This window comes from [Rhizobium] kunmingense, from assembly GCF_977018605.1.
Genome location: NZ_CDRNXG010000004.1, coordinates 1 through 55,709 on the forward strand (window position 1 = coordinate 1; position 55,709 = coordinate 55,709).

Consider the following 55,709-nt stretch of genomic DNA (forward strand, 5'->3'; position numbering starts at 1 on the left):
ATCGTCACCGTGATCCCGTATTTTCGGCCAGCGTCCCGTGCGGTCTCCAGAATACGCATGTAGCCAAGACGGGCGACTTCATCGAGCAGGAAGAGCGCTCGCCCCTCCATAGCGCCATCTCGATTGTAGATCGCGTTCAGGAACGAGCCGATCACGACGCGCGCCAATCCGCTGTGGGTTTCCAACGTCTTGAGGTCGATGTTGATAAACACGTCCGTCTTGCCCGACGCAATGTCCTCTGTCCGGAATGTCGAACCAGAGACCAGCGCCGCATAGTTCTGGTAGGAAAGCCAGTGTGTTTCCTTGATCGCGTTGGCGTAGACGCCGGAGAATGTTTCCGGCGTCATGTTGACGAAGGCGGCGACGTTCTCCTTCACGAAATCCGATTCCGAATTGTCGTAGATATCCTGCAGGCGCTGTCGCAGTTTCGGCTCGGGCTCGGACAGGTTGCAGCGCACCTGGCGGAGCGTCTGCTGCTCATTCGGCGTATGCCCGGACAGGCAGACATCCGCGATGATCGCCGTCAGGAGCTGCAAGCCTGAGGCACGGAAGAAGTCGTCGCGGACACCGCTGGCGCGACCGCTATCGCTCATGATCCATGATGCGACCGAGGCGATATCTTCCTCTTTCGTGCCGCCATATTGGCCGACCCAGTCAAGGGCGTTGAAGCCTATTGCGGGCTTGCGCGGATCGAGAATTCTGACGCGCCGTCCCGCTTCCTCGCGATGTTTCGACACCATGGGCGCGACCTCGTTTGAGGGATCGAGCACAATGAGCGAACCACCCCATTTCAGAGCAGTCGGGATCGTGACCGAGGTCGTTTTGAACCCCCCCGATCCAGCGAAGACGATACCGTGCGAGGAGCCGAACGATCCGTCGAAACAAAGCAGGGGAGACTTGCCACCTGCACCCCAGGTCTCGGTGGTATCGGCACGGAAAGAGATGCCGGCAACACTGTCACGGTCGACGCGATACCGCTCACCGACGACAATGCCTCCGGTCGACGAGAATAGTCTGCCGGCTTCGGGAAGCGCCATCCAGTCGGCCTCGCCGTGCAGGGCACGCTTGCCGATGATCCGTTTTGGCGCTGCCCGGGCAAAGGCGGCGTTGCCGAGCGTCGCCACGCGCAATGCGAAGCAGCCGGACATCAGCGCAGCGGCCGCGCCGATCATGGTCGATGGATCCAGATAGGACAGCGCGGATTTGTCCGCCGGGACCTGCGAAGAAAGTGTGCTAAGCCGCACGCCCTCCCGCACGCAAGCTGTCAGGATAACTGCGGCGTTTCCAATTGTGGCACCGAGGCCCGCAGCACGAATGCTGGCTGACCCGGCCGTTGCGAACAGGAAAATCAAGCCGAGGGCGGCAGTCGCCACGTATGGCGCCGCGACCCCTGCCCGTCCCAGGGCAAGCCTTGCCGCCTCGGTCTTGCCGAACCCGGCAAGCCATGTCTCTATCCCGGTGAGCGCGAACACTGCCGCACCCATCATGGCCGCAGGAAGAATGACGAGAGCGATCCTATTCGCCTTCATTGCCGAAGGCCTCCGCCCCGATCGCTGTCAATCGTGTTCGCTCATGGTCGTCTGACTTCAGCCGACGCTGCAGATCCATCAGTGCGCCGAGCAGAAGCGTCCGTTTCTCGAAGCGGAGACCGGCTTTGACGATGAGGCCGCCGAGTTCGATCTTGTCGCGCGTGTCCTTCTTCCGGGCGTCGGATGTCGCGTTCCTGCTCATCCGCTCAAGCCTCAACAGTGCCGCCCGAAGTCGCGCCAGACGCGATCGCTTCGGACTGCCCGCTGCCCGTGCTGCTGTCGCCCGCCCCTTTCCTTCCGACTGAACCGGGTTTGCCTCCGCGAAAGCGTTTCGCCAATTCCTCGAGCGCTGCCTGAAGCTCCGTCTCCTCGATTTCGATCTCGCCAAGGCCTGCCCGAAGCGCGATGCGACCGATGCGCTCGGCCTCTCTCGTTTCCGCGTGCTTGAGCTGTTCCTGGAGCTTGGCAATTTCTTCGCGGATCTTGGAGGATGGCTTCTTCATCTCTGGATTGTCCTCTGTTGCTGCATGACGTGGTTCACGCAGCCAGAGTCGTTCAGATCGGCGTGCCGATCTACTAACAGAAATGCGAGTAGGCGTAGCCTACGCTTTTGAGCATCATCCCGTCCGTTCGCAAGGACGGATCCGAAGGGCGCAATTATACGTCGCTGATGCGACGCTCTGCTTTTGAACCCTGGCGGGGCCCACCGCTCCTCACGAACACGTTGAATTTGTTCGATTGAAGGAGCTTTCCTGGTAGTGGCCGTCCCGCATTTCTCTGTCAGCATAGTTGCACGCGGCTCCGGCCGCAGCGCCGTGCTGTCGGCGGCCTACCGGCATTGCGCCAAAATGGACTATGAGCGTGAAGCCCGTACGATCGATTACACCCGCAAGCAGGGTCTGCTTCACGAAGAGTTTGTCATACCGGCCGATGCGCCAGATTGGCTACAATCTTTGATTGCCGATCGGTCCGTCTCTGGTGCGTCGGAAGCATTCTGGAACAAGGTCGAGGAATTCGAGAAGCGATCGGATGCGCAGCTTGCCAAAGATGTCACCATCGCCCTGCCAATAGAGCTTTCAGCCGAGCAGAACATCGAGCTCGTCAGGGATTTTGTGGCGCTGCACATCACGACCGAAGGCATGGTTGCCGACTGGGTCTATCACGATGCCCCGGGCAATCCGCATATCCACCTGATGACGACGTTGCGGCCGCTGACCGAGGACGGGTTCGGTTCGAAGAAGGTGGCGGTCACCGGACCAGATGGCCAACCGCTGCGCAACGACAGCGGCAAGATCGTCTACGAACTCTGGGCAGGTGGCCTCGAAAGCTTCAATGCTTTTCGCGACGGATGGTTCGCCTGCCAGAACCGGCATCTGGCGTTGGCCGGCCTCGACCTCCGGGTCGATGGTCGCTCCTTCGAGAAACAGGGCATCGAGCTTACGCCGACCATCCATCTCGGCGTCGGTACGAAGGCGATCGAGAGGAAGGCGGAGAGTGCCGAGGAGAGGGCAGCGCTTGAGCGGCTGGAACGGCAGGAGGGGCGGCGTGCTGAAAATGCCCGCCGGATCCAGCGCAATCCGGAGATCGTGCTTGATCTGATCACGCGGGAGAAGAGTGTTTTCGATGAGCGCGACGTCGCGAAGATCCTCCATCGCTATATTGACGATGCGGGCCTTTTCCAAAGCTTGATGGCGCGCATCCTGCAGAGCCCGGAGACCCTTCGTCTGGATCGCGAGCGGGTGGATTTTGCGACAGGGACCCGGTCATCGGCAAAGTACACGACGCGCGAGCTGATCAGGCTCGAAGCCGAGATGGCCAATCGCGCGATCTGGCTTTCGCACCGGGCCGCGCACGGAGCTCGCAAGGCGGTGCTCGAGGCGACGTTTGCCCGGCACGATCGTCTGTCCGACGAGCAGAAGTCGGCGATCGAACATGTCGCTGGCGACGCCGGGATCGCCGCTGTCATCGGCCGCGCCGGCGCCGGGAAAACCACGATGATGAAGGCTGCTCGTGAGGTATGGGAGGCCGCTGGCTATCGGGTCGTCGGTGGGGCGCTGGCGGGCAAGGCGGCGGAAGGTCTGGAGAAGGAAGCCGGCATCGTCTCGCGAACGCTTTCGTCCTGGGAGCTGCGTTGGGAGAAGGAGCGGGATCAACTTGATGACAAGACGATCTTCGTCATCGACGAAGCCGGCATGGTGTCGTCTCGCCAGCTTGCCTTGTTCTTCGAAGCGGTGACGAAGGCCGGCGCCAAGCTCGTCCTGATCGGTGATCCCGATCAGCTGCAGCCAATCGAGGCAGGTGCAGCTTTCCGGGCCATCACGGATCGGGTCGGCTATGCGGAGCTTGAGACCATCTACCGCCAGAAAGATCAGTGGATGCGGGATGCTTCACTCGATCTGGCGCGTGGAAACGTCGCGGGCGCGCTGAACGCTTATGAGCAGGCCGGGTTGGTACAAACCAGCTGGACGAGGCAGGACGCAATAGAAGGGCTGATCGAGAGCTGGAACCGGGATTTTGATCCCGACAAGACCACGCTCATCCTCGCACACCGTCGACGTGACGTGCGCGAACTGAATGAGCTGGCGCGTGGCAGGCTCGTCGAGCGCGGCATTGTCGGCGAAGGTTCTGCGTTCAACACCGAGGACGGGCCACGTCGGTTTGCCGCGGGCGACCAGATCGTCTTCCTGGAGAACGAAGGTAGTCTCGGCGTCAAGAATGGCATGCTGGCCAAAGTCGTGGATGCAGCACCCGGTCGCATCGTCGCCGAGATCGGCGTTGGGGAGAGCCGCACGCAGGTCATCATCGAACAGCGGTTCTACGCCAATGTTGATCATGGCTATGCGACGACGATCCACAAATCCCAGGGCGCAACCGTCGACCGTGTCAAAGTCCTAGCCTCCAGCACGCTCGACCGTCACCTGACTTATGTTGCGATGACGCGCCATCGAGAGGCAGCCGAGCTCCACGTCAGCATGGAAGAGTTCACTAACCACCGCGGCGGAATACTCATCGAGCATGGTGTCGCGCCCTACGAACACAAGCCCGGAAACCGTGACAGCTATTTCGTGACGCTCGAAGATAGTGACGGACAGCAACGCACGATCTGGGGTGTCGATCTCAAGCGGGCCATCGAGGTGGCCCGGCCTGAGATCGGCGATCGCATCGGTCTGAAGCACGATGGATCGGAGACAGTCACATTGCCAGATGGCACGATGGCCGAGCGCAACGCCTGGAAAGTCGTTCGCGTCGCGGACCTGGCGATCGAGCGGCTTAAGGAGCGGCTGGCCCGCGATGGATCGAAGGAAACGACCCTCGATTATGAAGGCGCATCGTCCTATCGCGCGGCGCTGCGATTTGCGGAGGCGCGTGGTCTTCATCTGATGAATGTCGCCCGCACGATCTCGAGGGATCGGCTCGCCTGGACCGTACGCCAGAAGCAGCGGCTTATCGATCTTGCGGCAAAGCTCTCAGCCCTCGGCGCAAGGCTCGGCCTGGCCCGTGGCAGCAGCAGTATCTCGATCGCGAACACAGCCAAGGAGGAAAAGCCGATGGTATCAGGCATCACGACCTTCCCCAAAACGATCGACCAGGCGGTCGAAGACAGGATCGCCGCCGACCCTGCCTTGAAGAAGCATTGGGAGGAAGTGTCCATGCGCTTCCACCACGTTTTCGCCAACCCGGAAGCGGCGTTCAAGGCGGTGAATGTCGACGCGATGTTGCACGATCAGGCGGCTGCGGCGAAGACAATTTCCAGGATCACCGCAGAGCCTGAAACCTTCGGCGCTCTCAAGGGCAAAACCGGTCTTCTCGCCAACCGTGCCGACAAACTGGACAGAGATCGAGCGCTGAAGAATGCCCCGCCGCTGGCCGACAGCATCGGCGATTATCTGCGCCAGCGTGGCGAGGCCGAACGCCGTACCCATGCACAGGAACTCGCTGTGCGTAGACAGGTCGCTCTGGAGATTCCTGCCCTTTCTGCCGATGCGAAGGGTGTACTCGAACGGGTACGTGATGCCATCGACAGGAATGATCTGCCAGCAGGTCTGGAATATGCCCTCGCCGACAAAATGGTGAAGGCTGAACTCGAGGGCTTTGCCAAAGCAGTGACGGAACGTTTCGGGGAAAGGTCCCTGCTTCCGCTTGCAGCGAAGGACAACGATGGCGAGGCATTCCAACGCGTTACGGCAGGCATGAATACTGCCCAGAAGAGCGAGGTGCAGCAGGCCTGGAATATGATGCGGACGGTGCAGCAACTGTCGGCCCACGAGCGCAGCGTCACGGCGCTCAAGCAGGCCGAAGCACTGCGTCAGACGAAGTCTCACGGGCTGACCCTCAAATGAAAATGCGCCATCGACATAGAGTGCTACGGCGCATGAAACGCCTCGTCTGGTTCTATCGGATCTCCAGCGTCAGTCTGTTCGCACTTGGCTTCATCGTGCTGCTTGGAGGACAGGGCTTCAGGGTCAATCTCACACCGAGCGAACCGCTGGGTCTCTGGCGGATCGTCAAGCCCGATCGCCCAATTCTGGCCGGCGATCTCGTCTTCATCTGCCCGCCTGACGCCGACGTGATGCGTGAGGCGCGGGCGCGTGGATATCTACGCTTCGGCCTGTGCGCCGGTTGGGTCGCTCCACTGATCAAAGCGGTGGTGGCGACATCCGGACGGGCGATCGAGATAGCTGAAGACGTGCGTGTCGATGGTCGTCCGCTTCCTCACTCCCGTGTTGCGAGGGTGGACGGCGAGGGGCGTGAGATGGTGCGCTATGGCGGGGGCGTCGTTCCGCCCGGCGCGGTTTTCCTTCATTCCGAGTTTCCGGGGTCGTTCGATAGCCGGTACTTCGGCCCTCTGCCAGTGGAGGGAATTCTCGGACTTGCGCGGGAGGTCTGGACCTATGCGCCATGACCGCGTTCGGACGCCTGTCCTCGTCGCACTATCCACGATTGCCGGATGGATAGCTTGGAGCGGTGATGTGCTTCTTTTGCCCGTCGCGGCGGCCTTCCCCATGCTCTGGTCGCTCGCGCGCACGCGACAGCAGGCAACGACCACATCTGCTGTCTATTTCCTCGCCGCATCGCGGGGACTGCCGCAGGGCGTAGCGAACTTCTATTCATCGGATATCTGGCCCGGTCTTCTGCTGTGGTTGGTCGCCTCCTCCGCGTTCGTCACAGTTCATTCCGTATTGTGGACCGACCGCAAGGGATGGCAAAAGCCACTCCGCTATCTGGCTGCTTGCGTCGCAATGGCGATCCCACCCTTCGGCATTCTTGGATGGGCGCATCCGATCACCGCCGCAGGCATTCTGTTTTCGGGCTGGGGATGGTTGGGTCTGGGTGCGATGGCAGCCGGCCTGATCGTCATGACGACGCGATATCGGCCGGCTGCAGCCTTGGCCATGACAGGCCTCTGGCTCTGGTCCGCCGCTGAGTGGACACCGCCGATTCTACCTGCGTCGTGGATAGGTGTCGACCTCGAAATGGGCGCGTCTCTCGGACGCGAAGCCGGCCTCAAGCGGCAACAAGAGCTGATCGACATCGTGCGCCTCCAGTCGCCAGGTACTACGGTCGTGCTGCCGGAAAGCGCGCTCGGTTTCTGGACGCCGATGGTTGGCCACGTCTGGCAGCGATCTCTCACCGGAACGGGCATCACTGTCATCTCGGGTGCGGCCGTTATCGACAGCCAAGGCTACGACAATGTGCTCGTGAGGATATCGGCTGGAGGAAGCGACGTTATCTATCGGGAGCGGATGCCGGTCCCCGGATCGATGTGGCAGCCATGGCGAGCCTGGATCGGTGATCAAGGCGGCGCCCGGGCACATTTCTTTGCCAATCCCGTTGTCGATGTTGGCGACCAGACCGCGGCGCCGCTGATCTGCTACGAGCAGCTCCTCGTCTGGCCGGTCCTGCAATCAGCCTACCACCGACCTGACGTCATCGTCGCAGTCGGAAACGGCTGGTGGACCGCAGGGACATCGATCATCGACATTCAACGGGCAAGCAGTGAGGCCTGGGCCCGCCTGTTCGACCTGCCTCTCGTCATTTCGTTCAACAGTTAAGGATTGAAGCTCGCATGCTGGATGCTGCCTTGATCAGGGAATGTGCCGACCCATCGCTGAAGCCGGCAATCGTCGAACAGTTCGTGCAGGCCGTCGGCTCGGAAGACCCGCTGGCCATAACGGTGAGGTCCGGCGGCCGCCTGATCCTCGTCCCGAAGCCGAAAACACCTGAGGAGGCTGTCGAGATCATTCGCGAGAACATCGGTGGTTCCATCGTGCGGGTGGGCTTGACCCAGATTCCTGCGGGTATCGGTCTGAAGGACGCGTCGGAACTGAAGGTTGATATGGTCGACCCTTGCGCAAATCTGCGGATGGGCACGGCGATGTTTGCGAAGATCCTGCGAATTGTCGCCAAATGGTATGGAAACCCGACAAGCGAAGAGGTCTTTCCGCAACTCTTCGACGATGCCGTCCACGCCTGGCAGACCGGAAAGTTCGAGGGCGAGAGTGTGTTCCAGGCGAAAGATCCCGGTGGCGCGGTCGTGCAACGATCGACGTTGACGGTCGATGATGCTGCCCACGCTGAGGAAGATGAAACCGCTGAGACGCCGGATGAATCTCGGGTCAAGCCCGACAACGCCGGTATCAGGATCGACCTGACAAGGATCGGGGGCCAGAAATAGCGGTCGGCACAATGCGTCCCCGCGGAGTGAGCGTATTTGCGCCGCTCTCAGTTTGCCGGGAGAGAGTAGCGAGTGAGAACCGCCTCATCGCCCTCGATGCTGACCTCGATCACCTCGTTCAGGAGTTCCTCGCCGCCGGCAACCTCCTCGAGGATGAGTGTGAACAGGTCTCGCTGCAGTGCCGGAACGACTTGAGGCACGATGATGATCAAGCCGGCGTGGATTTCCTCGCTACTATAGAGCTTCCTGAAATCACGCGCGTTGTTGGTTACGAAGGTGTAATCCTCTGCCACGATGCGTGGCATCAGGTCCCAGTCTTTCTCTCCACTCAAGCCGAGCCAATTTATGTGAAAGCCATCGTGGCCGTTTTCCTGTGCAACGGCCACGAGTGATGTGTGCAGGCATTCATCGATCAGAAATTTCACGATATCAGCTGCCGGACGATGTGTTGGCGGTCTTCCGCAGCGATAGCCGCTTTGACGATTTCACGGTCGCGCCAAGGTCGGAAAGCTTGCGAGGCCGACCTCGTGCCGGGTGAGCGGCCGTCCAGATCTCCGCGAGTTCGACCATACGTATGGTGAGCGAAGGATATCCCTCGACAATCTCCTCGGTGGTCGCGCCCTGCGCCTTCATGGCGGCAATCGCTCTGACTGGAACGCGCGTTTTGCTGAAGACCGGCTCGCCGCCGATGACACCCTTCACGGATTCGATAACCCGCTCCGCTTCCCGAAGCGCCTCCGCACGCGCAGCAAGCTGCTCGCGCGCACGAGCAACATCGACAATCAGATAATCGTCCGCTCGTATGGTATCGGCATCAGGATTCTGGTCGATCGTGTCGAAGAGCCGCTGACGGCGTTCGGCCGACAAGATCGAGCCGACCCCATACCAGAGTTTGAGGCGCAGCAGGTCATCGTCGGAAAGCGCTCGTCCCTCGTCTTCCGAAAGACGACGTGCGATGATCCGTTTGTCGATAGCATTATGCACCGACTTCACAGCGATTTCGCTGACGGCGGCTGCCTCCGCAGGCGTATAGGCACGCGACATCTGAACCATAATCGTTCTCCTTGTGGAGAATATATAGCGATTTCGATGCGCGTTGTGAAGTGGGACCTCGGTTCTCGGTAGGATCGGAGAGAATTCCAGTCATACTGACCGGTGGAGAGTCTCGCCTACTTAGTCTGACTGGTCTGGCGTGACCAGCTCTAGATGACTGACGCCGAGGGCTTGGGCGATCTCATAGAGTGTGACGATGGAGGGGTTTCGCTTCCCTCTTTCGAGTCCGCTTAGATACTGTTGGCTGAAGCCGGAGCGCGCTTCCACATCCTCCTGTGTCAGGCCTTTTTCCCGACGGAGGCGGGCAAAATTTCGGCCGACCAGCTTGCGCATATCCATGCGCGGAAGATCAACGTTTACATACTTTAAGTTTATCAACTATAGTATGTAATTGAGATTTAAACCGATTTGCCTCAGCGGACACCTCGGTTCGAAGAAGGTTTACATCAGTGGTATATGGACGGTAATTGGACCGATAATGTTAAAAGCAAGTGCAGACGGGCCTGTGTCTGATACCAAACTCATATTGCGCCCACTTATCGGATTGATGAGTGACCAGCCGCCTGAAGAAATAGAACGCCACGTCGTGCGCGAGATCGAGAAACATCGTCGTTTGCGCGATAACGCCGTGATGCTCGAAGCGAAGGTCGATGCCGCAGCTGACCCGGAGACGGCTCGCGAGGCAAGTCAGGCCTATATCACGGCGATGATCGCCGTCCACGCACAGCAGACGGTCGTATCGACGCTTCTTGATATCTTGGGCTACATACCGGACATGCCGAAATCAAAGGGCCACTGACCTAGATCAGACCAAACTCCTTGGCCATAGCTGTTGCCTGCGGTAAGCTCGTCGCTCCCAGCGCCGACTTCGCGTTACGCAGGAAGAACGCGACATTGGCGTATGTGGTGTTCTCGATGATAGCAATGGCCTTCATCGATTTGCCCTCTGCAGACCAGCGTAAGCAGGTCAGTTCGTCGGACTTCATTCGAATGGGAGTGTGATGGGTCGGCTTCGCTCCCAGGCCTTCAAGCCTCGAGTGCAGTTGCGCGACCGCAGAAGCGGCAAGAACCGGGTTCAGCGATTGCCCCAGGGCAAAATCAGCTTCTTCAGAAGCCAGAGTGAGCATTGCCATCCGACCAAAGCCGGTCTTGATCGGAATTGTAACCCCGGAGCGGATCCCGAACTCCCCGGCTTCTCCGTAGAAGTTCCTGCGCTCCTTGCTCATCCTGAGCGATGCTTCATTGGACCAGGCGAATGCCTCAAGCTGATCTCGTGCGCTCCGCACGACGGGATCGATCAGAGCGTAGGATTTCTCGAAGTATCGCTGCTGCCACTCGACGTCATAGTTTGAGATCGCCGTTTGCGTCTCCGCCTGAAGATTGAGATAGGCATAGGCGCCAAATCCCGCTTCACGGCTTAACTTCTCCAGGGTCGCTTTCACCGTGGCTTCGTCATGCGCCAGGGCGACCTGTTCGGTCAAACGCTCAAACCATTGGTTCAATTCATGGCCTCCTTTGAGTGAGGGTATGAACGCAACAAGGTTGCAGTCATAAGTGGCAGTACCCTTTGTCGAGGGCCCGGTCGCTCCGAAACGAAGGCGAAGCACACCCATTGCGCCTGCCTAAAGTTGAGTATTATGGGAAACAATTTACCCACGCAAGATTGTAGTATGTCATCGCTATTCAATTACATAGGGGATGACCGGTTTGCGCCGAACTCTGTTCTATTGCCGATACGAACTGGGGAAAATTATATCCTGATCGACCAGCACGTTGAATTTGTAACCGGGGCGAATCCTGATCGTAGGCTGCACATTCAGGTTCTTCGAGATCGTCTGTTCCGCCACTCTGCCGAACGATTCGGCAAAATTCCGCCGCGCTGCATCTGAAGCCGTATCCTGCGTCGCCAACGTCGAACTCTGCGGCATCGACATATCGATCCCTGTGCCGATAATGGCAACAAGCGCGGCAGAGCCGAAGGTGCGCCAGAGATGGCGATCAACCTTATCCTTGAAGCCGCCATACCCTTCGGAATCCGTGCCGGACATGCCGCCGATCTGAAGTGTCGACCCGTTGGGAAATATTATGTCGGTCCAGACGACCAGCACGCGCTCCTGCCCGAACGACACCTTGGAATCGTAGCGGCCAAACAGCTTCGCTCCTTGCGGGACTAGCAGCCGGTAGCCGGTGGCGCTGTCATAGACATTCTGGCTGACCTGCGCTGAGATCCGCCCTGGAAGGTCTGAGTTCAGGCCGGTGATCATCGTGGCAGGAATCACCGATCCACGCTTCAACTCGTAGGGCGAAAGCTGCGGGACTACCTGTTTCGGCAAATAGCCAAGATCCTTGATGTCCTGGTTGAAAAAATCCTCCTTCGACGTCTGCCCATTTTGATCGACGTTCTGTCCGAGTAAACCGGACTTCATAGCAGCGCTGTAGAGGTCGGATGCACTGGTCGTCGTGGCGTTGAGAGGTTGGCGAGCGTCGGCCCTGCTTTCGGAAGCGCTTTTCTGGACCTCGGAAACGTCTACCTTGAGCGGTGAATCGAGCGCTGTTGCCCGTGCCTGGAGGCTCGCCATTCTCTGACGCTGGGCTTCGCGGAGAATCTGCTCGTCCTGTTCCCGCTTCAGCCGGGCCTTCCACTCGGCTTCCGGCTCGAGTTGCGATCGCCTTTCCGCCCTGGCCTCGTTCTGCCGCTCTACGACGGCCTCTCTTACCGGTTCGCGCTCGACAACCACGGGCGTCGGCTGAAACAGTTCGCGTTGCTCCGGTTCGCCTATGATCCCGTCCGACACCCCTCGCTTCAGCTGATCGCCAAATGTTGTTGCCGGAGACGCGGAGGTGCTGTCGAGCTCATTGCCACGGTTGAATGAGAGACCGCGCCACGACAGGCCGACGATCACGACGCCGAAGAACAAAACGATGATGACGATCGCGACGATGATCGGCAGGCGATTGAGGCGTCGCATACTCTGTTGATCGTCAGCATCACCCGCCGTGCCGAGCTGGAGCGATTGAACCATGGTTTCCCCTCCCCTCAGTTTCGCTGCATGATCGAAAGCGGACTGGTTGGTGTCGCGCCCACTGACGTCGCCGTGTAGGCACGCCCGAGCGCAACGGCCGGCGTGCTGATCCGTGCAAGGACTTGCCCGTCAAAGCTGTCAATCGACCACGCAAGCTCAACCGGCTTCTGATCCTTGCCGACTTTGCCATCGACGATGACCGTGTATCCCCATCCTTTCAGCGCTGCCTCAAAAGCAGCGGCGTATTCCGAAGTGTCCTTGTCTATTTTGAGGATCGTGGTGCCGGCCGGCCCGACCTGTTCCGCAAGGCGGCTTGCCATGTCGCCGGCGATGGCGCTTGCGGTGGCGCCCGTGACGGCTATCGGGGTGGAATTTGTGGTCAGCGTCTCATCTGCTGTCTGGCAGCCGGAAAGGATCGCAGTGATGATGACGGCGGCGATTGTCTTCTTCATTGATCAGCCTCCCCGCCGGATCGTGATTTTCTGTTGGCGCCAGCCGACCCCGGAGACGAGCACGGCTTTGTCGACCGCATAATCGACGATCATCATGTCGTTCTTCATGCGGTAGTTGACGATGCGGTTCTGCCCGCCGCTGACGACGAACAGGACAGGCGCGTCCTGCCCGGAGATTGACCGGGGAAACTGGATGTAGGTTTTGGAGCCGTCGGAGTAGACGCGCTTCGGCCGCCATGAGGCGCTACCGCTGACCGAGTACGAGAAGTTCAGCTTGTCCGGAGCGGTTCCCGGAATGCCTCCGGTCTCAAGCCGGGCATTGATATCGGCCAGTTTGGTCGACACGTCCTCCGGGTATTCGAAGCCGATCCGGGCCATGTACTGACTGGGATGGGATTTGAGCTGGATATGGTAGGTCCGCCGCGAGGTCGTTACGACCATGGACGTAACGAGGCCAGCCTCCGACGGCTTCACGATCAGGTGGATCGCCTGTCCTCCGGTTGCTCCAGACGTCGCCGGCTCTACCTTCCAGCGGACCGTATCACCGACAAGCACATCGCGGACGATTTCGCCGCCCTGCAATTCGATATCGCAAACCTGAAGCGGCGAGCAAATCACCGAAGGCTGGGTCTCGCCGAACAGAAAGTTGACTTTCCCGTCTGGACCGGTCGTGACAAGACCAGGCGTCCCCCGCCACTTGCGCGAGATGTTGGTCCCCTTCACCTCGTTCGACGTCATGCTCTGCGCCATCGCGCTTTCCCCGAGGACAAGCCCGGCCATGCAGCCGACGGCCGCGATCAATCCTGTTTTGTGCATGTGAATACCCCTGCCCTTAAAGCTGTGCGGTCCAGTCGAAGTCCTGGACATAAAGACCGATCGGGTTGAGGCGGATGATCGCCTCATCTTGTGGCGCCGTCAGCGCGACCGTCGCGATGCCGCGGAACCGGCGCGTGCCGGTCTCCTTGCCCTTGCGGTCACGTTCGTATTCGGTCCAGTCGATCTGGTAGGTCTGGTTTGAAAGCGCCACGATGTTGTTGACCTCGATGGCGACGGTCGATGTCTTCGCCTTTTCGAACGGTGAATTCCCGCGAAACCAGGCATTGATTTTCTGGGTCGAAGGATCGGACGTCCTGAGCAGCGCATAGGTCCGGTCGATATATTGCTTCTGTACCACCGCGTCGGGGGTGATCGACTTCAAGCTGGTGATGAAGTTGCCGAGTGTCGCGCGGACGACGCGGGCATCAGCGTACTCGATCTGCTGGGGGAAGCCTGCCGTCACCGAAGTGCCGAGCTTGTCGACCTCGACAATGTACGGCACGAGTTTGACCTGCGTGCTGAGATACATGGCATAGGTAAATCCGATGAGGGCCATTGATAGTCCAAGAATGCCGACGATGCGCCACGCGCGCGCCGCCTGGACATAGGATCCATATCGTTCGGTCCATTCCTGCCGCGCGGCAAGGTAAGGGCTGTCGGGTGGCCGGTTTGCTGCCATCGCTTGTCGCCTTTCTGGTGCTTACTTGTCGTTTCGTTCCGGCGGCGTTTTGGGGACGCCTTGACCCGTGCGGCTCTGGTCGAGCTTGGCGTTGGCAAGCCCCATGATCGATCCGGCATAGGCTCCGGGCGAACCGATCGCCTTTTCCTTGGCTGCCGACCCGGCTGCTTTACCGGCGGACCCGATTCCGGCTCCCATCCCGCGAAGTGCTGCGCCGGCAAATGAAGAGCCTGCTGCGCGTGCTGCCTGAGCCGCTGCGGCGCCGGCTCCGACCGCGCCCGCCGCGAGCGACGCTGCTCCAAGTGTAAATGATGCGGTCTGCCCCCCATGGCGGATGGCTTCCATGCCGCCAGAGACAGACGCTCCTTGAACGACGCCCTGGATAATCGTTGGCACATACATGGAGATGATAAACACGACGACCGATATGCCGGCGATCGCCAAAGTGGTGATGAACTGATCAGACTCAGCTGTCGGTGCCTGCGCCAGGCCGAGAAGGACTTCCGAGCCGATTTTCGCGATCATGACCAGTGCCATGAGCTTCATGCCGACCCCGAAGGCATAGACCAGATAGCGGACGGCAAAATCCTTCGTAAAGGACGAGCCACCCAAGCCGAGCATGATCATGCCCGCGAGCAGCCCCACATACATCTCCACCATGACCGCAACGAAGATCGCGGCAACGAGCGAGAAGCAAATCACGACGACCCCCATCGCCAGAACGGCGGCGATCGCAAGCGCGTTGTCCTCGAACACCCCGAACTTGGCCTGTTCGGACATCTGTGAAGCGACCCGTATACCGGCATCGAACACCTCGGCCGGAGAGGCGGATCCGCCGCCCGCGCCGATCTGATAGAGACTGTTGACGACATCCCTCGCAAGCGTTGGCCCCTGGGTGAGAACGAACGCGAAGAAGCCGATGAACATGATTCGTCGGACGAGTTCGGCGAACCAGCTTTCAAGGGATGCGGCCTGGATGGCAAGCCAGACTGCGGCGATGCCGACCTCGATCCCGGCGAGGATCCAGAACAGCGACCGTGCCGCGTCCATGATGGTGGTCTCCCATCCCTTCGCGGCAGCAGAGACTTGGTTCTCGAGTTCCGTCAGGACCTGTCCTTGCTGTGCGAACGCGGGAGTGGCCAGGACTAGGCAGGCTATGCCTCCGAGTAAGAGAGCCCGCTCAACGTTTTGCTTCACCATCGCGGCCGCATCTCCTGGCCTTTTTCGATCGGGGGAAGCTCCTTGGCTGTGCCGAAGAACTTCTCGCGGATGGCGCGTTGCTCGTCGCTCATCCCTGTTGTTGGGGCATCGGCCCGGACGAAATAGAAAGTGGCACCGGAGGTCGCCGCAGCGACCATGACCAGCACCATGACGATCAGGATCGGCCGGCTCACCAGCGCGGCTCCATCTTCTGGCCGCTCGGAATCGTGGAAACGTCGGCATTGAAGAATTTCTCACGCCGGGCCTGCGCGAGATCCTTGTCCGTCTGCTCGGTCTGGAGCCACGTGCCCATCATCGTCATCTGCTGCGAGACAAGACCACGCAGCTTCTGCATCTGGGAAACCTGCTGGGCGGCGATCTGGTGGCCGACCTGGAGGGCCTTCATCTGCCCGTCGGCCGACTCCGACATGGATCGCAGCGAACTCATCGTGCCCTCCTCCGTGTCAAACTGGTCTGCCGTGAGGCTCGCGGCCTTCAGCGTGCTGCCGATCGTGTCCCTGTTCGTGTCAGACCAGGATTGATAGGTGCTCGAGAACGATTCAGCATTGGGCAGATTGGTCCTCAGATCCGCATAGCTCTTGAACCGCTGCTGAAGGACATCGTCGGCATTGCCCATCGAAAACGAGATGCTCTGCCCTTGCTCAACAATGCTTCGCAGACGGTTGAGATCGCTTTCGACCTGGCCCCAGATATGATCAGGGAGCTGCGCCGTGTTCTGCAGCATGTTCTCGTAGATCTTCAGCTGGTTTTGAACCTGTTCCGCGAGCTGGGTGATCTGCGTCAGCTGGTTATCGACCTGCAGACCTGAGCTTTTGAGGAGGTCGATGAGCTGGGCATTGTTGGCAAGCTGCGTCCATTCGGTGGCAGCGCCCGTTGCAGATCCGGCATGGGCGGAAGAAATCGGCGACAGTGCGATTGCTGCGGCTATCGTTGCGACCAACCAGTTACTGGACATTGAGGTGCGACGTGGCATCGTGAACTCCTCTCGATTGAAGCCAATGGGTAGGCCAATCCTGGCCATGTTCCGCCTTCAGCGCGCGGATCCGCTTCAGGTCTTCTTTTCCGGATGCGCCGACGAAGCTCAGCGCCACCGGCCCGAGTGACATATCGAAGAGCCGCCGTCCGTCTGGCGTGGCGACGTAATATTCGCGCTTGGGGATGGCGCCCGAGACGATCTCGATCTGGCGCTCGTTAAACCCGATCCGCTCGTAGAATTCCCGCGTCCCTGGCTCGCGTGCGGCGCCGTTCGGGAGGCAGATCTTCGTCGGGCAGGATTCTTTCAGCACGTCGATGATGCCAGAGCGCTCGGCGTCTGAGATCGATTGGGTCGCGAGTACCACAGCGCAATTTGCTTTGCGGAGCACCTTCAGCCACTCCCGGATCTTGTCGCGGAACACGGGATGCCCGAGCATCAGCCAGGCTTCGTCGAGGAGGATGAGGCTCGGAGAGCCATCGAGCCGCTTCTCGATCCGGTGAAAGAGGTAGGTGAGAACGGGCACCAGATTGCGCTCGCCCATGTTCATAAGCTGCTCGATCTCGAAGCACTGAAACGCTCGAAGCGTCAGGCCGTCCTCTTCCGCGTCGAGAAGCTGACCCATTGGGCCGTCGACTGTATAGTGATGGAGCGCATCCTTGATTTCGCGCATCTGCACACCGCTGACAAAGTCCGAGAGCGACTTTCCGGGCGCTGTCGCCATCAGCCCGATCTGGCGCGAGATCGCATTACGATGGTCAGGCGTGATTGTGACGCCCTGCAGGGCGACAAGCATTTCGATCCACTCAGTCGCCCAGGCCCGATCGCCATCTGTCGAAAGATCGAATAGCGGGCAGAATGCGAGCGCTCTACCCTCCCCGTTCTGGCCATTGCCGATCTCGTAATGATCGCCGGCGGCGGCAAGCGTCAGCGGGAGGAGTGAGTTGCCTTTGTCGAAGGCGAAGATCTGCGCAAACTCGTACCGACGGAATTGCGCAGCGATCAGCGCGATCAGCGTCGACTTGCCCGAACCGGTCGGTCCGAAAATTAGGGTGTGGCCGACATCATCGACATGCAGGTTCAAGCGAAACGGCGTCGATCCCGACGCAACCTGCATCAACGGCGGCGAGTTCCGGGGATAGAATGGGCACGGCGCCACCGGATTGCCCGACCATACCGAGTTCAGCGGAACGAGGTCCGCCAGATTGCTCGTATTGATCAGTGGCTCACGGATATTGGCGTACCAGTTTCCCGGCAGGCTGCCGAGAAACGCATCCGTCGCGTTCAGGGTCTCGACGCGTGCTCCAAACCCCTCTGCTTGGACCAGCCGACGGATGGCCTCCGCCTTCTCCTGCAGGGCGTCGCGGTCCTCATCGAATAGGACGACGACCGGGGTGTAATAGCCGTAGGCAACAAGTTGGGAGGAGGCCTGGGCGATTGCGTCCTCGGTCTCGGCGACCATCGTCATGGCATCCTGATCGACCGATCGGCTTTGCGTCTGGAAGAGCTGATCGAAAAAGGGGCGGACCTTCTGCTGCCATTTCTTTCGTGTGCGCTCGAGCTTCTGGCGCGCCTCTTCCGCATCGAGGAAAATGAAGCGTGACGACCAGCGATAAGTCAGTGGCATCAGGTCGAGATTGTTGAGGATGCCGGGCCAGCTCTCTGCCGGCAGCCCGTCGATAGCGACGACAGCGAGAAAGCGGTTCTCGACCTTTGGCGTCAGGCCATGCTCCAGCTCCGCCGTCGCCAGCCAGTCGAGATACATGGGGACTTCCGGTAGCCGGACCGGATGGCTTTCACCGGTGATGCAAAACCGAACGAACTGCAGGAGGTCGTCATAGCGCGCAATCCGCTCCCCTCCCCTTTCGCGGACCTCGCGGGTCTGCATGCGGGCGATCGACAGGGTATTGGCCAGGTACTGTTCGATTTCTCGGATCGCGTTGCGGAACACGAACAGGACCGTGTCCGCATAGGATTTCTTACGGCTCTCCTCGTCCGAATAGATGTACTTGCTGAGCGCCGTCTTCTTCGACTCGAGTGGCCGGTGGGTCAGAATGATCGCGTGCTTGCTCTCGAAATGCCCCTGCTCGCGCCCGAAATGGGCCCGGCGCTCCGCATCGATCGCACGGGTGACAGGGTCCGGAAAATAGCACTGGCCCGGCGTGGGATACTCGACCGTCGGCACCCGGATCGCCTCGACCTGAATCATCCAGCCCGTCCCCAGACGCGATAGGATCGCATTGATCTGCCGGGAGAGCTCGTTGCGTTCAAGGTCGGTGGCGCTTTCGGAGTCCGGACCCGCGAAGTACCAGCCGGCCATCAGGCTGCCGTCCTTCAGGAGCAGGACCCCGTTGTCGACCAAGCCGGCATAGGGAACGAGATCAGCGAACGAGGGACCTGTCGCGCGGAAACGTTTGAGGGCAGCCATCATCACACCTCTAGTATCTTCGCCACGGCGCGGCCGTCGGCCGGTAGTGGGGCTTGTATGAAATGTGGCGGGCATAGACCTGCCGCATCAGCGGGTCGGATTTGGCCATCATGCGAAGCAGACCGACGATGACGATCCAGACGGCCACACCGAATAGCGCCGAGTAGACCGTCAGGACGACGAAGATCAGGATCACGGCCGCAAGCCCGGTGATCAGCACAAGCTCGCGGTCGGCGCCCATCAGGAGGTTTGGACGCGACAGCGCGCGATGAATGCGATTGCGGTGGAGGCTCACGATGCCCCCTCCCCCGCTTCATCATCTGAAACAACTTGCGTGACTTGATCCGTTGGCAGGCCGATCGATGCACCGGTGGCGCCAAAGAGGCCGACGATCGTCGTCGCACCCAGCAGAATGCCGGCGACCAGGACGACATACATCAGCCTGCGAGCGAAATCGTTCAGCTCGCCGCCGAAGATCAGCATCCCGCCGGCAATGGCGACGGCCGCGAGGGCGATGTAGCCGGCGACAGGTCCGGTGATGGATTCCTGGATCTGCTCGAGCGGCCCTTCCCATGGAAGACTGCCGCCGGAGCTGGCGAAAGCAGGCGACGCAGCGGCGATAATAGAGAAAGCCATCACAGCAAAGGCCAGGAGTGATCTCTTATGCTGCATCTCGGCTCTCCTCTGCATAGGGTTCCGTCTGGTATTGGCCGCCTGCAAAGCGGGTGACGTGAAGAATTTCGCTGATGCGCCGGCCCTTGGCTGTTCGTTCGATCGAGATGATCAGGTCGACCGCATCTCCGATCACCGCCTGCATCGGCTGGTGACTGGCCTCGGCGGTCAGCTGCTCAAGGCGTTGAAGTGCGGAGCGAGCGCTGTTTGAGTGGATCGTTGCGACGCCTCCGGGGTGTCCGGTGTTCCAGGCCTTGAGCATGGTGAGCGCTGCACCATCGCGGACCTCGCCGACGATGATACGATCAGGACGAAGGCGCATCGTGCTCTTCAGGAGACGCGACATGTCGACGGCATCGCTTGTGTGCAGGCTGACTGCATTGTCCGCGGCGCATTGGATTTCGGCTGTGTCTTCCAGAATGACGAGGCGATCGTCGGGAGAGCTCGATACGATTTCCGCAAGGATTGCGTTTGTGAGGGTCGTCTTACCCGAGCCCGTGCCACCAGCAACGAGGATGTTGAGCTTCGAACCAATTGCGCTTCGAATGATCTCGGCATGCTTTGCGGTCATCACCTTGCTTGACACGTAGTCATCCAGAGGGATGAGGCGCGATGCGCGACGACGGATAGTGAAGGATGGTCCGGAAACTACCGGTGGCAGCAATCCCTCAAAACGGTGGCCGCCGATCGGCAGTTCTCCTGAAACGATCGGCCGATCGTCATCGACTTCCGAGTTCAGAACATGGGCGACGCTTCCAATCACAGTTTCAGCCGCGGAGCGGGTCATCTCTCCAGCTGCGGCCATGCCGTGACCGAGCCGCTCGATGAACAGACGGCCATCCGGATTGAGCATGATCTCGACGACGCTCGGGTCTTCGAGGGCGACGCACAAATGATCTCCTAATGCGTTTTGCAGCTTGCTGACGAGACGTGGGAGTGAGCGGTTTTGGTTGCTGAGCATGATCAGGCCGCTTCCTTGTGATGGAGTGAGAAGCTTGACGAATAGGTGCTGGGGCGAAGGCGATCGAAGCTCACCCAGTCTGCGGGGAGCAGGCCGGCAACGCTCTTCGTTTCACTGATCTGGGCAGGTGAGCCGAGCCGGCTTAGAGGCCAACCGGCCCGACGGAGGATGCGCTCGAGCCTGACATCCGTGGCGGTTACGATTTCCCGATAGCCATTCAGGATGCTCCACTCGATGATGCCGGCGAACATGGCGAGTGTCGCTGAGTGGAGGCCCGCTTGCTCCCGTTCGGCAGCCGCGTTCGTATCTACACAAAATCGGGAGCTCTCGATCATCCGATGGTGACTCGCCAGATGGTCCATCTCCAGGAGTTGAGGAAATACCTTCTCCAGCATCGTGCCGCCGGTTGCCGGCAGGAGCCGCGCGCATCCGATCACAGCATCGGCACGGTCAATGCAAAGGACGTATGTCGGGCTTAGCTTGTCGAAACCGTCGATCTCGAGACCGGAGGTGCAACGGACTGTCCATGCCAGGCGACCGCGGAAAATGCGGGCGCGGAGCCGGTGCATCTCGTTTATGAGGCGGCGCTCAACTTCGCTTTTTGGGTTCTGGATAGCGACGACGCGCATCGAGCAAATCTCCCTTGCGTTGGTGACGCAAGGAGGTTTGCCGGGGCTGAGGAGTTCGATCCACTGCCAAAAGTGTTAGCGAGTGATTCTGCGTACCAGCTCCTTCGACCGCCTTTTTGCAAATGGAACAGTCATGGAAGCACTAACAAAAGTGTTAGTGGCGGCGTGTTCCCAACTCAGCATTGTTCAGCACTAACCTGCCGATTCATAAACAGAATCGGTCGATTTTCTCGCTTCGGACTGCGGCAGGAGAAAGCCGCGTTAACTATTGATTAACTTTAAATATCTTGCAAAACCGAATGGAATCGGTTGACCTATCCACGGCAAATCGCTGTGTTTACGAAAATTACCGTGTGTACGAGAGGACGTCGTGGAGAATCCCGCTCAGCTTCAGAAGGCTATCCATAAACTGATAGCCGCCCATGCGCGAGATCTGTCGGGCGCGCTTCACGAACATCGCGTGAAGTTGTACCCACCTGAGGCTCGAAAGACGCTTCGTTCGTTTTCGTCGACCGAGGCCGCAAAGCTGATTGGCATCAACGACGGCTATCTCCGCCATTTGTCGCTTGAAGGAAAAGGTCCACAGCCTGAAATCGGCAACAACAATCGCCGATCCTATTCAGTCGAGACGATCCAAGCTCTCCGCGAGTACCTCGATGAGAACGGAAAGGGCGATCGCCGGTATTCCCCTCGCCGTAGCGGACGCGAACATCTCCAGGTCATAACTGCCGTTAATTTCAAGGGTGGCTCCGGCAAGACGACGACCGCAGCACATCTCGCTCAATTTCTGGCGCTGAACGGATATCGCGTACTCGCGATTGATCTTGACCCGCAGGCCAGTATGTCCGCGCTCCACGGTTTCCAACCTGAGTTCGACGTCAAGGACAACGAGACACTCTATGGCGCGGTTCGCTACGACAGTGAACGGCGCCCATTGAAGGAGGTCATCAAGAAGACCTACTTCACCAATCTCGATCTTGTCCCGGGAAATCTCGAGCTGATGGAGTTTGAGCACGATACCGCCAAGGTTCTAAGCTCCAACGATCGGAAGAATATTTTCTTCACTCGCATGGACGACGCAATCTCTTCAGTGGCCGATGACTACGACGTCGTTGTCGTGGATTGCCCGCCACAACTGGGCTTTCTGACAATATCGGCTCTTTGTGCCGCGACGGCTGTTCTCGTGACCGTGCACCCGCAGATGTTGGACGTCATGTCGATGTGTCAATTCCTGTTGATGACCTCGGAGCTCCTTAGCGTCGTCGCGGATGCAGGTGGCAGCATGAACTACGACTGGATGCGCTATCTTGTGACCCGCTACGAGCCTGGCGATGGCCCCCAAAACCAGATGGTCTCGTTCATGCGAACGATGTTCGGCGATCACGTTCTCAATCACCCGATGCTCAAGAGCACCGCGATTTCCGACGCTGGTATCACCAAACAGACCCTGTACGAGGTTAGTCGCGATCAGTTTACGAGGGCGACATATGACCGAGCGATGGAATCGCTCGACAACGTGAACAATGAAATCGAGCAGTTGATTCAGACGTCGTGGGGGCGAAAATAATGCCGACCTTGACCAATGTTACCTGCGCATCTGCTGCAAAGTTGCCAGCCGGAAACTTCGCGCTCAATCGCCTGGAAACCATAGGTGTCTTGGCAGTTGACGCTGAGAAGAGAGGGAGAGAAAATGGCTAGGAAACACCTTCTTTCCGATCTTGCGGTGCCCAAGGCACAGCGCACTGGCGAGGGTGAGGCTACGGGTCAGGATCTCCTCGCGCCTCAATATGCTCCACGTGGAGCAATCGGCGCCGTTTCTCGTTCGATTGAGCTTTTGAAGTCTCAGTCGCTTACCGATCTTGATCCGGATCTCATTGACGCTCCGTCTGTAATCGACCGGCTTGACGAAGATGGGGAGCAGTTCGAGGAGTTTGCCCGGAACATTCGGGAGAACGGCCAGCAGGTCCCAATTCTCGTCCGCCCTCACCCGACCAGCGACGGACGCTTTCAAATCGCTTACGGACGTCGGCGACTTCGTGCGGTCAAGGCTGCAGGGCTCAAAGTGAAAGCGGCCGTCAGGACGATGACGGACGATGAGCTTGTTTTGGCTCAAGGCCAAGAGAACAGTGCTCGACAGGACCTATCGTTCATCGAACGTGCGCTTTACGCAGCTGAGCTCGAAGCAAAAGGGTTTCAACGGCCAGTGATCATGGCTGCCCTTGCCGTCGACAAAAGTAACCTGTCTCGCTTGATCCAGGCGGCCACGCAGTTGCCGGCAGATATCATCCGTGGCATTGGCGCTGCCCCGAAAACCGGCCGCGACAGATGGGGCGAACTTGCCACACGGCTGGGTAAGGATGACGCCGCGGACAGAGCTCGAGCGCAGCTGTCCGATGAGGAAGTGAAAGCCCTCCCCTCTGACGAACGCTTCGCGCGGGTCTTTGAGCTTGCCGCGCCCAAAAAGGTCAAGAAAGAGAAATCCGCTGCGACGACTTGGCAGGCTGATGACGGCGTAAAGGCCGCGAGCTTCCGCCAAGACAAGCGCACACTGACATTGATGATCGACAAAAAGGCTGCCCCAGAATTCGGGGACTACCTGATGTCGATGCTCCCTGAAATCTACGCCTCGTTCAAGAAAACGAAGCAGTAGGTCAGACCCAACGAGGAAAGGATCGTTAGAGCAAAGAAAAAGCCCTCCGAAACGGTGTTCCAGAAGGCCTCTCTCAGTTTGGTCGCTTAGAGAATCGCACTTCCCGGAATCACAGTCAAGAGTCAGCGCCACACTGGCGTAGCCTTTTCTTTGCCTTGTGAAAGGTGAGAACATGGAAACGGGATACATAACGACGCCCTTTGGGCGGCGGCCGATGACCCTTGCCTTGGTAAAGAGGCAGGTAGAGACGGAACAGGCCGAGTTGGCGAGGTCAATCGACAAGTGGAGAGTGTTTCGCGACGTCGGTGACGCCCGCTCGCGCCTTGGCCTTCAGGACCGTGCGCTTGCGGTATTGAACGCCCTCCTTTCCTTCCATCCGGGAGCCGAGCTTTGCCACGATAAGAATCTTGTCGTGTTTCCGTCGAATGCCCAGTTGTCTGCCCGTTCCAACGGCATCGCGGGAACGACGCTTCGTAAGTGTTTGGGAGCGCTCGTAGACGCCGGGATCATCATCAGAAAGGATAGCCCAAACGGCAAACGTTACGCCCGCAAGGGAAACGAAGGCAGTATTGAGGACGCTTACGGTTTCAGTCTGGCGCCTCTGATCGCGCGAGCGAGCGAGTTCGCATCCCTCGCTCAGGAAGTTGCCGCAGAGCAGCGCCGTTTCCGCATCACGAAGGACCGTCTCACAATCGTTCGCCGAGACGTTCGCAAGCTCATCACTGTAGGGATGGAAGAAAATCTCCCTGGTGATTGGGCGGCCGCAGAGGCCTGTTTTGTCGAGATCATTGGACGCTTCGTTCGTCGCCCGACGCTGAAGGATTTGACTGCAAGTCTCGACGAAATGGCTCTGTTACATGAAGAAGTCTCCAGGATGCTGGAAACGCAGGAAGAAACCAAAAAATGCGATGGCAATGACATCGCATTTGGATGCCACAAACAGAATTCAAATACCGAATCCTTCAATGAACTTGAACCTCGCTTGGACAAGAAGCGGGGCGAAAAGTCAGAGCCAGCCAACCGGCCGAAACGGAAAGTCGAACCGGAGGTGTTCCCGTTATCGCTGGTGCTACGCGCCTGCCCTGAAATTTCCAGCTTTGGGCCTGGCGGGTCCATTGGAAGTTGGCGGGAACTGATGTCGGCGGCGGTTACGGTTAAATCCATGCTTGGTGTCAGTCCGTCCGCTTACGAAGAATGCTGTGAAGTGATGGGGCAAGCCGGCGCCGCGATAGCGATAGGCTGCATCTACGAGCGGGCTGGCCATATCAATTCGGCCGGGGGCTATCTGCGGGATCTGACCGCGAAGGCGCGGCGCGGGGAGTTTTCGCTTGGGCCGATGCTGTTTGCTCAGTTGAGGGCAAACTCCGCTCATGGGAAGGCCATGGCGTGAAAAGTGGGGTTCGAATTATATAAGTAACGGAAATCATTCGATAATATTGAAAGTTTCCGGCTGGCAACTTTGATGGAGCGTTACGGGCATTTTGCCAACCTAGACAGTCGCATGTGAGAGGAAGGCGACGGTGCACATGACGTAGGGCTTGTTGAATTGCCCTGGAACCGCGAGTACCGGAGGATTTTCTAGCGCAATCGACCATAGCTCGTTGAAGAAATGAAATGTTCCCAATATCTTGCGGCAACGCTGCGGTCAGGTCAGGGGTGAGGGATGGGCGCTGTAACATCATCGACGGTTGAGGTTGACGACGACGTTACCGGGCAATTGTGGAATGTGAACGACACCAAGTCGCTTGCGCAACTGATAGCGGTGATCGCACTCGGTCAAGCACAGCACGCGGTTCGAATAATCGAGGAGCTTGAGCCTCTCGCCCCTGCCCTGACAGCTGCGGAGCTTTTTCGAGGAGCCCGGGGGCAAATGTTTATCAGAGGGACGACCGAGGCACAGAAAGATACATCGCGCTACCATCGAGATGGCTTTCTATTTGAGTGCATCTCATGGGTTGTCGCGCGCCAGTCGAGCTCACCGCGCACTTTCATGAAAGATCCGCATATCGCAGCGACGACGCAGGGTTTGGATGGTCTGGCGATTGAGATGGACTCCGAGAAGGACGAAATGATCGGGGCAACCATATTCGAGGACAAATGCACGGATAACCCGAGGAAGAAGTTCCATAACGAGGTGATGGTGACATTCGGGGAGCATCATACGAGCAAGCGGGTCCGGGACTTGGTAGCCAATGCGGTTTCTCTTATAAGAGAGAGTGGGCTGAACGGTTCAGAGGCGACGAAGGCGGCAGCAAGGGTGCTTGACCGGTCGTTTCGAACCTATAGGGCATCGCTCACGGTAGGTTCGGACATCTCGACCCCACAGCGGCGGAAGAAGCTTTTTAAAGGGTACACCGATCTCGAAGACATCAAGAAAGAGCAACGTATTGGAGCAACCTTGATCGTGGAAGAACTCCGCGAATGGTTTCAGAGCTTGGCCGATGAGGTCATCGTCGCCCTCAATGAATACGAGGATGCCGATGTTTGATGTGCGGACCGCGGAACTGCTTCGGTCAGCCCCTAGCCTTCCGGAGCTCGAGGCCGATAAACTCCCGGAGATGCTAACTAGGCACTATGCGGAACTAGTATCGACTAGGCTCCGGGGCGGAGACGACGAGCCAGCCGTCGAAGGAAACTGGACGCTCGGCCGGATAGCGGATGCGTACGAGATAGTTGCTTCAATCGAAAGCGATGTTGATCTGAGGCGTGCCGCAGCGTTCGTTGCCGGGACAGCTCAGCAAATCCTCGCGCGGCGAGCATCGCCGGCAGAGGAGATCGAGCGGCAAATCCCCCTTAGCCGAGATGGGCTCGACCCTACCGTTGCTGCTGCTGTTCTTTTCCTGGGGGCCGAACAATACGCGGACGCATTTGAGGCGGGTAGTTCCATTCCCCGCGCGCGGGGTCCTTACGAGAACAGAATACTCGCAGACCATCTACGCGATCTAGCACAAGGAAGGCTGGTAGCGATTCTAGCGCGAGCCGAGCGCTGGCGCCGCGATGAACCAATTCTAGGCACCATCCAGACGCGTGCGTTTCGCTACCTCCTATCGGCTTTGATCGAGGGTGTGGAACGGTTGGCTGCAAACATGATGTCCGTCGATGTCCCGGCGGCAACACCTTCTCGTTTTGATTCCGCCAGACACGCGTTTGCGACTGTCATCAAGCTTGCGTCGCACACTGACGATAGTAGCGCCGAGATGCTTGGAGGGCCTCTGCAAACAAATTATGCAGGGCCAGCGCATCTGGCTTCGCTGCTCCTTTCGGCGTCTGAAGGAATCGAAGAGGCAGCGCTTTCCAGGCTGCCGCCCCCAGATGGAGCGAAAGCCGAGTTTTGGGGAGATTGGTTACGGTTCCGTGCGGAAGAAGCACCATACCTGTGGCGAAATCACAGAGAGGCTATAGGTAAAGGGTTTCATCAGACTGGCAATTCTGCGGTCTTGGTGTTGCCGACTGGCGCTGGAAAGACGACAGTAAGCGTTCTTAAAATTGCGGCATGCCTCTCAAGCGGCAAAAAAGTGGTGTTTCTTGCGCCAACGCATGCGCTCGTGGAGCAGCTTACCGAAGATCTGCAGAAGCTTTTCCCGAAAGACAGGTTCGGGTTGGAAGTTTCGAGCGACTTCGATTCGCTGCTGCTCGAAGAGGCGCAGTTGCAGGACATCGAGGTCATGACACCCGAGCGATGCCTTGCGATGTTGTCCTATTCCCCCGCCTCGTTCCAGAAGGTCGGGTTGCTGGTTTTTGATGAGTGTCACCTACTGAGTCCGGAGTCGGGCAAGATCGGCCGAGCACTCGATGGAATGCTGTGCCTTCTGGCGTTCCACGCGGCTGCACCTAAGGCGGACATACTCTTTCTCTCTGCGATGCTCGAGAACGGCCCGCAGTTCGCAGAATGGATTGAGGATCTGACCGAACGGACTTGCGTCCCCGTCGATCTTCTCTGGAAGCCGAGCCGGCAGGCGCGTGGCGTCATCGCTTTTGAGAAGAATGAAATCGACCAGGCCACCCAACGTGCGGAGGGCAAGCAAGCTGAGCTGGATGACAAGAAAGGCAAGGTTTCGGCCACGCTTCGTGCAGCCTCGAAACGCGAGTTGGTGGCCCAGCCTTATGTGGTTTGGGGTCTCCAACATAACTGGCACAAGTCAACAAAGTCGCATGCTTTCACCACCATTTCGGACGGTGCCTTCCAACTGGCCGGTGGGTTTGAAGATGGTAGAATTTGGGCGACCCCAAACGCGAATGAGGTTGCCGCCTCGATCGCGATAAAGGCATACGGCACTGGCCTCAAGACGATTATCTTCGTGAATACCAAGGCTGATGCTGTCGGAACTGCTGGGAGCGTCGCTGAACGGCTAGGCGAAACCGTAGTCCTGAACGAAACCGAAAGATCACTTTGGGACGCTCTTGTGCTGGAGCTCGGGGACGCTAAACATGCGATCTTCCCAAACGGAAACTTCGGAGCGGTTCCTCATAATTCAGCAATGCTTCGCATCGAGCGCAGTCTTTCCGAGAGGCTCTTCCGGCGCCCTGACGGCGCGCATGTGATCGTCGCGACTCCAACTCTTGCCCAAGGTCTGAATCTACCTGCTCATCTCGCAATTTTGGCCGGAGACAAACGGTCTGGTAAAAAGAAGGGTTCAAGAGAGCTGCTTGAAGCCCACGAGCTGTTAAATGCCGCCGCGCGAGCCGGTAGGGCAGGGCATTTGGCGAATGGTGTAGTCATCCTAATCCCTGAGCCTGTTATAAAATTCAAACCCGGAGCAGCATTGAACGCCAAGCTCAAGGAGAAGTTAAAGTCGGTTCTCCCGGAAGATGATCGTTGTGTCACAATCACCGACCCGCTGGAAGTTGTGCTCGACAGAGTGATGGCCGGGTCCCTCGATGACCGCCAGGTAAGCTACACCATTAACCGGCTTGTTTCGCTCAACATCACGGATACAGGCACGGGATCAGCACACAGTCTAATGTCCCGATCTTTTGGTGCGTTCCTCGCCCGGAAGCGTGACGAACAGAAGGATTACGCCACGAAGGTGGAGCAGCTCTGGACCGTTGTGAAAGAAGCGGTTGACGCTGATCCCGAAGCTGTTGTGATCCTACTTGCAACACAAAGTGGGCTTCCGGTTGACCTGTTGGAAACATTGCGGGCGCGGATCGCAAAGTCCATAGGGGAGTTGCCGACCACCGTCAGGGCATGGGTAGAGTGGGCATTTCTGTGGTTAAAGAGCGATGCTCGTGCGCGGGAGTATTTGCTGCGGGACGTCGAACGTGCCGCTCTGGCAGCAGCTGGCAAGGCGTCAGACCACCCGATTGATACAAGTGTTCTGGACCGCCTTTGCTCGGGAACTCTAGCTTGGATCGAGGGTAAGCCTCTCAACATAATTGAACTTGCCTTAGGCGGGGACCCGAATGGGGAGCAGAAGAACGCGCGAATTTGTATGCGGGCGAGGGAACTGACTTCTTCGTTCATCCCACGAGGCCTCTCGTTTGCGCTCGGCGTCGTTGGTAGGATGGCTGAGGAGATGGGTGCCCCCGACTCCCAGGCAACGCTAGAGGTCGAACTTCTGCAAAGTCTTTCTGGCACCATTCGTCGAGGATTTGACACCGTCGAGAAGCTACAGTTTGCGAACGCACATCGGGAGATATTAGGACGAGTCCAGCTTCACCAATTCTATGATGAGACCTACTCGTTCCCTGAGATTGACTTAGATGATGAGCTCTGACTGCCCTGTCTGAAGTGCTTACAACATGCGGGCGGCGCGCCCTGTTCGTCGGCTCGCACTGTTGTAATAGCTGGATGCCTGCTGAACCGAGCGGTGACGCGATTGCTCCATGGCCTCGGGAAGAGGAATGCCGCGGTTGGCGGCCTCGGTCAGATATCCCGACCTTAGGCCGTGCGCCGAAAACTCGCCACTGTCCAACCCCGCCATCTCCACCCGCTGCTTGATGATCGCATTGATCGACTGCGGATCGAGCGCCCGTTTTGACACCGTTCCCCAGCGCCCGATCCCCCGAAACACGCTTCCCTTGTCGATCTTCGCCGCCGAGAGCCAGGCATTCAGCGCTTCGATCGGTCGACCGGTGAGATAAACGACATCGTCTTTTTCACCACTCGTTGTTTTCGTCCGGCCGAGGTGGATGGCGAGCGAGGGGAGGGAGGGCCGTCAGCCACCTCGATCGGCGCCTCCTCGGTCAATTGCTCCACGCGCAACCCGGCGATTTCGCTGCGCCGGCGGCCGCCGGAGGCGAAAGCCACCATTAAGATCGCCCGATCCCGGACGTCGCGCAGGCTGTCGGTCGAACACGTCGCCAGCAGTTTGGCCAGGACGTCGCCAGTAACAGCCTTGGCGCTTTTGCGGTTTCGCTTCCTAGGTGCGGCCGAGCCGAATGGCGGATTTGAGGGGAGGGGAGGCAAAATTTCCATCGAGGCCGCGCCATTTGGTCAGCGTCGACCAGTTCGCTAGCCGCCGGCGAACCGTCGCCGGCGCATGCGGACCGCTCGATTTCAGGAAGCCTTGGGTACGCAGATTGTCGGCGACGTCGGCCGGCATGCCGTGATCGGGATCTGTCGCGCGCTTCTGTGGATCCCACAGGTGCTGGGCGACGAATTTCAGCAGCAGCGCCTCTGGCGCCGGCCAGGGCAGCGAGTGTTTCGTCGCGGCCAGCGCCCAGGCCTCGAGATAGCCGAGATCAGACGTGATCGCCAGCAGCGTGTTGGTGCCCATGCCTTCGTTGACGAGATGGCGCAGCGTTTCGACATCGCTGTCGGTGAGCAGCTCAGCCAGTTCGTCCCGACGGTCGATCGGCAGAACGGACGCGATCGTGTCGAGCTCGACGGCGCGATGTTCGACGCTGCTTAGGCTGGCGGACTTCCGCGGCGCCGCCATCAGTCGATCTCGACATGCGGCCGCCAGCGGCGGATGATTTCGACAATCTCCGGCTTGTAGGCATCCGGATAAGAGAGCGTGTCCTTGCGAGCGATATAGGTGAAGACGGTGATCATGTCCTCGCAGATTTCGGGATCGAGATCGGCAAGGTCGGTGAGGTCGAAACCGCCATGCACATCAGCATTCCACCATGCGAGCAGGAAATTGGCGACGCGGCGGCTCTGGCCGGTATCGCGGTGCGCGACGTTGAGCAGCGTTTCGAGCGCGAAGCGGACGCGATCTTCCATGGAAAAAGGCCTTTGCGGAGCGTGGAATGGCCCAGATTCGGTGGATTCGCGGGCGCTGTCAATCTACCATCGATAAACGTTGGTTATCGATGGTAGACAATCCAGCCGGCAGTTATACTGTGGCTTTTACTTCCCGATTTCAATTGAAGCGCTAAGCTGAAAACCCGACGCTCAATTTTGACCTTACCGCTTCACTGTGAGCAGGGGAGGGGGGTCAAAGCCCACTTGCCTTGGTGAGATTGACACGGAACCGATCTCGCCGGCGCTGATATTTTCGAGTCATCTCGGCAGAAGCGTGACCGAGTTGCTTCTGCACGTAGCGTTCGTCGACCTCGGCGGAAGAGGCCAAGCCGGCACGCAGCGAGTGGCCGGAGAATTTTTCCGCGCGCTCGGTCTCGGTGAGGTCAGGGCGCACGCCGGCAGCCAATGCCGCCTTCTTGACCAAGCGCGCGACCTCTTGGTCGAGCAGTCGATCAGGGCCGACATCCTTGCCCTGACCGGTGACTCGCCGGAAGAGGGGACCGTGCGCGATCCGTGCGAGGTTCAGCCAGGTCTGCAGCGCAACGACAGGGCAGGTGGCGTCCGAGGATCCACGGCCGACTTCGACTTCGCGCCAACCGCGTTTGCCCCGGACCGTGACGACCATGCCCTTGTCTAGGATCTCGACCCAGCCGCGGCTGTCCTTCGTCTGGTCACGACCGACGTCGAGCCCGACGATTTCGGAGCGCCGCAGCCCGCCGGCAAAGCCGATCAGTAGCATCGCTCGGTCGCGCAGGCCCCGCAGCGTGCCGCGGGGCAGCGTTTCGAGCATGGCGATCAGGTGTTCGGGAAGTACCGCTTCCTTCTGGCGAGGAGGGGCGGCATGGGTGTTGCGGATGCCCGCAAGTACCGTGGCGATATGGCGGTCCTTGCGGTCGAGCGGCGTACCGCGCTGGGCATAGTTCCAGGTTATGGCAGATAGCCGTCGCTCGATCGTCGTGACCGAATTCGGCTTGCGGCCGGCGATCGCCGCCCCGGAAGCGCAGGCAGTAATATAGAGGCCGACGGTGTGCGGGTTAGGCGGCAGGATCTCCAGCCCTTGCCGGCGGCACCATCCGGAAAAATGCTTCCAGTCGGAGGCATAGGCTTTGCGGGTGTTGGCGGAGCTGGCGGCCTCCACATAACCGCGCGCCTGATCGGCCAGCCGCTCCAGATGAGCAGGCAGCGCGAGGGACGTTTCCGGAAGAGCGGAGGGGGTTGCTGCATTGCGCGCGGAAATGTCGGCCGACACCTGAGGCGCCGAAAGACCGGCGTCGGGTGCCACGCTGCCAGACGGAGTAGCGCTCTCGGGAGGGTGAATTTCGCTGTTTTGCTCGATGATTTGGCTCATTTCCCTATAATAACAGAAACGAACGATAATGGAAGTTTATCGCTCATTATTCATCGCCCACGGGTCGTGCGGTTTATACCGTTATCGCTAGCTTAAACCGCGCATCTGATTTATGCTCCGTCGTATGGATTCGCTTCTGCCTGCCAAAGACCCAGCTCAAATCTGGTCGCCCGGCCTGCCAGGCTGGGCGCGGCCTCGAACTCACGACATCAGCGAATCCGACGCCGCCTTCGCTGCCGGTACCGCGTTGAAATCGCTCGACGATCTGATCCGCGCTGATGCGCCGTGGCTCGGCTGCTGGCGCGATCGCCTTGCCCTAAAATCCGCCGCCGTCGCTGCCCGGATACTTGGTCGCAGCGAGGAAGAAACAGCAATCCGTGACGCGGTTTTGCTGACGGCACCCGGTGACGATTCCGGCCCGGCCGGAAAGCTGTTTCTGGCCACACGAATGCTGGTGCGCCGAACCGGGACAATCTCCACGGCCTTCATTAGGGAACTCGCGGAACCGCTGGGGATGACGTGGGACGACAGCCTTGCCTCGGTCGCGAACATGATCGATTCTGCAAATCAGTCCGGGCGAGCAGCACCCTTCGCGGTGGCGGACCTGATAACGGCGATCTCTGCCGTTCGCCCGGACGCCGAGGTGCTGGCACTCGGTCTGGCCGACGTCGTCGTGGCGCAAAAGCTGAACTGGCCGAAACCGGTGCCCCTACTGTTGCCCGAGCGCTTTGGCCCAGCCTTCCGCACCATCGGTGGCCGCGGTCGCGTGCGGCCCGGGGAACCGGCTTATCCGAAAGCGATCTGCCTGGCCCTGGTCAACGGCATCGAAGCCGCGCTGCGATCTGGTGGTGAAATTGACCGTCGCGCCGCGCGGCTGATGGAAGTAGCGCCAAAAGTACGGACCAAGGGTGCCGAGCCGGTGATCCGTCGATTGCTCACCGAAGACGCGATGTCTGCGTCGGCGCCAGGAAGCGATTTATCGCGGTGGGCCGCCAACCGGTTGTTCGAGCGTCTCGAAAGTTTCGAGGCGGTGCGTGAGCTTTCCGGCCGCTCGTCCTTTCGAATATTCGGGTTGTGACGATGGCGAGAGCGAGCGCGACCACAACCAGTCGGCGACAGGCCAATGAGCGACAGCAAGAAGTCCTTTACGATCGCGAGCTCGAAGACCTACCTGCAGAGCTGCGCTGGCGGGAATGGATGCTCCGGGTTGAGGCGGTGATCTTTGCCTCAGCCGAACCGACGAGCCGTGAGACGCTGGCACGGGTGGTTGGAAAAGACTGCAGCATTGACCTGCTGATCGACGATCTTGTCGAGGAATTACGAGACCGACCCTACGAACTGGTGTCGGTCGCCGGCGGCTGGCAGCATCGGACACGCTCGCGGTTCGCCGAGACGATCCGCGCGTCTTGTGCGCCGACGAGGGGAGGGGCGGCAGCCCTTTCCGAGTTCGAGGCGACGGTGCTGATGGCGGTGGGATATTTCCAGCCGATCACCCGCGGCGAACTGTCCAAGATTTTTGGCCGGGAAGTCAGCCGGGACGTCATCGGTAATTTGCGGAGTGCGAGGTTCATCGGCTCCGGGCCACGCAGCCCGACGCCCGGCGCGCCATACACATATGTGACGACGTCGCACTTTCTTATCGCCTTCGGGATGGACACGCTACGCGACCTGCCGAACATCGAGGCGCTCGAGGATGCTGGCCTGCTGAGCAGAGATAGGATGTTCGATGGCGACATCCCGATCGCTTCGGACGAACAGGATGAACAAGCCACCTTCAACGACGACAGCAGGGATTACCCGGGTTCGGAACGCTGATCATTCTACTCGCACTGCGCCGACTAGTGAAATGGGACGTAGCGGAAAATCTGGATCGACGGGTCTTGACCCTGCAGTGGCTACAGGCCGTAGCACTGTTTTCGTCATACGAATCAGGGCCCAGGCTAAATGATCCAGGCAATATTCCACCGGCTGGGGCCGCTCGTCTTGTTTGTGCTGCTTGTCGCTGGAGTTACGGGCTGTACCACCATGAGCCTTGACGATCTCGGCGATCCGTCGCCCAAAATCCCGGTCAAACTGGTCGCAGAGATGGCGAAGAAAGGGATGACGCCGGAGAGCCCAGTGCTGTTACGAATCTTCAAGCAAGAAAGCGAGCTCGAGATTTGGAAGCAGGATCGGACCGGTCGCTACGCCCTTTTGAAGGTGTATCCGATGTGCCGATGGTCAGGAAAACTCGGCCCGAAAACCAGGACCGGTGATCGGCAGGCGCCCGAAGGATTTTATCATGTCTCCACAGGCATGCTGAATCCCAAGTCGCAATTTTATCTGTCGTTCAATCTTGGTTATCCAAACCGCCTCGAGGCGGCACTGAATTACACGGGCGAAGCGTTGATGGTCCACGGCGCTTGTTCTTCGTCGGGATGCTACGCCATGACCGACCAAGGTGTCGGCGAAATCTACGCCCTCGTGCACAGCGCACTTGCCGGTGGCCAGGACAAGTTTCAGGTGCAGGCATATCCTTTTCGCATGACCTTGGAGAACATGGCGGCCAATCGCAGCGATCCGAACTTCGCGTTTTGGAAAAACCTGAAGGAAGGTTACGACGCCTTCGAATTTTCCAAGCGGCAGCCAAAGGTCGCGGCGTGCAATCGCCGATATGTTTTCAACGCCGATTTCGACAGGGACCCCACCAACCCTCTTGCTGCCTGTCCTCTTAAACAGGCTGTGGATCCAACTCTTTCCGCCAAAGTTCAACAAGAGGATCAGAAACTGACCGCGCTGCTGGAGAAGGACGCTCCCGCAACGGTGACTGCCTATACCGACGGTGGTATGCATTCCAGCTTCCGCGAGCTGCTCAAGCAAAACGGCGCAGACAAGCTTGCTCAGAAAATTTCTACCATCAAGTACCCGATCAGCCGTCCAGACGCGGCGCTGGCGGATCCTTACAAGGGCGAGCCTTGGAAACCGGCGCCCAACCGTTCGGAAATCGGCGGAGCGGATTGATGGGTCGCGAATGAGACAGATGGCAGCTTCATGGTTGCCTTCTGCCGAAGGTTGCCGCTATCGATCCGCTTCGAGCGGATCGATAGCGACACCGAGACGTTGGCGTTGAACTGGGTAGGGATACCCGCGCGGACAGCCCGGGGCAGGATCGAGTTCTGGCCCCTTACGGCAAGTCCGCCCTTGGTTCCCCGTTTTTGCGCAGGGAGACCCTGTGAAATGGCCTGCTCAAACCAGCACGGTTGCCGGTAGCGCTGGCCTTCAACCGTCACAAGTCGTCGTGGCAGCGAAGTTGGAGAGCCACCACTATGCCGCACATTCCGCGTGAGAGGGTCCTGGACTCGAGTTTTGCTCTGATGAGCGATCCCTATCGATACATTTCGGGCCGATGTCGGCACCACGGTTCGGACCTGTTTGAAACCAGATTGCTGCTGCAGAAAACCATCTGCATGAGCGGTCCCGAAGCGGCCGCCCTCTTTTACGACGGGCGGCACTTCGTACGCCAAGGTGCCATGCCAAAGGCGATCCAGAAAACGTTGCTTGGCGTTGGCGGGGTGCAAGGCCTCGACGAGGAACGACACCACCACCGCAAGCGGATGTTCATGTCACTGATGACCCCCGAGCGTCTCGAAAAACTCGTGCATCTGACCGAGGAAGAATGGAAGGCTCAGCTGCCCAGATGGAGGACCAAGGGAAGGATCGTGCTTTATCCTGAGCTGCAGGCGCTTCTGATGCGCTCCGTCTGCACCTGGGCAGGTGTCCCACTTGCCGATTCCGACCTCGACTCCAGAACGCAGCAGGTCGCGGCGCTGTTTGATCACGCGGGATCGGTGGGGATCAGGCATCTCGTGTCAAGATACGCTCGGAAACGAGCTGACGCTTGGCTGACGAAGATGATCGAGGATATTCGCACAGGCCTGATCCGACCGCCTGAGCAGTCAGCCGCCCATATCATCGCCTGGTACCAAGACTTGAATGGCGAACTGCTCGAACCGGATATCGCTGCCGTGGAGCTGATGAATGTTGTCAGGCCGACAGTGGCAGTCTCGGTCTATATCGTTTTTGTTGCGCATGCATTGGATTCGCATCCCGATGTGCGAAAAAAACTTCAGGTGGAAAATGGAGGATATCAGGACCTCTTTGTCCAGGAAGTTCGCCGTCATTACCCCTTCTTCCCAGCCGTCGCCGCGCGGACGCGTCAATCGTTCGAACGGAACGGGTATTTGTTTGCCGAGGGGTGCCGGGTTCTGCTTGATCTTTACGGCACCAATCACGACCGGCGAACGTGGGATCGTCCGGAACAGTTCGAACCGGAGCGCTTTCGCCAATGGGACGCCAGCCGCTTCAATTTCGTCCCACAGGGTGGTGGGGATCACCATGCCGGCCATCGTTGCCCCGGCGAGTGGATAGCCATCGAGCTTATGAAGCTCGCAACAGAATTCTTGACACGACGGATGAGCTACGATGTGCCGGATCAGAATCTGGAGATCAATTGGTCGCGCCTGCCGGCGCTCCCCAAAGACCGGTTTGTAATCAGCAATATCAGAGAGACCTGAAGTCCAATTCGCCTGAGCACCAGGAAGTGGGCTCAACGAGGGCGCAGTTGACGTCCCGCGTGTAGACACTGCCTTTTCATGTCCTGTGCGCTTGGCGTACTTCCCTTGCCCCGGTGATATTGACCATGTCCTCGATCGGGACGGGGAGTTTTTCAAGGCTGAGTGGAAACGCTTCAAACCACCAACAGGCTTTCAGTTAAGCTTCGACAAAATTGCGATTGACCCTGTAGCTGCTATAGGGTGTAGGCCTGCGCTCATACCCAAGTCGGACGCAAGAGGAGGCCCATCCCAGAGATGCGCTGCGGTCCCATCTCGCTACGTGCAGTTTGCCGTGCAGTTTTTGTTCGGCGCAGGTGGAGAAGTGGGAGCAAGGGCGGCGACGGCGAGGTCGACATGGGCGCGCGGTGTGGGCGCCTCGCTCTCGAAATCAGTTATCGACAAGGCCCAGCCAACAAGAGGAGATCATATTGCCGACTAAATCCGTTAGACATCGAGCCCTCGTGGTTACAGTCACTTTCGTCATCGCGCTTCTGTTCGACATTACGACAAAGTGGCTAATCGTGAATGTCGTTATGGTGCCGCCGCAAACGATCGAGCTTGTGAGCTTCTTCAACCTGGCACTGGGTTTCAACACCGGCGTCAGTTTTGGAATGTTCAGTGATATCTTCTTCGAGCGTCCGTTGTTGCTGGCCACCATAAAGACGGTCATAACCATCGCGCTGATCGTCTGGGCAATACGAGCGGATCGGACGTTGGAAACAACTGCGCTCGGCTTGATTGCCGGCGGGGCGGCCGGGAACATAGTTGATCGCGTACAGCATGGCGCCGTCACTGACTTTCTCGATTTTCACATCGGGACTTGGCATTGGCCCGCTTTCAATATGGCAGATGTCGCGATCACCATGGGGGCAGCGCTGCTCATCGCAGGGTCGATCTATTCTCCAGCCGGCACGCAAACCCGGGCCGTCCGGTAACGAGACGCGCTGATTGAAGACAGTTTCGGTATTGAGCCGGACGCGACGCTGGATTAGTGCACGGCTTTCCAAACCTGTGCAGAATTATTGGGGAAACTTGAATGAGCGAGAAACACAGCGAGGACGAAATACGGCTCGACGCGAGAAATGCCTCCGAGCGAACGACACTGATCTGGGTCCTTGCCATCAATCTTTTGCAGGTGATCGTCGCCGGCGTCGTTGGCTTCTTCGCTGACTCAACCGGTCTTCTAGGAACAGCCCTGGATAATATGGGCGACGCTGGCGTTTATGCCATCAGCCTTTACGCCGTCGGTCGGACGGTTGTGGCGAAGGCGCGTGTTGCACGCGTGTCCGGGATCCTGCTGATCGCCCTAGGTCTGGCGCTTTTCGTCGAGGTAGGGCGTCGGTTTTTCGTGGGCGCCGAGCCGATTGGCTTGGCCATGATTATCACCGCCTTCATCAATGCCGCGCTCAATGTCATTTGCCTGAGGCTTCTTCGATCGCATCGCGATCAGGGCGTTCACCTGAAAGCATCGTGGATTTTTACCACGAACGACATGATCGCCAATGCCGGCATTGTCGTTTCGGGCGCAGCGGTTATGTTTTTCGCTTCCCCTTATCCGGATCTGATAATCGGAGTGTTAGTTGCCGGTATAGTCCTGAGGGGTGGCTGGGAAATCCTGGAAGAGGCGAAGGACGCATCGTAGCGGCCCTGCAATGGAGGAAATGGGTCGAGGCAGTTCACGAGGTCGGTTGGCAATTCGCCTGCCGCTACAGACTGACTGAAACGAAGGCCTCAAGTCGTCGAAACGCTTTTTGCCTGCGCCGGCCCATTCACTTTTCCGATCGCCGCTTCACCTTGAAGCGGCTTTCGAATGGTGCTGCCGCCTAATGCTTGGGCGAAAGAGACTCGATGATGCGGCAGTCGGCGACCGTTCCACAACTACACTGGTCGATAATATTGTCGAGTTCCGCTTTCAGCGCCTGCAGATCACGGATCTTGCGTTCGACCTCGGCGCGATGCTCGTTGGCAATTTCGTCAACCGCCTTGCATGACTGGTCACGGTCGTCACTCAGCCTTAGAAGACCGCGCACCTGATCGAGTGAAAAACCAAGATCGCGCGCGCGGCGGATGAAGCTCAGACGGTTCAGATGCGCATGATCATAGGCGCGGTAGTTCCCCTCGGTGCGGCCCGGCTCGGGCAGCAAACCGTTCTTTTCATAGAAGCGGATCGTTTCAACCTTTGTGCCGGTTTTCTTGGCAAGATACCCGATTGTCAGAATGTTTGGCGACATGGCTTGACCCTGTAGTTGCTACAGGCCCCATGTAAGGCGCGAATTCGTAATTGTCGAGGTGATGTCATGGCTGCTTCCAGCGCGTTGAAGTTGAAGATCGAGGGCATGGATTGCGCTGCCTGCGCAATGAAGATCGAAAACGCGATGAAGCGCTTGCCAGGCGTCAGCGACATCAATGTCAATTACAGTCAGGAAAGCATGGTCATCATGCTGGACAAGGACAGGACCTCGCCGCAGACTGTCGAGGACAAAATCAAGGCGCTCGGCTTCACCCCCGTTTCAGCGGGCGGTGACAATCAAGCTGAGGCCAGGCAGCTCCCGGACTACCACGACCAGGCATGGTGGAAGGGCAAGAAGGGGCGTCTCGTCATTTTCACTGGTGCGATGTTTGTGAGTGCCTGGGTCCTCGCGCACATGTCTCCCGACTGGGGGCAGATCGCTTACTCCATAGCGGCGCTGATCGCCATCGTTCCATTCGCAAGACGTGCCTTCGTCGGCGCTGTCTCGGGAACGCCGTTTAGCATCGAAATGTTGATGACGGTTGCCGCGCTTGGCGCGTTGCTGATTGGGGCCGCCGAGGAGTCGGCGGTCGTTATTCTGCTTTTTGCCGTTGGCGAGCTTCTCGAAACCATCGCGGCCGGCCGCGCGCGGGCTGGCATCAAGGCATTGATCGATCTTGTCCCAAGGACCGCCTTTCGCGAGCGCGATGGCGTGGTCGAGAAGGTTGCGGTAGAGGAACTGGCGATCGACGACATAGTCGTCGTGCGGCCAGGCGACCGTGTTCCCTCCGATGGCAAAGTCACTCAGGGCTATTCCGAGCTCAACGAGGCTCCGGTGACAGGGGAGTCTGTTCCGGTCGCCAAGAACGTCGGCGACAAGGTCTATGCCGGCAGCATCAACACCAATGGCGAGCTTCGCGTGGCGATCAGTCATGTCGCCGCCGACAATACGATTTCGCGCATCATTCACATGGTCGAGGAAGCGCAGTCGTCGAAGGCGCCGATGGCACGGCTAATCGATCGCTTCAGCGCCTGGTACACGCCGGCGGCTATGGTCGTGGCGGCGCTTGTCATCGTCGTGCCGCCGATCTTCTTCGGCGGCGAGTGGGCGACGTGGATCTACCGTGGCCTCTCCACGCTCCTGATCGCGTGCCCCTGTGCATTGGTCATCTCCACGCCGGCGGCCATAGCCTCCGGACTTGCGGCCGGCGCTCGCAAGGGCCTGCTGATCAAGGGCGGCGCGGCACTAGAGACGCTCGGAAAGGTCAAGACCGTCGCCTTCGACAAGACAGGAACGCTGACCCGCGGCCGACCGCAGGTGACGGATGTGTTGGCAATTGTCGGGACAGAGTCCGATGTGCTGGCCCGCGCGGCCGCCGTCGAACGCAACAGCAGCCATCCGCTTGGCGTTGCGATCGGTGAAGAGGCGGCCGCAAAAGGCTTATCTGTGCCGGCGAGTTTCGGCGGTGCCAAGGCGACGCCTGGAAAGGCGGTTACTGCGCGGCTGAAGAACGGTTTCGTCTCCGTCGGATCTCCTCGATTTGCCGCCGAGCAGGCCGTCATCGATGACGAACTTGCACGGCGGATTACGTACCTTGAAGAAGAAGGAAAGACGGTCGTCGTTCTGATGATGAATGGCCAGATTGAGGGCCTGATCGCGCTCCGGGATGAGCCGCGTGACGACGCCGCAACTGCCATCCGGTATCTTAAGGATATCGGCGTCAGAACGGTTATGCTGACCGGCGACAATCAGCGCACGGCGACAGCGATCGGATCGGCGCTCGGACTGGACGTGAAGGCGGAGCTACTTCCGGACGCCAAGCTTGCCGAGATCTCGCGCCTCAAGACGCAAGCGCCCATCGCCATGATCGGCGACGGTATCAATGACGCTCCGGCGCTCGCCACCGCTTCAGTCGGGGTGGCCATGGGCGGAGGCACCGATGTCGCGCTGGAAACCGCCGACGCTGCGCTGCTTCGCGACAAGGTTATGGGCGTGGCGGATCTCATTGCCCTCTCAAAGGCGACGCTTGGCAACATCTGGCAAAATATCGGGCTCGCTCTTGGCCTCAAGGCCGTCTTCCTCATGACGACCTTGTTTGGTGTCACGACTTTGTGGATGGCTATCCTTGCCGATACCGGGGCGACGGTTCTCGTAACCGCAAACGCGTTGCGGCTTCTGCGACACGGTCGCCGTGACACCAAGTAAAATGGGTTTCAAGTCGGTGCTTGATGCGGTTGATATTCCAACTTCGCACGCGCTGTGACGACGATGGTCGACGCGGAGGTCTGCTTCGGCCGGCAATCGCAATTGCAGATTTCCGGTCAGGCCGGACGCGCAAGCGGCGCGGCCGGCCTCATTGCATCGGCGGGTCTCAGTTTGGAACTGTATATCCGAGCTCCACGACGGTCTCCTGCAGGATATCCGCGCCGATGATCTCCGGGTCGATCCTAACAGTCACCTTGCCGGTATCGAGCGAGGCATTGGCTTCCTGCACGCCAGGCAGCGCGCGCAAGCCCTTTTCAACCTTCGCCGCGCAGTTCTCGCAGTCCATGCCGACTACGGTCATTTCGACGGTTTCCATCTCAATCCTTTCTTCTGCTGGGAACAGCACCGGGGAAGCATGGACCCTGTGGTAGCTACAGGGTCAAGCCTTGGATGTGCGGGATCTGCTGGCACCTAAGGACGGAACTCAAGGTCATTCTACACTCGCCAGCAAGGCCCCAGCGGGCCGCCGATCGTATGCATGGACACCAGCCACGCATCAACGAGAGCGTCGCATAATCCTGCAGGATGTGAAACAACCGACGCTCGACAGTAGTATAACGCGGAACTTCGTTCAAAATTACATCGTCAAGCCAACCATGGAGCGTCGATCGTGCTGGACCCCCAGGCTGATATAATCCGGAACCTTGCTGTTGCGGCGATCTTTGATGTCGAGGCGGACACTGAGCGCCGCATCACGTTTCTCGCAGACTATCTGCGAGCGACCGGAATGCGCTCTTATGTCCTCGGAATCAGTGGCGGGGTCGACTCGCTGACCGCCGCGATGCTTGCCCAAGCTTCGATACGGCGGCTGCGCGAGCATGGCCACGAGGTGCAATTTCTCGCCGTGCGGCTTCCCTATGGCGTGCAGGCCGATGAGGCCGACGCCCAAAAGGCACTCGAAGTCATCCGTCCCGACCGCACCGTGAAGATCGATATAAAACCCGCCGCAGACGCCATGCTGGCCGAGCTCCGCCGCGATGCGGGCGACCTCTTCGAGCCCGCGCGGGTGGATTTTCATCTCGGCAACATCAAGGCGCGCCAGCGTATGATCGCCCAGTATGCTCTGGCCGGAGCCGTCCGCGGCCTGGTGATCGGAACCGATCACGCTGCCGAGGCCCTGATGGGGTTCTTCACCAAGTTCGGAGACGGCGCGGCCGACATCCTGCCGCTTTCAGGTCTCACCAAACGGCGCGTGCGAGCGATCGCCAGCCATCTCGGAGCGCCGCAGGAACTCATCGACAAGACACCTACGGCCGACCTGGAAAGCGAAGCCCCACTCCGACCGGATGAAGACGTGTACGGCGTTACCTACGAGGACATCGACGACTTCCTGGAAGGCAAGACGGTCACTGAGCCGGTGCGCCAGCGAATCCTTGCTACACACGCGGCTACCGCCCACAAACGCGCCCTGCCGGTTGCGCCGGAATAGCGGCGGGGCCGATGGGTGATCCCGTGCGGCGGCCATGACGACACTCGGTGCGTACGATCGGCATGGCCGCCACTGGGTCGACGGTGCAGACTCTATTCCGCTGCCTCGAGCTTTCTCTCGTTTTCAGGGACGGCATGATCCGATTCGGATGCCGCTGGCAGTCGCCACCCCTTGACCAGCCCGTAGACCGCCGGAATGACGATCAGCGTCAGCAGCGTCGATGATACCATGCCGCCGATCATCGGCACGGCGATGCGTTGCATGATCTCCGAACCCGTGCCGGTCCCCCACAAGATCGGAACGAGGCCTGCCATGATGGCGACGACGGTCATCATCTTTGGCCGGACGCGCTCGACCGCACCGACCATGATCGCCCGATTGAGATCCAGCTTCGAGAAGGAACGCCCTTCCCGTTCGCAGGCTTCGCGTTGCTCCTTAAGGGCGTGATCGAGATAGATCAGCATGATCACCCCGGTCTCGGCTGCGACGCCCGCAAGCGCGATGAAGCCGAAGGCGACAGCGACCGAGGCATTGAAGCCCATCCACCATTTCAGCCAGATGCCGCCGACCAGTGCGAACGGAGGCCGAGCCCGAAATCGGCTCAGCGCTTGCCACCTATCTGGTCGATGAGGGCATCAAGATCGTCGACGGCTTTAAGGTCACATGGGGTGACCACCCCCGAAGCCGAGCGAGTCCGCCGCCATCCAGACCGCCATCGCGATCATCATCAGGTTCTCGGTCAGCGAGATGAAGCCGAGCGGAACATTGCTAGAACCGCCGACACATGCGCATTTAAGCTCGCGCCTGTCGACGTAGACCGCCTTGATCACCGAAACCGCTCCGATGATGCCGATGAAAAGCGCGACCGGAACGGAGATCCAGTTCAGCGCGCCCGCCACCATCAGAACGCCCGCGAGCCCTTCCGCGTATGGATAGACGTAGCCGTACGGCACCCAGCGCTTCGCCAGCAGATCGTAGTTCAGGAACATGGTGGCGAACGTCTCGACGTTCTGGAGCTTGAGCAGCGCCAGCACGACCATCGAGAAGGCAACGAACCATTCCGCGGCCTTCAGCGTGAAGGGACTGCCGCTCACGGCGTAGCTCGCGGCCATCGCCGTGAGCGCGGTCATCGCGAACAGGACAATAACCGGACGGTACGTCGTCGCCTTCGGATCGACCACCTTCTTTCCCAGGAACCTGCGCAGATCGTCGTGTCCGCCGATGCGCCGGCTGTCGATGAATACCTGCGGCGTGGTCGCGACGTCGTGCTCCTTCTTGAATGCGTCCGTCTCCTCGCGCGTCGTCAGGTGGTGGTCTTCGACCTCGTAATCTTCGTGTTCGAGCAGATACTTCGCCTTGAGCCCGTAGGGGCAGGTGTGGCCCGGCATCACCATGCGATAGATGACGGCCTTCTTCGGGTTCTGGACCTTGTCCAACATTTCACGTCTCCTTCGTATTGTGAAACCGTTGGCAAGACCATACGTTCCGTACCATGGTACGGAGTCAACAGCCCATGGACATGACCATCGGAAAACTTGCAGACGCCGGAAGCGTCGGCGTCGAGACGATACGGTTCTATCAGCGGCGAGGCCTGCTCGCGACGCCGAAGAAGCACGTCGGGGTCCGGCACTACGGCGAGGACGACCTGCGCCGTCTCAGGTTCATTCGTCAGGCCCAGACCGCGGGCTTCACGCTCGAGGAGATCAAGGAGCTTCTGCATCTTGACGCCGGCGACGACCGGGAGACGGCGCGGAAGCTCGCGAAGGCGCGGCTCGACGCCCTAGACGCCCGCATCGTCGAGCTGGATCAGGCGAGGACCGCGCTCAGGCGGCTTGTGGGCGAATGCGCTTCGGGGAAGACCGGACCGTGCCCGATCCTGTCGTCCTTCGGCATATGACAGGACGCCGCTATCTCGGCCTGACAGCGAGGTAGACGTAAGGCGCGCCGCCGTCCTTCGGCACGGCCATCACGTCGTAGGACGCGCGGGGATCCACGCCCATCCCGAGCGATCCCTTCGGCATCCCTGCGACGGCTAGACCTGCGAGCGAAGGCTTCTCCTGCAGCAGCTTGAGCGCGGCCTCAAGAGGCACGTGTCCTTCGAGATAGTAGCCGTCGACCGTCGCCGTATGGCAGCCCTGCATGGACGCGGGAACCCTCAGCCTCGCCTTCACCGCGTCCATGTCGGTCTCGTTCCTGACGTCGACCGAAAAACCCGCGTCACCGAAGGCCGACGCCCAGGCCTCGCAGCAGCCGCAGTACGGGTCCTTGTGGACGATCAGCTTCGGCATGCTCGCCGCCGCCGCACCTGGGAGAAGCGCCGCCGACGCTGCCATGCAGATGAATTGCCTACGTTTCATGATCTCTTTCCTCTCTGCCTCCGCAATATGAGCCGCTGGCTCGAAGCGGAAACCCTGTCGCAAGGCCGCGCAGTGTGTTATGCTCCGATCATGGTACCGGGAGGTGCCCATGTGCCGCATCTGTATTCAAGTCGCCGCACTCGCCATAGTCGTCTCGGGCGCGCAGGCCTAGGAACGTCAACCCTTCCATATTGCCAGATTTCCCGACAGCCGGACAATTGGTCTTGCGATAACTTCGTCGACGACGCCGACCGATACGCAGTACGATTTCGAAGTCGGCATCGGCCTCACAGAGACGTCTCCAGGCGGGGACCTACTCTTCGTCGATCACGGAATGCATGCCGTCCGTGTCAGATGCGAAGCGCCCGCGGCCGTGAAGGTCGGTGGTTCGGTTCACCTCGTGCCTTCGTCCAACTCGTCGGACGACTGGATGCTGGACCTCTGGAAGGCACTATGTCTGCAGCCGACGTCCTGAGGCCGGCGGCCGCGTCCCGCGATCGGCAGGCGCGGCCGCCATCGCGTCACTTCACCTGGGTGACGGTCAGCTTGCCGTTGACGCGCTCGGCGACGAACTGAACCTTCGCGCCTTCCTTGAGCTTCGCCAGCGTCGCCTCGTCCTTGACTTCAAAGACCATTGTCATCGCCGGCATCTCGAGCGTCTTCAGCTCCTCATGGATCAGCGTGACCTTCTTGGCCTTGGCGTCGACCTTCTTGACGGTGCCATTGGTGAACTCCTGGGCGAACGCCCCGGCTGCCGAGGAGAGGGCGATCGCCGCAGCGAGGCCCAGCTTGGTGAGGTTCTTCATTGTCGAATTCCTTTCAATTGCTCGTTGCTGGTTATTTGGCGACGGCGACGTCGCCGTGCATTCCGGCGTCGTAGTGGCCGGGTACGAGGCAGGCGATCTTGAACACGCCGTCGTTGGTGAACCGCCAGACGATCTCGCCCGACTTGCCGGGCTTCAGGCGGATCGCGTTCGGGTCGTCATGTTCCATGTCCGGGAACTTCTCCATGACGGCCTTATGCTCCATGACCTTGTCTTCCTGGTCGAGAACGAACTCGTGGTCGAGCTCGCCTTCGTTCTTGATCGTGAAGCGTACTGTCTGGCCCTTGCGGACTTTGAAGTTGTTCGGCGTGAAGACCATCTTGCCGTCCGGGGTCTCCTTCATGGTGACGCGGATGGTCTGGGTGACCTTGGACTTGTCGCCCGGCTCGCCGACGGCCATGGCCTCGCCGTGGCCACCTGCGTGGTTGCCGGAAGCGAGAGCAGGCGTCGCCAGAGCGGTGGCCAGCAGGAGGCCGATAAGTGCATTCTTCATGTTGGTGTCCTTTGGTTTGTTCGGGGAACGTGTGATCAGCCGTGGTTCGAATGCTTCGACGGCGGCTGCGTCTTCGCGTCTTTCGCCTTGGTCGCGTCGGGCAGGCTTCCCGTCCACTCCCAGGCCTGCGTGCCGGGCGGGTTCTCGTACCAGCCCGGATCGGTGTAATCGCCCGCCGAGATGCCCTCGCGGACCTTCACCACGGAGAACATGCCGCCCATCTCGATGGGGCCATGGGGGCCCCAGCCGGTCATCATGGGAACGGTGTTTTCCGGGATTTCCATCGACATCTCGCCCATGTCGGCCATGCCGGCCGTGCCCATCGGCATGTATTCCGGGCGGAACTGTCGAATCTTCTTCGCGACTTCCTTCTTGTCGACCCCGATGAAGGTCGGGATCTCGTGGCCCATCGCGTTCATGGTGTGATGCGACTTGTGGCAGTGGATAGCCCAGTCGCCGAGATACTTAGCGTCGAACTCGTAGGCGCGCATGGCCCCGACCGGGATGTCGATCGACACCTCGGGCCAGCGGGCCTCCGGCCGCACCCAGCCGCCGTCGGTGCAGGTCACCTCGAAGTCGTAGCCGTGCATGTGGATTGGATGGTTCGTCATCGTCAGGTTGCCGACGCGCACCCGCACCCTGTCGTTCTTCGACACGACCAGCGGATCGATGCCGGGAAAGACGCGGCTGTTCCAGGTCCAGAGGTTGAAGTCGGTCATCTCCATGACCCGCGGCACGTACGAACCTGGATCGATGTCGTAGGCGCTCAGGAGGAAGACGAAGTCGCGGTCTACGGGCATGAACGTCGGGTCCTTGGGATGGACCACGAAGAAGCCCATCATGCCCATCGCCATCTGCACCATCTCGTCGGAATGCGGGTGGTACATGAAGGTCCCGGACTTCACGAGGTCGAACTCGTAGACGAAGGTCTTGCCGACAGGGATGTGCGGCTGCGACAGGCCGCCGACGCCGTCCATGCCCGACGGCAGGATCATGCCGTGCCAGTGGACGGTCGTGTGCTCCGGCAGCTTGTTGGTCACGAAGATACGAACGCGGTCGCCTTCCACGGCCTCGATCGTCGGACCTGGCGACTGCCCGTTGTAGCCCCACAGGTATGCGGTCATCCCTTCGGCCATCTCCCGTTCGACGGGTTCGGCGACGAGGTGGAATTCCTTGACCCCGTTGTTCATCCGGAACGGCAGGGTCCAGCCGTTGAGGGTGACGACCGGATTGTAGTCCGGGCCGACGGAGGGCTTCACCGGCGTCTGGGTCGCCGCCGAATCCATGAGGGCGGCTTCCGGCAGCCCCATGTTCGTCGTCTGGCCCCAGGCCTGGGAGGAGACGAGGGCGGCGGACGCGGCGCCCGCGCCGAGCAATTGTCTTCTGCTGAACATTCTCGTTTCCTTTCTCAGTGGCCGCCAGCCGCGGCGGGCTCGGCGGACGCGACCTCGGTCTCGGCCGCGGCCGATCCGGTGCTGCCGCCGTAGATCACGGGCGCGAGGTTCGCCTCGGCGAGCCAGAAGTCGCGCTTCGCATTGACGGCGAGGATGGTGGAGGTGATCTTGTCGCGCGTGTCGGAGATCAGTTCGAACGTGCTGGTGATCATGCCGTTGTAGTTGAGCATCGACTGCTGCTCGATCGCGCTGCGCAGCGGCAGCACGTTGTTGCGGTAGTGGCGGGCGATGTCGTAGTTCGACCTGTAGGCCACGTACGCCGACCTGGCTTCGGAACGCACGTTGACCGCGAGCTGCGCGAGTTGGTTGGCCGACCGCATGTAGGCGAGTTCGCCCTTGCGCAGCCGCGCCTGGCCGGAATCGAAGATCGGGATCGTGAACTCGAGCGCTCCGGTCCTCGATATGTCGGAAACGATCCTGCCGTCCTCCCGCTCGCGTTCCTTCTCCCAGGTGCCGACAAGTTCGATGTCCGTCACGATGCGCGTCGCGTTCGTGAGCTCGTAGGACTTCGCCGCCGCCTGCAGCTCGAGACGCGAGACCTGCAGGTCCATACGCTTGTGAATGGCCTCCGCCTCGATGTCGTCGCGTTTGATCAGCGCCTTCGGCAGGTTGGGAAGCCGGTTCGGAATCTGGAAGTCGACGTCCGTTCCCGACAGCCCCATGAGGCGTACGAGCTCTTCTTTGGCGAGCTTCGCAGCCAGCCGGGCCTTGGCCGTGTCGCCCGTCAGTTCCGCATAGAAGACGTGCTCGCGGGCCTGTTCGCCCTTCGGCATCGATCCGGCCTCGCCGATCTTCTTCGCAAGTTCGGAGGAGGCGTCGGCCGCGATCTTCGCCTGGTTCAGATAGGCGACGTTCTCCCACGCCGCGACGGCGTTGATCCAGGCTCGCCGCGTGTCGGCGGCCAGCGAGATCGTGGCGATCGCCGCCCTGAGCTGGGCCTGCCGGAAGCGGTTGTCGGCGAGCTTGATGTTCCGGTCGTAGGTGGCAAGCGCGAGGATGTTCGCCGCGATCGCTCCTTCCAGAACCCTGTAGGCTTCGAGGCCGGGCGTGCCCAGGCCGCTGACGCCGACGGAGAATGTCGGAAAGACGGAGAGCTGGGTCTGCCACGCGTCCGCGGCGCTGTCGCCGAGATCGGCATACGAAGCCTGCAGCCCCTTGTTGTTCAGGAGCGCGACCTGCACGGCCGTCTCGACGTCGATGGTCTTCCTGGCCATCAGCGCCTTCACCCGGTCTCGGGTGACTTGGGCCTGCTTCTGGTTCTGGATCCAGACCGTCTGCTTGCCCGTGGCTTCGCCGCTCTTCAACGATGCGTTCAGGAAACCCGCCTCGGTGTCGGAATAGTCGGTGGTGACGCAGCCCGCCGCGGCGAGAGGAAGGACGAGGGCGCTGACGAGCTTGATATGACGTACCGTCATGGCCTCACCCCTTCTTCTTCGGAGCCTGCGCGTCGTTGAGACTGCGCCATGGCTTGGGATCGACGGGCATGCGCTGGGTATAGCCGCCGACGGGGCTCTGGTACCGGACCGGCCGGACGTCGGCCACGGTGTCGGGATTGCCGGTCGAAGCTACGACTTCGGGTAGGGTGGAGGCGCATCCGCTTGCAGCAAGCGGCATGGCGACCACCAGGAACATGAGTTTCATGGTGTGATTCCGAGAACAAGATCGCGTTCGTGCCGCCGCGCGAGAACACGCGGACGCACAGCAAGACCCGCAGTGCGGGTGCTAGTTCTCAGATGTTAGGTGGACGATGGAGGCTCGGCGCCTGGCCGAAGACGCTGGTGTCGTCAACGAGCTCGTGGATGGAGACGACACGCGGATGCGACAGGGAGGAACCCGAGCACGTGATCGCCGCTACGCCGCAGTAGTCCTTGCAGCAGGAGTTCTTGTTCTTCTCCGGACCGCCGTGGTCGTGCTGGTCGCCGTGATGGTCAGCCTGCGCCATGGCGTGGTGGTCGGCTTCCTGCGCCACAGCATGGTCGGCCGAATGATGGGACGAATGATCGTCTTCGACCTGTGAGACCTGCGGGGGGACGCTGGGATGCATCGCGGCGTTGACGGCAGAAAAGCTGTAGCCGGCCAGCGATAGGATCATCACCAGCCTGAACAGCATCGCCAACGCTTTAGATGTGATTCGATACATCCCGCTCATGTCCCCAGGATCGCCAGAGCCCTCGGGCTTGTCAATCAAGGCAGTATTCAATCATCGATTCGCGTTATTTGTGTGGCAGGGCCAACACGCCGCAATGTTTCGCAGGCTGCCAAAGCGGTCGCGCTGTCACTTGGCAGGCACGTCGCCGAAGCGGCCGAAGTCGAACGATTCCGCCGCCGCCACGACCGGCCTGGAGTCCGTCTGCGCGGGATAGCCGGTCGTGTAGCTCGCGCTGAAGGAGATCTTCGCGACGGAGTTGGTCTCGGAAGGCGCGGCGAGCGCCGCTGCGAGTTCCTTGCGCGGCAGCGCGATCGATGCGGCCGAAGCCTGCATGCTCTCCGCAGGCCTGGAGGCCGACGCCGTGATCACCTTCTCAGCCTGTGCGGGGCGGGAGGCGAATACCGGAACCGGGATCGCGTAGCCCGAAAGATCCGCGAAGCCGCTCGGCTCCTCGACCTTGCCCGCGGCGGCCGTCGTCACGGCGGTGAAGGCCTCGGGCTCCGTCGGCGTCGTGGGACGCAGCGCGGTCAGGAGCGCGCTCGTGTCTGGACGCCTGGCCGGGATCGGGGCGTCGAACTTCGCCGGCGGTTCCGCGGAAACCACGGCGACGGACTGTTCCGCCTTGGCGGGCTGCGGCGTGCGCTTGTCGGCTGCCGCCACGGTGGTCTCGGCGACGTTGTCCTCCTCCTCGCCGTCGCTGCCGCCGAACAGGGCCTCCAGGAAGCTCTTGCGCTTGCCCCCGCCGAAGCTCGCGATCTCGGCGGTCGAGCCGGCGCCCTTGCGCTTGTATTCCGCGACCGCGGTCTCGTAGCCCGGAAGCGGCTTGCCGTCGCTCGGGATGTGCAGGGTCTTCCCGTGCGGGAAAAGCTGGACGAGCTCCTGACGGCTCATCCGCGGCCACGCACGCACGCCGCCCACGTCCACGTGGACGAAGGGAGAGCCGGAGGCTGGGTAGTAGCCGACGCCGCCGCCCTGTTCCTGCATGGCGAGCGCTCGAAGCGTCGCGAGCTTCACGCCGGGAATGAAGAAGTCCATCGCCTTGCCCCGCGTGTGCTGGCTTTCCTTCGCCACCCCGGACGAACGGGTGCGAAGCATGGCGTTCGACTGCGGAGAGCGGTAGCCGGAGACTACGTTGATGTAGTCGGTCGCGCCGCTGCGCCTGTAGACGTCCCAGACGACGTCGAACAGACGGGGGTCCATCTTCGTGCTCTTGTTCGCGCGCCAGTCGCGCAGGAACTGGTTGAGCTGGTTGAGGCCCGCCTGGTCGAAGACGCCGTTGCGCTTGTAGGTGATGACGGCGCGTTCGCCCGTATGGCCGAAGTAGAGCTTCAGCGTGCGGTCCTCGGCGGAGGCGCCCGCCGCCGAACCGACGAGGGCGAGAAGACATCCGACCAGAAGGCCGGCAGCTGAACGCGAATCCCTGCGCGGGACCATCCGTGACGCCTCGCGTCCCAGTTCCTTCGTAAGATTAGACTTCAAGAGCTGGTCCCTGTCTCCGCCGCCGCCGCAGCTTGATCCGATTCCAATGCGGCGCGAGGATGTCATAAATGTCACAGTTGTCGATTATTATTTCTCATATTCAAGAAATGGTTGATTTAGGAGCGGGCGTTGAAAATCGAGCACTTGCCGGCAGGAGGAATATTTCGCGTCGGCCACTGGAAGCGGAATCAGCGTTCGCCTGCGCCTTCAACCGTGGAACTTTCTCTCGAGCGGGATGTTTTCGCAGCAACCTCGGGAGTTCCGGATGATCCTCAAGCTTGGCCTCAGATCGGTCCTGTGCGCCGTCGCCGTTGCGATGGTGATGCTGAACCTGTTCGCCATGGCCCCGGCGCTCGCTTCCTCGCCATCGTGCCAGCCCGTGCACGCCGAGAACGCTGCCGACCACCGTCACGACGCCGCGACCCCCTGCTGCGACAGCATGCACTGCTGCCCGATGTTGCCGAACCTCCCTTCGCCCGGCCTGCCGCTGGCCGCCGGCCACCGGCATCATCCATATCTCAAGGTCGAAGAGCCTCTGCTGCTGGCGACCGCGATTGATCCGCCTCCAAGAACTTCCGCCTCGTGACCCTTGACCAAAATCTCACGAAACAGGAGTTCAAGATGAACACCGTGATCAAGACCGCCTTCGCCTCTTCGTTCCTCGCCGCAGCCGTCCTGGCCGCCCCGGTCTCCGCCTCAGCACAGTCCGCGTCGTCGATGGCCTATCCGGACAAGTGCAAGTCCGAGATGTCGTCTGGCGGCGACATGTCCATGCAGGGCCACGAGATGTCGGGAATGGCCGAGTTCCAGAAGGAATCCATGGACGGCATGAAGACCATGAACATGAACATGATGCAGGGCATGATGAAGAAGGACCCGGACGTGTCCTTCGCCTGCGGAATGATCGCACATCACATGGGCGCGATCAGCATGGCCCAGGTCGAGCTGAAGTACGGCAAGAACGCCGTAACCAAGGCGAAGGCCCAGAAGATCATCGACGACCAGACCAGGGAGATCAAGGAACTGACCGCCTGGGTCGAGAAGGAGGCGAAGTGATGCATCACATGTCGTCGCAGATGAAGGAGTGCATCGACAACTGCCTCGCGTGCTATAGCGAGTGCCTGTCGATGGCGACGGGACACTGCCTGGAGATGGGCGGCAAGCACACTGAGCCGACCCACTTCAAGCTGATGATGGCCTGCGCCGAGATGTGCCGGACGTCGGCCCATTTCATGCTGATCGGCACCGAGCACCACAGGCACACGTGCAGGGAATGCGCCGAGATTTGCCGTCAGTGCGCCGACGACTGCGAGCGCATCGGCGACATGCAGGCTTGCGTCGACGCCTGCCGGAAGTGCGCCGATAGCTGCGAGCAGATGGCGGCCTGACGAGCTGCCGGGAGGGTGTTGCCTCATCCTCCCGGCATCGTTCCAAGCCTCGTCGCCACCGTTGCGGAAGGGCGAGTACGGAGGGCGCTGTCGCGACCGGATGGCGCACGGCGCTCCGGCGTCTTCACAACGGCCTGCGTGTCGTGCAAGAATGAACCCATGAAGCCGCTGATGGTCATCCAACGCATTCTCTGCGCGTTCGCCATGCTTGCCGTCCTGATGGGGCCGGCGAGCGTAAGCGCGGCCGCGGCCGCCATGGCTTCATCGGGCCAGATGGCGGGCATGGCGATGGAGATGGCGGACCAGGCCCCGGACGAAGAAGCGATGGCGGACATGCCCTGCTGTCCGGAAGAGAAGAAGCCTGCTGTTCCCGACTGCATGAAGTCCTGCCCGCTTGCGCTGGTATGCTCCACGGTGATCGTAGGCAACCTGTCCGCTACTGCGAGCCTGCCCGTCGACCTTCCGCTTCCCATGTCGTTTCCGCGCCTTGCGGGAGCAGAATTCGCTTCGGCCCTGGTCGAACCGCCTCCAAGACCTCCGCGCGCCTGAATCACGCTCTTTCGCCGCGTCTGGCCGTCCCGCTTGCGGGAACGATCCGGCGTGTCCGTATCCTGCGCGCATCCGCGCATCCTGAGATGTGAAATCATGAAGAACAGAAACGTACCCGTGCGGGCGGCCGCCGCCGCGCTCGCATTCCTTGCCGTATCCGCGGGCGCCGCCCTTGCAGCCGCCGACGACTACGAATTCCAGCCCGTCGCTTCAGAGGTGAAGCACGGTCCGCAGGCCGAAGTGGCCGTCAGGCTGGTCGACAAGCGATCCGGAAAACCCGTGCCCGGCGCGGTCATCTTCACCACACGGATGGACATGGCGCCCGACGGCATGGAGATGATGACGACCTCGGTCGAGAACCTCCCGGCCACCCAGCCGGGCGTCTACCGCTTCCGCACCAACCTGTCGATGGCCGGCGGCTGGCGCTTCAAGGTAGCCGCAAAGGTGCAGGGCGAACCCGAAACAGTGCAGGGCGAAGTCGTTCTGAAGGCCCTCCCGTGAAGACCGCCGCATTGCTCCTGTCCGCATGCTCCCTCGCCGTCGGTGGCGGGGGAGGATACCTGCTCGGCGCCGGCCGGGTCGCCGTCCCCGACGTCGCCGCCCTTCGGCTTCTGACGGCGGAGGCGCCGGCCGTCGCAAAAGAGGCCAGGTCTTCCGGGACCGGTCCCGTCGTCTATTATCGGCATCCCGATGGCGACCCCGCCTGGTCCGCGGGGCCTGCGAAGACGCCGGACGGAAGGGACTTCCTTCCGGTACGGGCCAGCGAGGACGTCGACTTCGCCGACAAGCCCCAAGGCGAGCAGTCGGGCGAAACGGCGGAAGGCGAGCAGCCGGATGCGAACTTCGCCGAAACCGGATCGGGAGGCGCTCCCGCGTCTGGGCGGAAGATCCTGTACTACCGCAACCCCATGGGACTTCCCGACACCTCGAAGGTGCCGAAGAAGGATTCGATGGGAATGGACTACGTCCCGGTCTACGAGGGCGAGGCCGAAGGCGGGTCCACCGTCCGGGTTCCGCTCGGAAAGCTGCAGCGGACCGGCGTCAGGACTGCGGAAGTCACAATGGAGAGTCTGGCGACCACCCTGCGCGTTCCCGGCGTCGTCATGCTCGACGACCGACGGATCCACACCGTGAGCATGCGCTCCGACTCCTTCGTCGAGGACGTCGCCCCGGTTACCGCGGGCAGCCGCGTGAAGGCCGGCGAAACCCTCTTCAGGTTCTACTCGAAGGACGTCGCGACGGCCGCTTCCGAGTACGCCAACGTCGTGTCCGGAGGCGGAGACACCGCCGGGAGCGCCCTGAGGCTTCGCAACCTCGGAATGTCCGACCGCATGGTCGAGGCCATCCGCAGGGACCGGAAGGTTCCGTCCAGCATCTCGTTCGACGCCCCCGTGGACGGGATCGTCGTCGAGCGTTCGACCACGCCGGGCAGCATGGCCGAGCCCGGCGACGTCCTGTTCAGGATCGCCGACATCCGCGAAGTCTGGATGGTGGCCGACGTTCCGGAAAGCCAGCTCGCCGCCGTCGCGGTCGGAGCCGAGGCGACGGTGGCGGTGGGCGCCCGGCCCGGCGCGACGGTCCGCGGCGTGGTCGAGCTGGTGGAGCCCGAGATCCGCGAGCAGACGAGGACCGCCAGAGTGCGGATCCGGCTGCCCAATCCGGACGGCAGGCTTCTTCCCAACATGTTCGGCACCGTCGAGATAGCGACCGGCCGGCCGGATCCGGTCGTCTCCGTGCCGAACGACGCGATCGTCGACACGGGAAGCAGGCGGGTCGTCTTCATCGACAAGGGCGAGGGGCGGTTCGAACCGCGCGACGTCGAGGTGGGCGTTCGTGCGGCCCAAAGGACGGAGGTGACTTCCGGACTGGCGGCAGGAGAACGCGTGGTCGTCGCCGCCAACTTCCTCCTCGACGCCGAAAGCAATCTGAACTCAGCGCTGAACGCGCTTGCCGCGGGAGACGCCCGGCCATGATCTCACACCTGATCTCCTGGTCGGCGCGCAACCTGCTGCTCGTCTTCGTCGGCGCGTTCCTCGCGGCGGCCGGCGGCGTCCACGCGCTGCGGACGCTCCCCCTCGACGCCATCCCCGACCTCTCCGACGTGCAGGTCATCGTGTATACCGACTATCCCGGTCAGGCGCCCCAGGTCGTCGAGGACCAGGTCACCTATCCGCTGACGAGCTCGATGCTGACGGTCCCG

At 60.4% G+C, this 55,709-nt stretch carries 58 protein-coding genes and 2 pseudogenes (1 of these 60 running past the window's edge); 26 read left to right on the forward strand and 34 right to left on the reverse strand.

Features of this window, described 5'->3' with window-relative positions:
* The 3 genes from traG to traC form a co-directional block, all read right to left on the reverse strand.
* A partial coding sequence (gene traG / locus AC0JZ4_RS26050; protein ID WP_471889427.1) for a Ti-type conjugative transfer system protein TraG occupies positions 1–1,529 on the reverse strand: 1,529 nt, incomplete at its 3' end.
* Positions 1,516–1,731: a type IV conjugative transfer system coupling protein TraD gene (traD, locus tag AC0JZ4_RS26055; RefSeq protein ID WP_471889428.1), complete on the reverse strand. Its 216-nt coding sequence runs from the start codon at positions 1,729–1,731 to the stop codon at positions 1,516–1,518. The genes traD and traG, both read right to left, overlap by 14 nt.
* A 4-nt stretch (positions 1,732–1,735) precedes the next feature.
* Complete coding sequence (gene traC / locus AC0JZ4_RS26060; RefSeq protein ID WP_037094161.1) at positions 1,736–2,032, reverse strand: conjugal transfer protein TraC; 297 nt, start codon at positions 2,030–2,032, stop codon at positions 1,736–1,738.
* 255 nt (positions 2,033–2,287) lie between these two features.
* On the opposite strand from traC, the gene traA reads away from it, so the two are divergent.
* The 4 genes from traA to AC0JZ4_RS26080 are packed head-to-tail and all read left to right on the forward strand — an operon-like array spanning position 2,288 to position 8,205.
* Positions 2,288–5,869, forward strand: coding sequence for a Ti-type conjugative transfer relaxase TraA (gene traA / locus AC0JZ4_RS26065; protein WP_471889429.1), 3,582 nt, complete (start codon positions 2,288–2,290; stop codon positions 5,867–5,869).
* A 32-nt stretch (positions 5,870–5,901) separates the two neighbouring features.
* Positions 5,902–6,432, forward strand: coding sequence for a conjugative transfer signal peptidase TraF (traF, locus tag AC0JZ4_RS26070; RefSeq protein WP_471889430.1), 531 nt, complete (start codon positions 5,902–5,904; stop codon positions 6,430–6,432).
* Positions 6,422–7,582, forward strand: a complete 1,161-nt coding sequence (locus tag AC0JZ4_RS26075) for a conjugal transfer protein TraB (RefSeq protein ID WP_471889431.1) — start codon at positions 6,422–6,424, stop codon at positions 7,580–7,582. Before traF ends, AC0JZ4_RS26075 begins: the two co-directional genes overlap by 11 nt.
* A gap of 14 nt (positions 7,583–7,596) precedes the next feature.
* Positions 7,597–8,205, forward strand: a complete 609-nt coding sequence (locus AC0JZ4_RS26080) for a TraH family protein (RefSeq protein ID WP_471889432.1) — start codon at positions 7,597–7,599, stop codon at positions 8,203–8,205.
* Between the two features lie 47 nt (positions 8,206–8,252).
* Here AC0JZ4_RS26080 and AC0JZ4_RS26085 read toward each other — a convergent pair whose 3' ends face one another.
* The 3 genes from AC0JZ4_RS26085 to AC0JZ4_RS26095 form a co-directional block, all read right to left on the reverse strand.
* Positions 8,253–8,630, reverse strand: coding sequence for a DUF5615 family PIN-like protein (locus AC0JZ4_RS26085; RefSeq protein WP_471889433.1), 378 nt, complete (start codon positions 8,628–8,630; stop codon positions 8,253–8,255).
* 4 nt (positions 8,631–8,634) lie between these two features.
* A complete protein-coding gene (locus AC0JZ4_RS26090; RefSeq protein ID WP_471889434.1) occupies positions 8,635–9,258 on the reverse strand; it encodes a DUF433 domain-containing protein in 624 nt (207 codons plus the stop codon).
* Positions 9,259–9,378: 120 nt separating this feature from the next.
* On the reverse strand, positions 9,379–9,597 hold the full coding sequence (locus AC0JZ4_RS26095) for a helix-turn-helix domain-containing protein (RefSeq protein ID WP_471889435.1): 219 nt from the start codon (positions 9,595–9,597) through the stop codon (positions 9,379–9,381).
* A gap of 139 nt (positions 9,598–9,736) precedes the next feature.
* Here AC0JZ4_RS26095 and AC0JZ4_RS26100 point away from each other — a divergent pair, with 139 nt between their 5' ends.
* Positions 9,737–10,057 carry a transcriptional repressor TraM gene (locus AC0JZ4_RS26100; protein WP_471889436.1) on the forward strand — a complete coding sequence of 107 codons (321 nt, stop codon included), beginning with the start codon at positions 9,737–9,739 and terminating at the stop codon, positions 10,055–10,057.
* A 1-nt stretch (position 10,058) separates the two neighbouring features.
* On the opposite strand, the gene AC0JZ4_RS26105 is transcribed toward AC0JZ4_RS26100, so the two are convergent.
* The 13 genes from AC0JZ4_RS26105 to traI form a co-directional block, all read right to left on the reverse strand.
* Positions 10,059–10,760 (reverse strand): autoinducer binding domain-containing protein, encoded by a 702-nt coding sequence (locus tag AC0JZ4_RS26105; RefSeq protein WP_234797289.1) that lies wholly within the window; start codon positions 10,758–10,760, stop codon positions 10,059–10,061.
* 222 nt (positions 10,761–10,982) lie between these two features.
* Positions 10,983–12,281, reverse strand: coding sequence for an IncP-type conjugal transfer protein TrbI (gene trbI, locus AC0JZ4_RS26110; protein WP_471889437.1), 1,299 nt, complete (start codon positions 12,279–12,281; stop codon positions 10,983–10,985).
* 14 nt (positions 12,282–12,295) lie between these two features.
* The gene (gene trbH, locus AC0JZ4_RS26115; RefSeq protein ID WP_471889438.1) at positions 12,296–12,733 is read right to left on the reverse strand and encodes a conjugal transfer protein TrbH; all 438 of its coding nucleotides are present in this window, start codon (positions 12,731–12,733) and stop codon (positions 12,296–12,298) included.
* Positions 12,734–12,736: 3 nt separating this feature from the next.
* Positions 12,737–13,549 (reverse strand): P-type conjugative transfer protein TrbG, encoded by an 813-nt coding sequence (gene trbG / locus AC0JZ4_RS26120; RefSeq protein WP_471889439.1) that lies wholly within the window; start codon positions 13,547–13,549, stop codon positions 12,737–12,739.
* Between the two features lie 16 nt (positions 13,550–13,565).
* A complete protein-coding gene (locus tag AC0JZ4_RS26125) occupies positions 13,566–14,228 on the reverse strand; it encodes a conjugal transfer protein TrbF (RefSeq protein ID WP_471889440.1) in 663 nt (220 codons plus the stop codon).
* Between the two features lie 21 nt (positions 14,229–14,249).
* Complete coding sequence (gene trbL / locus AC0JZ4_RS26130; RefSeq protein WP_471889441.1) at positions 14,250–15,428, reverse strand: P-type conjugative transfer protein TrbL; 1,179 nt, start codon at positions 15,426–15,428, stop codon at positions 14,250–14,252.
* Positions 15,422–15,622, reverse strand: a complete 201-nt coding sequence (gene trbK, locus AC0JZ4_RS26135; RefSeq protein ID WP_471889442.1) for an entry exclusion protein TrbK — start codon at positions 15,620–15,622, stop codon at positions 15,422–15,424. Before trbK ends, trbL begins: the two co-directional genes overlap by 7 nt.
* Positions 15,619–16,422, reverse strand: a complete 804-nt coding sequence (gene trbJ / locus AC0JZ4_RS26140; protein ID WP_471889504.1) for a P-type conjugative transfer protein TrbJ — start codon at positions 16,420–16,422, stop codon at positions 15,619–15,621. Before trbJ ends, trbK begins: the two co-directional genes overlap by 4 nt.
* Entirely contained in the window at positions 16,394–18,850 is a 2,457-nt protein-coding gene (locus tag AC0JZ4_RS26145) for a conjugal transfer protein TrbE (RefSeq protein WP_471889443.1), read from the reverse strand. Before AC0JZ4_RS26145 ends, trbJ begins: the two co-directional genes overlap by 29 nt.
* 10 nt (positions 18,851–18,860) lie before the next feature.
* Positions 18,861–19,148: a conjugal transfer protein TrbD gene (locus tag AC0JZ4_RS26150; RefSeq protein WP_471889505.1), complete on the reverse strand. Its 288-nt coding sequence runs from the start codon at positions 19,146–19,148 to the stop codon at positions 18,861–18,863.
* Positions 19,142–19,522 (reverse strand): TrbC/VirB2 family protein, encoded by a 381-nt coding sequence (locus AC0JZ4_RS26155; protein ID WP_312223658.1) that lies wholly within the window; start codon positions 19,520–19,522, stop codon positions 19,142–19,144. The genes AC0JZ4_RS26150 and AC0JZ4_RS26155 overlap by 7 nt, the downstream gene beginning before the upstream one ends.
* Positions 19,512–20,483, reverse strand: coding sequence for a P-type conjugative transfer ATPase TrbB (gene trbB, locus AC0JZ4_RS26160; protein WP_471889444.1), 972 nt, complete (start codon positions 20,481–20,483; stop codon positions 19,512–19,514). Before trbB ends, AC0JZ4_RS26155 begins: the two co-directional genes overlap by 11 nt.
* A 2-nt stretch (positions 20,484–20,485) precedes the next feature.
* Entirely contained in the window at positions 20,486–21,112 is a 627-nt protein-coding gene (gene traI / locus AC0JZ4_RS26165) for an acyl-homoserine-lactone synthase (RefSeq protein ID WP_471889445.1), read from the reverse strand.
* A gap of 370 nt (positions 21,113–21,482) precedes the next feature.
* On the opposite strand from traI, the gene repA reads away from it, so the two are divergent.
* The 5 genes from repA (at position 21,483) to AC0JZ4_RS26190 (ending at position 29,479) form a co-directional block, all read left to right on the forward strand.
* Positions 21,483–22,679: a plasmid partitioning protein RepA gene (gene repA / locus AC0JZ4_RS26170; RefSeq protein ID WP_471889446.1), complete on the forward strand. Its 1,197-nt coding sequence runs from the start codon at positions 21,483–21,485 to the stop codon at positions 22,677–22,679.
* A 123-nt stretch (positions 22,680–22,802) separates the two neighbouring features.
* Positions 22,803–23,762, forward strand: a complete 960-nt coding sequence (gene repB / locus AC0JZ4_RS26175; protein WP_471889447.1) for a plasmid partitioning protein RepB — start codon at positions 22,803–22,805, stop codon at positions 23,760–23,762.
* Between the two features lie 172 nt (positions 23,763–23,934).
* On the forward strand, positions 23,935–25,152 hold the full coding sequence (gene repC, locus AC0JZ4_RS26180; protein WP_471889448.1) for a plasmid replication protein RepC: 1,218 nt from the start codon (positions 23,935–23,937) through the stop codon (positions 25,150–25,152).
* 273 nt (positions 25,153–25,425) lie between these two features.
* Entirely contained in the window at positions 25,426–26,250 is an 825-nt protein-coding gene (locus tag AC0JZ4_RS26185; protein WP_471889449.1) for a hypothetical protein, read from the forward strand.
* On the forward strand, positions 26,237–29,479 hold the full coding sequence (locus AC0JZ4_RS26190) for a DEAD/DEAH box helicase (protein ID WP_471889450.1): 3,243 nt from the start codon (positions 26,237–26,239) through the stop codon (positions 29,477–29,479). Before AC0JZ4_RS26185 ends, AC0JZ4_RS26190 begins: the two co-directional genes overlap by 14 nt.
* An 18-nt stretch (positions 29,480–29,497) precedes the next feature.
* Here AC0JZ4_RS26190 and AC0JZ4_RS26195 read toward each other — a convergent pair.
* The 3 genes and pseudogenes from AC0JZ4_RS26195 to AC0JZ4_RS26205 form a co-directional block, all read right to left on the reverse strand.
* Positions 29,498–30,643: pseudogene (locus AC0JZ4_RS26195) on the reverse strand (site-specific integrase).
* The gene (locus AC0JZ4_RS26200) at positions 30,643–30,930 is read right to left on the reverse strand and encodes a DUF7673 family protein (RefSeq protein ID WP_471889451.1); all 288 of its coding nucleotides are present in this window, start codon (positions 30,928–30,930) and stop codon (positions 30,643–30,645) included. The pseudogene AC0JZ4_RS26195 and the gene AC0JZ4_RS26200 overlap by 1 nt, the downstream one beginning before the upstream one ends.
* Positions 30,931–31,144: 214 nt before the next feature.
* Positions 31,145–32,299 (reverse strand): site-specific integrase, encoded by a 1,155-nt coding sequence (locus tag AC0JZ4_RS26205; protein WP_471889452.1) that lies wholly within the window; start codon positions 32,297–32,299, stop codon positions 31,145–31,147.
* Between the two features lie 124 nt (positions 32,300–32,423).
* Between AC0JZ4_RS26205 and AC0JZ4_RS26210 the strand changes: the two genes are divergently transcribed.
* The 6 genes from AC0JZ4_RS26210 (at position 32,424) to AC0JZ4_RS26235 (ending at position 38,533) form a co-directional block, all read left to right on the forward strand.
* A complete protein-coding gene (locus AC0JZ4_RS26210) occupies positions 32,424–33,377 on the forward strand; it encodes a DUF1403 family protein (RefSeq protein ID WP_471889453.1) in 954 nt (317 codons plus the stop codon).
* A gap of 2 nt (positions 33,378–33,379) precedes the next feature.
* Positions 33,380–34,114, forward strand: a complete 735-nt coding sequence (gene scpB, locus AC0JZ4_RS26215) for an SMC-Scp complex subunit ScpB (RefSeq protein WP_471889506.1) — start codon at positions 33,380–33,382, stop codon at positions 34,112–34,114.
* A 129-nt stretch (positions 34,115–34,243) separates the two neighbouring features.
* A complete protein-coding gene (locus AC0JZ4_RS26220) occupies positions 34,244–35,299 on the forward strand; it encodes a hypothetical protein (protein WP_471889454.1) in 1,056 nt (351 codons plus the stop codon).
* A 353-nt stretch (positions 35,300–35,652) separates the two neighbouring features.
* Complete coding sequence (locus AC0JZ4_RS26225; protein ID WP_471889455.1) at positions 35,653–36,852, forward strand: cytochrome P450; 1,200 nt, start codon at positions 35,653–35,655, stop codon at positions 36,850–36,852.
* A gap of 500 nt (positions 36,853–37,352) precedes the next feature.
* On the forward strand, positions 37,353–37,826 hold the full coding sequence (gene lspA, locus AC0JZ4_RS26230) for a signal peptidase II (RefSeq protein ID WP_471889456.1): 474 nt from the start codon (positions 37,353–37,355) through the stop codon (positions 37,824–37,826).
* A 101-nt stretch (positions 37,827–37,927) separates the two neighbouring features.
* On the forward strand, positions 37,928–38,533 hold the full coding sequence (locus AC0JZ4_RS26235) for a cation efflux transmembrane domain-containing protein (protein ID WP_471889457.1): 606 nt from the start codon (positions 37,928–37,930) through the stop codon (positions 38,531–38,533).
* A 181-nt stretch (positions 38,534–38,714) separates the two neighbouring features.
* Here AC0JZ4_RS26235 and AC0JZ4_RS26240 read toward each other — a convergent pair whose 3' ends face one another.
* Positions 38,715–39,122, reverse strand: a complete 408-nt coding sequence (locus AC0JZ4_RS26240; protein WP_174060259.1) for a MerR family transcriptional regulator — start codon at positions 39,120–39,122, stop codon at positions 38,715–38,717.
* Positions 39,123–39,188: 66 nt separating this feature from the next.
* Between AC0JZ4_RS26240 and AC0JZ4_RS26245 the strand changes: the two genes are divergently transcribed.
* The gene (locus AC0JZ4_RS26245; RefSeq protein WP_471889458.1) at positions 39,189–41,327 is read left to right on the forward strand and encodes a heavy metal translocating P-type ATPase; all 2,139 of its coding nucleotides are present in this window, start codon (positions 39,189–39,191) and stop codon (positions 41,325–41,327) included.
* Between the two features lie 166 nt (positions 41,328–41,493).
* Here AC0JZ4_RS26245 and AC0JZ4_RS26250 read toward each other — a convergent pair whose 3' ends face one another.
* The gene (locus tag AC0JZ4_RS26250; RefSeq protein ID WP_471889459.1) at positions 41,494–41,703 is read right to left on the reverse strand and encodes a heavy-metal-associated domain-containing protein; all 210 of its coding nucleotides are present in this window, start codon (positions 41,701–41,703) and stop codon (positions 41,494–41,496) included.
* A gap of 294 nt (positions 41,704–41,997) precedes the next feature.
* Here AC0JZ4_RS26250 and nadE point away from each other — a divergent pair, with 294 nt between their 5' ends.
* A complete protein-coding gene (gene nadE / locus AC0JZ4_RS26255; RefSeq protein ID WP_471889460.1) occupies positions 41,998–42,816 on the forward strand; it encodes an ammonia-dependent NAD(+) synthetase in 819 nt (272 codons plus the stop codon).
* Positions 42,817–42,908: 92 nt separating this feature from the next.
* On the opposite strand, the pseudogene AC0JZ4_RS26260 reads toward nadE, so the two are convergent.
* Positions 42,909–43,397 (reverse strand): annotated as a pseudogene (locus tag AC0JZ4_RS26260) (efflux RND transporter permease subunit); the annotation flags it as partial.
* A 78-nt stretch (positions 43,398–43,475) separates the two neighbouring features.
* Positions 43,476–44,255: a MauE/DoxX family redox-associated membrane protein gene (locus AC0JZ4_RS26265; RefSeq protein WP_471889461.1), complete on the reverse strand. Its 780-nt coding sequence runs from the start codon at positions 44,253–44,255 to the stop codon at positions 43,476–43,478.
* 53 nt (positions 44,256–44,308) lie between these two features.
* Here AC0JZ4_RS26265 and AC0JZ4_RS26270 point away from each other — a divergent pair, with 53 nt between their 5' ends.
* Positions 44,309–44,713, forward strand: a complete 405-nt coding sequence (locus tag AC0JZ4_RS26270; protein WP_471889462.1) for a MerR family transcriptional regulator — start codon at positions 44,309–44,311, stop codon at positions 44,711–44,713.
* Between the two features lie 10 nt (positions 44,714–44,723).
* On the opposite strand, the gene AC0JZ4_RS26275 is transcribed toward AC0JZ4_RS26270, so the two are convergent.
* From AC0JZ4_RS26275 to AC0JZ4_RS26310, 8 genes are all read right to left on the reverse strand, one after another.
* Complete coding sequence (locus AC0JZ4_RS26275; RefSeq protein WP_471889463.1) at positions 44,724–45,173, reverse strand: DUF411 domain-containing protein; 450 nt, start codon at positions 45,171–45,173, stop codon at positions 44,724–44,726.
* 521 nt (positions 45,174–45,694) lie between these two features.
* The gene (locus AC0JZ4_RS26280) at positions 45,695–45,979 is read right to left on the reverse strand and encodes a copper-binding protein (protein ID WP_471889464.1); all 285 of its coding nucleotides are present in this window, start codon (positions 45,977–45,979) and stop codon (positions 45,695–45,697) included.
* Between the two features lie 31 nt (positions 45,980–46,010).
* Positions 46,011–46,490 (reverse strand): cupredoxin domain-containing protein, encoded by a 480-nt coding sequence (locus tag AC0JZ4_RS26285; protein ID WP_471889465.1) that lies wholly within the window; start codon positions 46,488–46,490, stop codon positions 46,011–46,013.
* 35 nt (positions 46,491–46,525) lie between these two features.
* Positions 46,526–47,884, reverse strand: coding sequence for a multicopper oxidase family protein (locus AC0JZ4_RS26290; protein WP_471889466.1), 1,359 nt, complete (start codon positions 47,882–47,884; stop codon positions 46,526–46,528).
* Positions 47,885–47,898: 14 nt separating this feature from the next.
* Complete coding sequence (locus AC0JZ4_RS26295; protein ID WP_471889467.1) at positions 47,899–49,359, reverse strand: TolC family protein; 1,461 nt, start codon at positions 49,357–49,359, stop codon at positions 47,899–47,901.
* Positions 49,360–49,363: 4 nt separating this feature from the next.
* Positions 49,364–49,585: a hypothetical protein gene (locus tag AC0JZ4_RS26300; RefSeq protein WP_471889468.1), complete on the reverse strand. Its 222-nt coding sequence runs from the start codon at positions 49,583–49,585 to the stop codon at positions 49,364–49,366.
* Positions 49,586–49,673: 88 nt separating this feature from the next.
* Entirely contained in the window at positions 49,674–50,132 is a 459-nt protein-coding gene (locus AC0JZ4_RS26305) for a hypothetical protein (RefSeq protein ID WP_471889469.1), read from the reverse strand.
* Positions 50,133–50,219: 87 nt separating this feature from the next.
* Positions 50,220–51,572, reverse strand: coding sequence for a peptidoglycan L,D-endopeptidase MepK (locus AC0JZ4_RS26310; RefSeq protein ID WP_471889470.1), 1,353 nt, complete (start codon positions 51,570–51,572; stop codon positions 50,220–50,222).
* A gap of 265 nt (positions 51,573–51,837) precedes the next feature.
* Between AC0JZ4_RS26310 and AC0JZ4_RS26315 the strand changes: the two genes are divergently transcribed.
* From AC0JZ4_RS26315 to AC0JZ4_RS26345, 7 genes are all read left to right on the forward strand, one after another.
* Positions 51,838–52,158: a hypothetical protein gene (locus tag AC0JZ4_RS26315; protein WP_471889471.1), complete on the forward strand. Its 321-nt coding sequence runs from the start codon at positions 51,838–51,840 to the stop codon at positions 52,156–52,158.
* Positions 52,159–52,193: 35 nt separating this feature from the next.
* Entirely contained in the window at positions 52,194–52,628 is a 435-nt protein-coding gene (locus tag AC0JZ4_RS26320; RefSeq protein WP_471889472.1) for a DUF305 domain-containing protein, read from the forward strand.
* Positions 52,628–52,960, forward strand: coding sequence for a four-helix bundle copper-binding protein (locus AC0JZ4_RS26325; protein ID WP_471889473.1), 333 nt, complete (start codon positions 52,628–52,630; stop codon positions 52,958–52,960). Before AC0JZ4_RS26320 ends, AC0JZ4_RS26325 begins: the two co-directional genes overlap by 1 nt.
* 159 nt (positions 52,961–53,119) lie before the next feature.
* A complete protein-coding gene (locus AC0JZ4_RS26330) occupies positions 53,120–53,509 on the forward strand; it encodes a hypothetical protein (protein ID WP_471889474.1) in 390 nt (129 codons plus the stop codon).
* A gap of 96 nt (positions 53,510–53,605) precedes the next feature.
* On the forward strand, positions 53,606–54,010 hold the full coding sequence (locus AC0JZ4_RS26335; RefSeq protein ID WP_471889475.1) for a FixH family protein: 405 nt from the start codon (positions 53,606–53,608) through the stop codon (positions 54,008–54,010).
* Positions 54,007–55,482, forward strand: a complete 1,476-nt coding sequence (locus AC0JZ4_RS26340) for an efflux RND transporter periplasmic adaptor subunit (RefSeq protein ID WP_471889476.1) — start codon at positions 54,007–54,009, stop codon at positions 55,480–55,482. Before AC0JZ4_RS26335 ends, AC0JZ4_RS26340 begins: the two co-directional genes overlap by 4 nt.
* Positions 55,479–55,709, forward strand: the 5' portion of a protein-coding gene (locus AC0JZ4_RS26345) for an efflux RND transporter permease subunit (RefSeq protein WP_471889477.1). Its footprint extends 2,934 nt past the window's final position; only the first 231 of its 3,165 coding nucleotides appear in the window; it begins with the start codon at positions 55,479–55,481; the stop codon falls past the right edge of the window. The genes AC0JZ4_RS26340 and AC0JZ4_RS26345 overlap by 4 nt, the downstream gene beginning before the upstream one ends.

What these genes read in the sequence shown, in the direction of transcription:
- traD (WP_471889428.1), bottom strand. Translation starts at nt 1,731, where the DNA reads ATGAGCAGGAACGCGACATCCGACGCCCGGAAGAAGGACACGCGCGAC.
- traC (WP_037094161.1), bottom strand. Translation starts at nt 2,032, where the DNA reads ATGAAGAAGCCATCCTCCAAGATCCGCGAAGAAATTGCCAAGCTCCAG.
- traF (WP_471889430.1), top strand. Translation starts at nt 5,902, where the DNA reads ATGAAACGCCTCGTCTGGTTCTATCGGATCTCCAGCGTCAGTCTGTTC.
- AC0JZ4_RS26075 (WP_471889431.1), top strand. Translation starts at nt 6,422, where the DNA reads ATGCGCCATGACCGCGTTCGGACGCCTGTCCTCGTCGCACTATCCACG.
- AC0JZ4_RS26080 (WP_471889432.1), top strand. Translation starts at nt 7,597, where the DNA reads ATGCTGGATGCTGCCTTGATCAGGGAATGTGCCGACCCATCGCTGAAG.
- AC0JZ4_RS26090 (WP_471889434.1), bottom strand. Translation starts at nt 9,258, where the DNA reads ATGGTTCAGATGTCGCGTGCCTATACGCCTGCGGAGGCAGCCGCCGTC.
- AC0JZ4_RS26095 (WP_471889435.1), bottom strand. Translation starts at nt 9,597, where the DNA reads ATGGATATGCGCAAGCTGGTCGGCCGAAATTTTGCCCGCCTCCGTCGG.
- AC0JZ4_RS26100 (WP_471889436.1), top strand. Translation starts at nt 9,737, where the DNA reads ATGTTAAAAGCAAGTGCAGACGGGCCTGTGTCTGATACCAAACTCATA.
- trbI (WP_471889437.1), bottom strand. Translation starts at nt 12,281, where the DNA reads ATGGTTCAATCGCTCCAGCTCGGCACGGCGGGTGATGCTGACGATCAA.
- trbH (WP_471889438.1), bottom strand. Translation starts at nt 12,733, where the DNA reads ATGAAGAAGACAATCGCCGCCGTCATCATCACTGCGATCCTTTCCGGC.
- trbG (WP_471889439.1), bottom strand. Translation starts at nt 13,549, where the DNA reads ATGCACAAAACAGGATTGATCGCGGCCGTCGGCTGCATGGCCGGGCTT.
- AC0JZ4_RS26125 (WP_471889440.1), bottom strand. Translation starts at nt 14,228, where the DNA reads ATGGCAGCAAACCGGCCACCCGACAGCCCTTACCTTGCCGCGCGGCAG.
- trbL (WP_471889441.1), bottom strand. Translation starts at nt 15,428, where the DNA reads ATGGTGAAGCAAAACGTTGAGCGGGCTCTCTTACTCGGAGGCATAGCC.
- trbJ (WP_471889504.1), bottom strand. Translation starts at nt 16,422, where the DNA reads ATGCCACGTCGCACCTCAATGTCCAGTAACTGGTTGGTCGCAACGATA.
- AC0JZ4_RS26145 (WP_471889443.1), bottom strand. Translation starts at nt 18,850, where the DNA reads ATGGCTGCCCTCAAACGTTTCCGCGCGACAGGTCCCTCGTTCGCTGAT.
- AC0JZ4_RS26155 (WP_312223658.1), bottom strand. Translation starts at nt 19,522, where the DNA reads ATGCAGCATAAGAGATCACTCCTGGCCTTTGCTGTGATGGCTTTCTCT.
- trbB (WP_471889444.1), bottom strand. Translation starts at nt 20,483, where the DNA reads ATGCTCAGCAACCAAAACCGCTCACTCCCACGTCTCGTCAGCAAGCTG.
- traI (WP_471889445.1), bottom strand. Translation starts at nt 21,112, where the DNA reads ATGCGCGTCGTCGCTATCCAGAACCCAAAAAGCGAAGTTGAGCGCCGC.
- repB (WP_471889447.1), top strand. Translation starts at nt 22,803, where the DNA reads ATGGCTAGGAAACACCTTCTTTCCGATCTTGCGGTGCCCAAGGCACAG.
- repC (WP_471889448.1), top strand. Translation starts at nt 23,935, where the DNA reads ATGGAAACGGGATACATAACGACGCCCTTTGGGCGGCGGCCGATGACC.
- AC0JZ4_RS26185 (WP_471889449.1), top strand. Translation starts at nt 25,426, where the DNA reads ATGGGCGCTGTAACATCATCGACGGTTGAGGTTGACGACGACGTTACC.
- AC0JZ4_RS26190 (WP_471889450.1), top strand. Translation starts at nt 26,237, where the DNA reads ATGCCGATGTTTGATGTGCGGACCGCGGAACTGCTTCGGTCAGCCCCT.
- AC0JZ4_RS26200 (WP_471889451.1), bottom strand. Translation starts at nt 30,930, where the DNA reads ATGGAAGATCGCGTCCGCTTCGCGCTCGAAACGCTGCTCAACGTCGCG.
- AC0JZ4_RS26205 (WP_471889452.1), bottom strand. Translation starts at nt 32,299, where the DNA reads ATGAGCCAAATCATCGAGCAAAACAGCGAAATTCACCCTCCCGAGAGC.
- AC0JZ4_RS26210 (WP_471889453.1), top strand. Translation starts at nt 32,424, where the DNA reads ATGGATTCGCTTCTGCCTGCCAAAGACCCAGCTCAAATCTGGTCGCCC.
- scpB (WP_471889506.1), top strand. Translation starts at nt 33,380, where the DNA reads ATGGCGAGAGCGAGCGCGACCACAACCAGTCGGCGACAGGCCAATGAG.
- AC0JZ4_RS26220 (WP_471889454.1), top strand. Translation starts at nt 34,244, where the DNA reads ATGATCCAGGCAATATTCCACCGGCTGGGGCCGCTCGTCTTGTTTGTG.
- AC0JZ4_RS26225 (WP_471889455.1), top strand. Translation starts at nt 35,653, where the DNA reads ATGAGCGATCCCTATCGATACATTTCGGGCCGATGTCGGCACCACGGT.
- AC0JZ4_RS26235 (WP_471889457.1), top strand. Translation starts at nt 37,928, where the DNA reads ATGAGCGAGAAACACAGCGAGGACGAAATACGGCTCGACGCGAGAAAT.
- AC0JZ4_RS26240 (WP_174060259.1), bottom strand. Translation starts at nt 39,122, where the DNA reads ATGTCGCCAAACATTCTGACAATCGGGTATCTTGCCAAGAAAACCGGC.
- AC0JZ4_RS26245 (WP_471889458.1), top strand. Translation starts at nt 39,189, where the DNA reads ATGGCTGCTTCCAGCGCGTTGAAGTTGAAGATCGAGGGCATGGATTGC.
- AC0JZ4_RS26250 (WP_471889459.1), bottom strand. Translation starts at nt 41,703, where the DNA reads ATGGAAACCGTCGAAATGACCGTAGTCGGCATGGACTGCGAGAACTGC.
- AC0JZ4_RS26265 (WP_471889461.1), bottom strand. Translation starts at nt 44,255, where the DNA reads ATGTTGGACAAGGTCCAGAACCCGAAGAAGGCCGTCATCTATCGCATG.
- AC0JZ4_RS26270 (WP_471889462.1), top strand. Translation starts at nt 44,309, where the DNA reads ATGGTACGGAGTCAACAGCCCATGGACATGACCATCGGAAAACTTGCA.
- AC0JZ4_RS26275 (WP_471889463.1), bottom strand. Translation starts at nt 45,173, where the DNA reads ATGAAACGTAGGCAATTCATCTGCATGGCAGCGTCGGCGGCGCTTCTC.
- AC0JZ4_RS26280 (WP_471889464.1), bottom strand. Translation starts at nt 45,979, where the DNA reads ATGAAGAACCTCACCAAGCTGGGCCTCGCTGCGGCGATCGCCCTCTCC.
- AC0JZ4_RS26285 (WP_471889465.1), bottom strand. Translation starts at nt 46,490, where the DNA reads ATGAAGAATGCACTTATCGGCCTCCTGCTGGCCACCGCTCTGGCGACG.
- AC0JZ4_RS26290 (WP_471889466.1), bottom strand. Translation starts at nt 47,884, where the DNA reads ATGTTCAGCAGAAGACAATTGCTCGGCGCGGGCGCCGCGTCCGCCGCC.
- AC0JZ4_RS26295 (WP_471889467.1), bottom strand. Translation starts at nt 49,359, where the DNA reads ATGACGGTACGTCATATCAAGCTCGTCAGCGCCCTCGTCCTTCCTCTC.
- AC0JZ4_RS26300 (WP_471889468.1), bottom strand. Translation starts at nt 49,585, where the DNA reads ATGAAACTCATGTTCCTGGTGGTCGCCATGCCGCTTGCTGCAAGCGGA.
- AC0JZ4_RS26315 (WP_471889471.1), top strand. Translation starts at nt 51,838, where the DNA reads ATGATCCTCAAGCTTGGCCTCAGATCGGTCCTGTGCGCCGTCGCCGTT.
- AC0JZ4_RS26320 (WP_471889472.1), top strand. Translation starts at nt 52,194, where the DNA reads ATGAACACCGTGATCAAGACCGCCTTCGCCTCTTCGTTCCTCGCCGCA.
- AC0JZ4_RS26325 (WP_471889473.1), top strand. Translation starts at nt 52,628, where the DNA reads ATGCATCACATGTCGTCGCAGATGAAGGAGTGCATCGACAACTGCCTC.
- AC0JZ4_RS26330 (WP_471889474.1), top strand. Translation starts at nt 53,120, where the DNA reads ATGAAGCCGCTGATGGTCATCCAACGCATTCTCTGCGCGTTCGCCATG.
- AC0JZ4_RS26335 (WP_471889475.1), top strand. Translation starts at nt 53,606, where the DNA reads ATGAAGAACAGAAACGTACCCGTGCGGGCGGCCGCCGCCGCGCTCGCA.